The sequence below is a fragment of the Embleya sp. NPDC005575 genome (genome assembly GCF_040605455.1).
Classification (GTDB): Bacteria; Actinomycetota; Actinomycetes; order Streptomycetales; family Streptomycetaceae; genus Embleya.
This window is the reverse complement of the sequence record NZ_JBEXCV010000042.1, coordinates 1-57,180: the sequence shown is the minus strand read 5'-3', so window position 1 is coordinate 57,180 and position 57,180 is coordinate 1. Positions and strand designations below refer to the sequence as shown.

Here is a 57,180-nt window from a genome sequence, read left to right as displayed (position 1 = left end):
TCAGCGAGTCGAACCCGAGTTCCTTGAACGCGCTGTCCGCGTCGACCGCCGCAGCCGTGCTGTGTCCGAGCACGACCGCCGCGGACTCCCGTACCAGATTTAGCAGTTCCTCGCGCCGCTGCCGTTCGGGCAACTCGACGAGCCGGTCCGCGTGGGTCGCCGCACTCGCCGTCACGACCCGGCGCCGGATCGACGCGGCCGAATCCAGTGCGAACAGCACGTCGGGCACCGGACGGCCGCTCTTGCGGAGCCGGGCCACGTCGACCGGCACCGCCGCCACCACCGAACGGTGCAGGTCGAGTGCGGCGTCGAACAGGGCCAGGCCCTGCTCGTCGGTGATCGCACCCAGACCCATCCGGGCCAACCGTTCCCGGTCGATCTCGCTCATGTGGCCGGTCATCGCGCTCTCTCGCGCCCACAGACCCCAGGCGATCGAGGTGCCGGGCAGCCCCAGCCCGCGCCGATGTTCCGCGAGACCGTCGAGGAAGGCGTTCGCCGCGGCGTACCCACCCTGACCCGCGTTGCCCAGCACCCCGGCGGCCGAGGAGAACAGCACGAACAGGGAGAGGTCGTGATCGCGGGTCAGCTCGTGCAGGTGCCACGCCGACTGCGCCTTCGCCCGCAGCACGGTGTCGAGATCCGCCCGGGTCAGGGCCTCCAGCACGCCGTCGGACATCACCCCGGCCGCGTGGATCACCCCGGTCAGCCGGTGCGCGGAACGGACCAGCTCCGCCACGGAGACCCGGTCGGAGACATCGCATGCCACCACGGACACCTCGGCGCCCGCCGCACGCAGGTCCGCGAGCAGTTCGGTCGCGCCCTCGGCCGCCGGGCCACGTCTGCTCGTCAACAGCAGTCGGCGCACGCCGTGTTCGGCGACCAGATGCCGGGCGACGAGTGCGCCGAGCACCCCCGTCCCGCCGGTGACCAGCACCGTGCCGTCGGGGTCGAGCGGCGCGGGCAAGGTCAGCACGATCTTGCCGACGTGCCGCGCCTGGCTGAGATACCGGAACGCCTCCGGCGCGCGGTGGACGGCGAACGTGGTGAGCGGCATCGGTCGCAGCGCGCCCTCGTCGAACAGGACGCGGATCTCCTCCAGCATCTCACCGATGCGCTCGAACCCGGCCTCCATCACGTCGAACGCCCGGTACCGCACCCCGGGATACGTCTCCGCGATCTCCTGGGGGTCGCGGATGTCGGTCTTGCCCATCTCCACGAATCGCCCACCGCGCGGCAGCAGGGCCAGCGACTCCTCGACGTGCTCGTGGGCCAGTGCGTTGAGCACCACGTCCACGCCGCGACCGCCGGTGCTGGTCGCGAACCGCGTGGCGTAGCCCAGGCTGCGGGAGTCCGCGAGGTGGTCGTCGTCGAAACCCCAGGCGCGCAGCACGTCCCGCTTGCCGGCACTGGCGGTGCCGAACACCTCGGCACCCCAGTGCCTGGCGAGTTGCAGGGCCGCGAAACCCACCCCACCGGTCGCCGCGTGCAGCAGCAACGACTCGCCCGAGCGCAGTCCGGCCAGGTCCGCGAGACCGTAGTAGGCCGTCAGATGCACCACCGGAACACCGGCGGCCTGCGCGAAGGACATGCGCTTCGGCATCGCCACGACCAGCCGGCGATCGGAGATCGTGACCGACCCCAGACCGCCCGTGAACAGACCCATCACCCGGTCGCCGGGGGCCAGTCCGGTGACATCCGCACCGACCTCCAGCACGATCCCCGCACCCTCGCCCAGCGACGACCATCCGTCCTGCGCCACCATGCCCAGTTCCAGCAGCACGGCCTTGAAGTTCAGCCCACCCGCGCGCACCGCGATCCGCACCTCGCCCGCCGCGAGCGGGCGCAGCGCCTCGGGGCACCCGGTGAGCGACAATCCGTCCAGTTCACCGCGATAGGTCAGGGACAGTCGCCACGGCTGATCCTTGGGCGCCGGCAGCGCCGGCGACGCGGACGCCCGCACCAGCCGCGGCACCGCGCCGACTCCGGCGCGGATGATCAGCTCCGGATGGTCGGCGACCATCGCGGCGGGCAACGCCTCTTGCGTGTACGGGTGGTCGTCGACGTCGAGGTGCCGGAGCCGGCCCGGATGCTCGGTGCGCGCGGTGCGCAGAAGTCCGGCCACCGCTCGGTGTGCGAGCTCATCCGCCCGGGTGAGCACGACGAGCGGGACATCCGCGAGGTGTCGCTCCGCGACCCACTCCCGCACAAAGCCCAACGTCCGGGCGACGACCTCCTCGAGCTCGCCGGTGGGGCACGTCCACAACACGGCCGTCGCCGACGACAGCGAGGCCGGGCGGTCGTGCCCTTCCGAAAGCGTGACCCAGCCCTGCTCCGCGGGCGGATCCGGCAGCTCGACCGGCACCATATCCAGGCCGAACAGCGCCGAGTCGTCCACCCGGGTGCGCCCGAACGCACCCGCCTCCACCGGCCGCAGCGCCAGTTCGCCCACCGAGGCCACCACCTGCCCGGCCTCGTCGGTCACGAGCACGGCCATCGAACTCGACCCGACCGGGGTCAGCCGCACCCGGACCGCCCTGGCGCCGGTGGCGTGCAGACGCACGTCGGTCCAGCCGAACGGCATGCGTAGGCCGTCCGGCCCGGCCAGGCCGGCCGCGTGCAGCGACGCGTCCAACAGCGCGGGGTGCAGTCCGAAACCGGACACGTCCTGATCCTCCGGCAGCGCGACCGATGCGTAGATCACGTCGCCGTCCTGCCACGCGGCGCGCACGCCACGAAAGGCCGGTCCGTACGAGTAGCCACGATCGGCCAGCGACTCGTAGAACCCGTCCAACGGCACGGCAACCGCGCCCGGCGGCGGCCAGGCGGTCAGGTCGTCGGCCGTCGCGCGTCCCTGCGCGGTCAACAGGCCCGTCGCGTGCCGGGTCCAGTCGTCCCGCCCGCTCGGGCTGGTGTGCACGCTCACCGGCCGGCCGCCGTCGGCTTCCGCGCCGATCAGCACCTGCAGGTCCAGGTCGGCGTCGATGACCACCGGTGCCTGGATGGTCAGTTCGGCCAGGTGACCGCATGCGACCCGGTCCCCGGCATGCAGGGCGAGCTCGACCATCGCCGCACCGGGCAGCAGCACCGACTCGCCCCGCTCGCGATCGAGCAGCCCGTGCTCGGCCAGCCACGGCTGGGCGGCGCGGGACAACCGTCCAGTGAGTACGAGCATTTCCGTGTCCGCCGTGCGCAGTGCCGCGCCGAGCAGCGGGTGGTCGGCTCGTTGCAGACCCAGCGCCGAGGTGTCGCCGACGGCGGCGAGCTCCTTCAGCCAGTAGCGCCGACGTTGGAACGGGTAGGTCGGCAACTGCGCCATGGCGGGCGGAATTCGCCAGTCGACGTCGACGCCGTGCACGTACGCCTTGGCCAGGGCGGCGCGGAAGCGGGTCGGCCCGTCCTCGTCGCGGCGCAACGACTCCAGCACGACCGCGTCGGACGTCTCCGCCTCCTCGACCGTCTCGCCGATGGCGGTCGTGAGCACGGGGTGGGCGCTGACCTCGACGAACACCCGGTGCCCCTGGTCCAGCAGCGCGCGAGTGCCCGCGGCGAAGCCGACGGTGCGGCGCAGGTTGCGGAACCAGTACTCGGCGTCCAGCTCCGGGCCGGCCACCACCTCGTCGGTGACGGTGGAGTGGAACGGAACCCGGGTGGGTCGCGGCTCGATGCCGGACAGTGCCGTCACGATCTCGTCGCGCAGGGCCTCGACGTGCGCGGAGTGCGAGGCGTAGTCCACCGGGATGATCCGCGCGCGGATCTCGTCGGCCGTGCAGGACGCGACGAGATCGGCCAGGTCGACGGGCGTACCGGAGACGACCGTGCTGCCGGGCCCGTTGATCGCGGCGATCTCCACCGCGCCCGCGTACCGCTCGATCCGGTGCGCGACGTCGGCCGCCGGGAGTTGCACGGACGCCATGCCGCCGGTGCCGGCCAGTCGCGTGATGGCTTTGCTGCGCAGCGCGACGACGGCCGCGGAGTCCGCGAGGGACAACGCGCCGGCAACGTATGCGGCGGCGATCTCGCCCTGGGAATGACCCAGCACCGCGTCGGGGGCCATGCCGTGGTGCTGCCACAGCTCGGCGACCGAGATCATCACGGCCCACAGGGCCGGCTGCACCACGTCGACCCGATCCAGTGGCCCGGCGAGCGCGTCGAGGAGGTCCCAGTCGACCAGGGGTCTCAAGGCGTCGGCGCAGTCGTCGAGTCGGGCGCGAAAGACGTGCGATTCGCGGTACAGGTCCAGGGCCATCCCGGACCACTGCGAGCCCTGGCCGGGGAAGACGAACACCGTCTTGCCGCGGGCGCGGGCGACGCCGAGCAGGACGTCCGGGGAAGGCCGCCCCTCGGCCAGCGCGAGCAGTCCCGCCGACGGGTCCTCGCCGGTCACGGCGGCGCGGTGGACAAGTCTGGGCGCACGGGTGGCCAGCGCGCCGGCCACGGGCGTATCCGGATTCGCCGTGATGTGGGCGTGCACCTGCCGTGCCCTGGCCGCGAGCGCCGTCGTCGAGGAGGCGGACAGCAGCAGCGGCACCGCCGCGTGCCCGGGCTCCTGCCCCGGCCCCGACTCGGACTCCGGCTCGGGCTCAGGCGGGGCCTGCTCGATGATCAGGTGGGCGTTGGTGCCGCTGATCCCGAATGCCGAGACCGCGGCCCGGCGCGGCCGGCCGGTCTCGGGCCAGGCGCGCGCCTCGGTCAGCAGCTCCACCGCACCCGACGCCCAGTCCACCGCGGGCGTCGGCTCGTCGACGTGCAGCGTCCTGGGCAGCACACCGTGCCGGATGGCCGACACCATCTTGATCACGCCACCGACTCCGGCGGCGGCCTGGGTGTGTCCGATGTTGGACTTCAACGATCCCAGCCACAGCGGCTGCCCCTGCGGGCGTTCCCGGCCGTAGGTCGCCAGCAGCGCCTGCGCCTCGATCGGGTCGCCGAGCCGGGTGCCGGTCCCGTGCGCGTCCACGACGTCCACGTCGGACGGTGTCAGGCTCGCGTCGGCCAGTGCCTGGCGGATGACCCGCTGCTGGGACGGCCCGTTCGGAGCGGTCAGGCCGTTGGAGGCGCCGTCGGAGTTCACCGCGCTGCCGCGGATCACCGCAAGCACCGGGTGCCCGAGCCGCCGGGCGTCGGAGAGCCGCTCCAACACCACCATGCCGACGCCCTCGGACCACCCGGTCCCGTCCGCCGACGCCGAGAACGCCTTGCATCGGCCGTCCTCGGCCAGCCCGCGCTGGCGCGAGAAATCCACGAACGTGTCCAGGGACGCCATCACCGACGCGCCGCCGGCCAGCGCCAGCGAGCACTCCCCGATCCGCAGCGCCCGGCTCGCCAGGTGCATCGTGGCCAGCGACGACGAGCACGCCGTGTCGACCGTCAGTGCCGGACCCTCCAGGCCGAGCAGGTACGCGATCCGGCCGGAGGCGACGCTGGCCGCACTACCGGTCCCGCCGAACCCGTCGCCGCCCTGTCCGGACTCCTCCGCGCCGAGCCCGTACCGCTGGCCGCCGTGGCCCATCAGCCCGACGAACACCCCGGTTTCGCTGCCTCGCAACGACTGCGGGTCCATCCCGGTCCGCTCCAGTGCCTCCCAGGAGGTCTCCAGGAGCAGCCGCTGCTGCGGGTCCATCGCCAACGCCTCCCGCGGCGAGATCCCGAAGAAGTCGGCGTCGAACTCGGCCGCGTCGTGCAGGAATCCACCGCCTTGGGCGTAGAAGCTGCCCGGCACGCCGGGGTTGGGGTCGTACCGGCCGTCGATGTCCCAGCCGCGGTCGGTGGGGAAGTCGCCGACCGCGTCCCGGCCCTCGACCACCAGCTCCCACAATCCGTCGGGCGTGACGACACCGCCCGGGAAGCGACAGGCCATGCCGACGATCGCGATCGGCTCGCCGGCCGCCCGCTCCAGTTCCTGCAGGCGCTCGCGTGTGTCCTGCAGTTCCCCAACCGCCTGCTTGAGGTAGTTCCGCAGCCTGCCCTCGTTCTCCATCGTCTCGTCACTCCTCCGGCCGAGTACTCAACTAGCGGCACTAGGCCAGTCAACCCTGCGGGTGTGGTGGGCAGCCGGGTTCAGGAAACCCATAGCGGGCCGCGAATCTGGCTCCGCGGACCAAGGAAACGTCCGTGCTCAGCCGGCGGCGTGGCAGAGCCTGGGCATGTCGCGCTCCTGCGGTGTTTCGGCGGGCGGGTCGAGCGTCACCGGATCGAGGGTCATCCAACTGGCGTGCCGCTGACCGTCGCCCCACCCCGGACGCCTGCGGAACAGTTCCGGCCGGGCCGCGGCGACCACCAGCAGCGGCATCGGTTCCGGCAGCTCCAGCAGGTCCTCGATGGTCTCCAGTGCCGCGTTGTCGGCCAGATGCAGGTCGTCGGCGAACACCACGAGTGGGCGGTGCTCGGCGAGTTTCGCCACGTTCGGGGTGGTCAACGGCCCGCCGGAATCCAGCCGCACCGTCGCCGCGTTCTCGACGCGACGTTCGAACGCGGCGAGCAACCGCGACTTCCCGATCCCAGGGGCACCCAGGACCAGGACCAAGTGCGGCCGGGCCCGCCGACGGACCCGCTCCAACAGGCTGCTCAGCACGTCCAGTTCGGGCTCGCGGTCGAAGACCTCCGGCTGGGCGAAGGACTCGCGACAGCGCCCCCCGACCGTCCATCGCGGACGAAGGCCGCCCTCCCGGCCGTACCGGATGGTTGCCCCGGTCAGCCTCCTGGTCCGGCCGCAGACCACGATCTCGGTGTCCTCGCCGAACTGCAGCAGGGACTCGCAGTCGGCCAGCAGCGCACCGTTGACCGGCAGCGGCTCCAGGAACCTCGCACCGGGACGGACCGGAATCTCACCCGTCGACACCGCCACCCGCAGCGCGGGCCGCTCGCCCGCCGGCACGTCGAAGCAGATCCGCTGCCGCAACGACATCGCGGCGCAGACCGCCCGTTCGGCGACCTGCTCGGTACCGTCCTCCTGCGGCGAGGCGGGCCGGAACACGGCCAGCGTGACCGAGCCGGTCGACCCGGCGACCACCCCGCCGAACCGCTCCACCTCCTCGCGCACGGTCGTCGCGGTGCGTTCCAGGGACTCACCGATGTCGCTGACCCGGCGGCCGGCCCCGAAGTCGGCGCGGATCAGCACCGCGCTGACCGTGCTCCGACCGCCGGCGGTCGGTGGCGAGACCAGCTGGACCGGCCGGCGAACCGGTCGCTCGCGGTGCTCCGCCTCCTGCCCGAGCCCAAAGATCACCACCGGCCGTGCCGGCCCTGCCGGGGCCGTCGGGGCCGCGATCAACGGGTCGTGCACCAGGATCGCGTGTTGCAACAGCCGCAGCTCCCGGCCGGGTTCCAGCCCGAACTCCTCGGCCAACCGCAGCCGCACCAGCCGGTAGACCGCGAGCGAGTCGGCCTGCCGACCACTGCGGTACAGCGCGAGCATCAGTTGGTGACACGCCCGCTCGCGCAGCGGCTCGGCCTCGACCATCGCCTCCAGCTCGCCCAGGACGGCCTGGTGGCGCCCATTCGCCAACTCGGCCTCGTAGTAGTCCTCCATCACGTCCAGCCGGGCGTTCTGCAGCGCCGTCAGCTCCGTCCAGGAGTGCCCGCTCTCCACCAGGTCGGCCAGCGCCTGCCCGCGCCACAACGCGAGCACCTCCCGCAGGGTGGCTGCCGCGGCGGCGGGCCGGCCCGCCGCCAGTTGCGCGCGACCGGCCTGCGCCAGGCGGTGAAACCGGAACATGTCGACCTGTTCCGGGTCAACCTGCAACTGGTATCCGTGCGAGCAGGTCAGCAGGGCCGGCGGGCGCGCGTCCCCACGCGCGTGCTCGGCGAACATCACGCGCAGGCCGCGCACCGCGTTCTGCAGGATCTTGCGTGCCGTCGCCGGCGTCTCCTCGGTGCCCCACAGTCCTTCGAGGAGCTTGCTGGTCGCCACCTCGCGGTTGGCGTTGAGCAGCAGCAGGCCGAGCGTCGCGCGGCGCCGGTCGCCGCCGATCGCGATCGGTTTCTCGTCGTCCATCAGTTTCAACGGGCCGAGCACCAAGAACTGCAAGACATCCCCCGTAGATCGTTCCTGTTCAGCGTGCGACCGAGCAGCGTTCGACCGAGCAGCGTTCGACCGAGCAGCGTTCAACCGAGCAGCGTCCAACCGAGCAGTGAATTCCCACCTACAGCCATTGCGCTTCTCGGCCGGCGCCGTGCGATTCGGGCGTGACGACGCGCATGGTCCTCGGCGGGTCCTGCCGGGCCGGTTCCAGATGCAGGCACTCGGTTCCCTCGGGCGGCGAGAACGAGGCCAGGCAGGCACACTCCGCGGTGGTGAACCCCGCGAACCGGTAGGCCACTTCCATCATTCGGTTGCGTTCGGTGCGCCGGAAGTCGGCGACGAGGTGCACCCCGGCTCGCGCGGCGGCGTCGGTGAGCCAGCGCAGCAGCACCGCGCCCGCGCCGAACGAGACGACCCGGCACGATGTCGCCAGCAGCTTGATGCGCCAGGCCTGCGCGCTCTTCTCGATCAGCATCACCCCGACCGCGCCGTGCGGTCCGAAGCGGTCGGTCATCGAGACCACCAGCACGTCGTGGTTCTCGTCGGACAGGAACGAGCGCAGCGCGGCATCCGAGTAGTGCACGCCGGTCGCGTTCATCTGGCTGGTCCGCAGGGTCAGTTCCTCGACCCGGGTGATCTCCTCGTCCCTGGCCTTCCCGATCCGCATCACCAGGTCGAGCGAGCGCAGGAATTCCTCGTCGGCGCCCTGGTACTTCTCCCGCTCCTGGTCCCGCTCGAACCCGGCCTGGTACATCTGCCGGCGCCGGCGCGCGTCGACGGTGACCACCGCCGGGCTGAACTCGGGCAGGCCGAGCAACGCGTCGGCCTGCTCGGCCGGGTAGCACCGCACTTCCGGCAGGTGGTACTCGACCTCGGCGCGTTCGGTCGGCAGGTCGTCGATGAACGCGATCGTCTTGAGCGAGAAGTTCAACTGCTCGGCGATCCTGCGCACCGACTCCGACTTGGGGCCCCAGCCGATGTGCGGCAGGACGAAGTACTCGGCGAGGCCCAACTCTTCCAGTCGTGCCCACGCCTCGTCGTGGTCGTTGCGACTGGACACGGCCTGCAGCACGCCACGTGCGTCGAGCTCCACGATCACCTTGCGGACGGCGTCGTCGACCTCGACGTGGCCGTCCTCGACGAGCGTGCCGTTCCACAGCGTGTTGTCGAGATCCCAGACCAGGCACTTCACGACCGGTGGTGTTTCGGACATCTCCGCCCCCCGTCTCCTAGGACCGCTCAGCCCGCCGCCGAGGCGGCGTGCTCGGCGAGTATCAGCTGGCAGATCTCGTTGCTGCCCTCGATGATTTCCATCAACTTCGCGTCGCGGTACGCCCGCTCCACCACATGCCCGCCCGCCGCCCCCGCGGAGGCGAGTACCTGCATCGCCGACGCCGCGCCACGAGCGGCGTTCCCGGCCGCGACGTGCTTGGCCAGGACCGACGCCGGCACCTGCTCCGGCGAACCGTCGTCCCGACTGCGGCTCGCCCGCTCGCATGCGAACGTCGCCGTTCGTTCCGCGGCGTAGAGCTCGGCCAGGTGTCGGGCGACGAGTTGGTGCTGCAGCAGGGGCTTGCCGAACTGCTCACGGTGCGCGGCATGTCGAGCGACGGCCGTAAGGCACGCACGCAGAATTCCGACGCATCCCCAGGCCACCGACAGCCGGCCGTAGGTGAGTGCGATGGTGGTCAGCATGACCAGCGGTTGGCCGGCCACCGCGAGCAGGTTCTCCGCGGGCAGCCGCACGTCGTCGAGCAGCACGCGGGCGTGCCCGCCCGCGCGGCAGCCGAGCGGGTCGGCCACCGGGGTCACCCGGACACCGGGCGCCGACGTGGGCACCACCGCGACGGCACCGCCGCCCTGGTAGCGGCCGAACACCACGATCCAGTCGGCGTAGGCGGCGACCGTGATCCAGGTCTTGGTGCCGGCCACGACGATTTCCTCGCCGTCGCGCCGGATCTCGGTGGCCATCGCGGCGAGATCGCTGCCCGCACCCGGTTCGCTGAACGCCACCGCGGCCAGTTCCCCACTGGTGAGCCGGCCGATGTACTCCGTCCGCTGCGCCTTGTCACCGAACCGCCGGATCGTCCAGGCGGCCATCCCCTGGGAGGTCATCACGCTGCGCAGCGAGCTGCACAACGTGCCGGTATGCGCGGTGAGTTCACCGTTTTCCACGCCGGACAGACCGAGACCGCCGAAGGCCGGGTCCGCCTCGGCGCACAGCACACCCTTGGCGCCGAGTCCCCGGAGAACGTCGATCGGGATCTCGCCCGCCACGTCCCACTCGCTCGCTGCGTCGGCGACCGTCTCGGTCACCAACGCGGTCAGGGCGTCAAGCACCGCCGTCACCCCCGGTGCGCAGCCGGGTCACCAGCGAACTCATGGCCCGCACGGTGCGGAAGTTGTCCATGGCGAGGTCGGGGCCCTCCACGGCGACGCCGAACGTGCTCTCCACGAACACCACCAGCTCCATCGCGAAGAGCGAGGAGACCGCCCCCGAGGCGAACAGGTCCACCTCCGGCTCCCAGGTCATCCTGGTCTTCGCCTCGAGAAACTCGCCGAGTCGCCGCTCGATGTCGGCGACCGTCAGTTCCGTTGTCGAGTCCGTCATGGGAAAAGTCCCTTCCTTATCGCGTCTTGTTCTTGCGCGCCAACGTGATTCCGTCCGCCATGACGAGCATGGACAGCTCCACCCTGCTGTCGACCAGGAGCGAGGCGTTGAGCTCACGGATGGCCTCCGTGTCGGGATCGTCCGCCTCCGGATCCGCGACCCGCCCGAAGTAGAGCGTGTTGTCGAGCACGATCAGGCCGCCGGGCCGCAGGTGGGTCAGCGCCTCTTCGTAGTAACGCGCGTATCCGGTCTTGTCGGCGTCGACGAAGACCAGGTCGAAGGTCTCCGGCCCGTGCTCGGCAAGCAGGTTCACCATGGTCTGTGCGCCGTCCCCGAGCCGCAGCTCGATCCGGTCGGACACCCCGGCGCGTTCCCAGTACCGCCGGGCGATCTTGGTCCAGCGCTCGTTGATGTCGCACGTGATGATCCGCCCGCCGGGCGGCAGCGCCCGGGCCATGCACAACGTGCCGTAGCCGGTGAAGGTGCCTATCTCCAGCACCCGGGCGGCACCGGTCAATCCGACCAACATGGCCAGCAGTTGCCCCTCTTCGGGCATGGTCACCATGGCGTTCAGCGCCGGCATGGACGCCGTCTCGGCGACCAGGTCGCGCAGGATCTCGTCGTCGCGCAGGGACACCGACCGCACGTAGTCGAGCAGGCGCTCGTCCAGTCCCACCTGGCCGGCCATCAGCGCACGCCGTACTCGTAGAAACCACGCCCGGTCTTGCGGCCGTGGTTGCCTTCGGCGACCTTGCGCACAAGCAGTTCGCTCGGGCGGCAGCCCTCGTCTCCGGTGCGCTCGTACAGCACGGACAGGGAGTCGACGAGGTTGTCGATGCCGATCAGGTCGGCGGTCCTCAGCGGACCCGTCGGGTGCCCGAGGCAGCCCTCCATCAGGGCGTCGACGTCCTCGACGGTGGCCCGCCCCTCCTCGACGACGTTCGCCGCGTCGTTGATCATGCGGTGCAGCAGGCGGCTGGTGACGAAGCCGGCCCCGTCGCCGACCACGATCGCCTTTCGGTCCAATGTGGACAGCAGGTCCTGCACGGCCGACATCGCCGAGTCGCCGCTGCGCGGCCCCCGAACCACCTCGAGCGTCCCGATCAAGTAGGGCGGATTCATGAAGTGGATGCCCACCAGGCACTCGGGGGCCGGAATCTCCCCCGCGAGTTCGTCGACCGGGATCGACGACGTGTTGGTGACCCGCAGCGTCCCCGGCGCGACCACGGAGGCGATCTCCCTGTGCACCTTGGCCTTCAGGTCGGCGACCTCGGTGATCGCCTCGATCACCCAGGTCGTGTCCGCGGCCGCCACGGCGGAGTCGGCGAGCTGCAGCTCACCGATCGGTCCGCCGCGCGGGAGCGCACCCATCATGTGGGCGAGCCGGAGCTCGCCCCGTACCCGCTCGCGTGCCGTACTCAGCCGCGCCGGGTCCACGTCCACGAGCACGACCGACACTCCCCGCCCGATGGCGAGCGTCGCGATACCGATTCCCATTACTCCCGCGCCGAACACCGCCAACCGCGGCGCGCCCCCGTTTTCGGTCATCGGCCGACCACACCCGGCCGCCCCAAAACGGCGAAGGACTTTCTCGACCCCCGACCGATATCACGAACGACAGACCCGCTCATAACCACCCCAGGTTTGCGTGCGGAAAGTTTGCATACGGAAAGGTTTCCGGAAGGAATTGTGCACATCAAGGGAGTGCTCGCCCGATACGGGCGAACACGAAAGAATGGATCGTCAGGTCGACCGAGTCGCATCTTTGCGACGCCGACTGCAAGGCCGTCCTCGGTGTCGACTTCTACGTCACCCCGAAGCCGAGGAAAATGACCCGAAATGAATTCGTACGAATTTCTCTACGCGCAACCTACCTCGCCGCCATGGCCCCGAAACCCGGCAGACAATGCTCGGGCCGACCGGTGACGCGAGGGATGAACGGATCGACGCGGCCCCCTTGGTGTTCAGCGAACATCCCCGCCGTCGCGCGGTTGCGACTCCCTACAGTGTGTGACAGAACGGCTGCGGACTCCACCCCCCGACCCGCTCATCAAGCTGCACTTCCACTTGAGGAAACTCACGCGGCCCGCACTTGACCAGCGGCTGCGAACGCCGGCATGCGGCCGACGGTCCGTGCGACGCGCGCGAGCCGACGGACGGGTCGAGGGGAGGGCGCGGCCGCGCGGCGGCCGGCCGGGGGCGACGGGACCGGCCGCCGCTACACGTCCTCCACCAGATTCGCCTCCTTCACGAGGTAGCCGAACTGGAACCGGCTCGTCGCGCCGAACATCTGCATGACCTGACCAATATGTTTACGGCAGGTGCGGACGGACACGCCCAGGCGCCGGGCGATGGCTTCGTCCTTGGCTCCGGAGATCAACATCTTGACGATTTCCTTCTTCATGTCGCTGCTGATGACCTCGGTTTCCGCCCGCCGACTGTCGAAATCCTTTGCCGTCGCCCAGACATGCTCGAAACACGAGTAGAGGAAGTCGATGAGCGAGCGCTCCTGCACGACCACCGCACCGCCGTCCTCGCCGCTCGCGAGGATGTATGCCGCGGTGCGGTCGAAGATGTATATCTTGCCGAAAAGCGCCCCCGCCGTCCGTATCTCGGCACCGGAGTCGACCAGCTTCTCCGCATACTCGCGGATCGGTATGTCGAACCGTGCGGCATGCTGGTACAGAACACGCATACGCACGCCCCGGCCGAGCAGTTGGAAATCCCGGCTCTGCGCCTCGACGGATTCGTCGACCGTCCCCCCGCTCCGGGGTTGCATACAGACGACCTCGTGGGAACTGTTCGCCGCCGCATCGGAAAGCAGCAATCTGATCGTCTCGGGTTCCTTCACGACGTCGAACGAATTGGCGTCCCGCCCGCCGAACTTGCTCGACCGAAACAGCAGCGAAAGACGCGCAAGCTCGTTCCGGAGCTGACCCGTCGCCATTTTCCAGCCGAGCAACTCCCGCTCGCTTCGAGTCAGGAGCCGGGAGGAGGCGATACTCGGATCCGCCGGGACGAACCAGGCGTCCTGGTGACGGGACGGTTGAATGAGCCGGAGCTCCAGGAGTTCGGCGACGATCCGCTCGCCCCGATCGGGACTTTCGAAGCCGAACTCGTGCGCAACGTCGTCGACGGCGAACCCCTCTCTACCTAAACTCCATTCATAAACTTCGAAAATTCCGGCAACTGGTTCGGGAAACAAAGGCACTCCCAGTGAACTATGCATTCCTTCCATTTACCTCCCGGGAAGGATACCCGAGCAGTGTGCAATGTTTCTACCAATACGCCGGTATATAAAAATTGATCCCTAATGAGCCATTCTCCGCCGCGGTGAGCGATATGCGAGAGGAAAGATCGTTCCCGCGAACCCGTTTTCCGCTATTTCCGTCTTCGGCGCGACGGCACAACGGCGCGCGGCGGTGCGGAAGGTGTGGGCAAGCATGACGCGCGCGACGTGCCGATACCAGACCGGACGGCGCCCGACTCGCCACGCGTTCGGGCCCACCCGCGGACCCGCGCGTGGGCCGTGCGGCGGGCGATCCTCTCCGGGCGGGCGGGGCGGCCGAGACGGCGGACGTCCCCAAAGCGGTGCCGCCGGTGCCGCCGCGTCCTGCCCGCAGCCCGTTCACGCTGGTGGCGAAGCCGCGGCCGTCGGGCGGTTCCGCCGCAGCACGGCGCCCCGAGTCGCCGGTTCGGCAGTCGGTCGGGGGCGGCGCTCCACCCGCGTGCACCCGCGCTGCGAGGCCTGGTCGGCGAAGACGCCTATCCGGTGGTACTCGGCGCGACCGACGGTGCCCGGGTGCCGCCGCCGGCTCGCGGCCGAGGCGGTGCCCCTGCCGCGAGTGGTTCCGCTGTCTCACGGAAAGAACCGAACATGCCGCGGTGAAATACCAGCGGCTCCGACTCGTCCTGATTCACCCGCAGCCCGATCACCTCGGCGATGATGATGACGTGATCTCCGGCGACATGCTCGACGTCGATCGAACACGACATCCAGGCGATCGCATCACACAGTTCCGGACCGACCGCCGAATCGGTCCACCGGACACCGGCGAACCGATCGATATCCTTGACCGAGAACTGCCGGCACAACTGCCCCTGGCCGCTGCCGAGAATGTTGGCGCAGAATCCACCGCTCTGCCGAAGATCGACCAGTGTCGACGACGCGTTTCCGACACACAACATGACCAGCGGGGGTTTCAGGGAAACCGACACGAACGAATTGCATGCCATACCGACGGGCCGGCCGAACGGGTCGGTGGTGGTGATTATCGTTACTCCGGTCGGCAGGTATCCCAGAGTACGCCGGAAGTCCGTCGTGTCGAACGGGGCAACCATAACCGACTCCTCGAGTAGCCACTCCTCGAAGCATAATGAGCACTCCGAGCGCCGCGTTGGGACGAGCCACCAAGACCTCCGACCGAATTTGGCTCGCCGGCGCAGTCACCGGCCGGGCCGAAGGTGTTCACCGGCCGGTCGGCGTCCCCCCGAATCCCGATATCGCCCGGGAGGGCGAGGGTGGGCGCGGGAATGCGAACGGGCCGACCCGGTGAACGAGCCGGCCCGCCGGGTGCGCACGTGTCGCCCGTCGGTCACTTCTCCAGATCGGGACGCACCCGCAGGGTCAGTGCCGACGCCGCGTCCAACGACGTCTCGTTGATCGCGTAGACGACCCCCACGGTGTCCGAGTCGGCCCACACGCACGTGGGCAGCGCCCTGCCGCTCGACCGGATGCTGGTACAGCGCAGCACGCCACCAAGGGCACCGGGGTCCACCTGCCGCACATTGCCCACGTCCGCCGACGTCTCCTGCGCGCCGTCCTGCATGCCCGCGATGAGCTGATCCATCACCAACGTCGGCGGCAGTTGCGGCGACGGGTTGTCCATCACCATGACCAGCGCCGTCGGCGTGCCGGCTCCGGCCGGGCCGTAGGCGGCGACCTTCGAACCGGCCACCGCCTGCCGCCGGATGGTGGTCTGGAGCGGATAGGCGTCGTCGCCCATCCGGTCGAGACCGCCCACCCTCGCGGGGGTGTCCACACTGCGCTTGGCCGTCGACGGCGTGCTCGTCGACCGGGACGTCGGCTCCGGCGGCGCCGAGGTGCGGGGCGTGGTCGGCCGACCGGTCACCGAAGCCGACGACGTGGGCTCGGCCACCGAGTCCTTGTCGTCCGAGGAGAACGCCCCGGTCGCCCCCAGCACGGCGACGGTACCCACCGCGACCACACCGACCACGGCCGCCACGATCAGACCGACTTTGGACCCGCGGCGCGGCGGCGGCTGCGGCATGCCGTATCCGGGCGGCCCGTACATCGGCTGCCCGGGCGGCGGGGCCCCGTAGGGCTGGGCGCCCGGCTGGTGGGCCCCGGGCGGCGGCCCGTAGGGCCCACCGTACGACTGACCATAGGGCTGTGCCCCGTACGATCCCGGCGGCGGTCCATAGGGCCCAACACCGGGCGGCGGCGGCTGCTCGCCTCCTGCCGGCTGCTGAAACGACACGATCCACTTCCCCGCTATGACAACGACGTCGATCGACGCATCGCCATCCTGCCCCACCTCGACAAACCGCCCACAAGGTGGTCCTCCCGCCCACCTCCCGGGGCCGGGCATCGAGCCCTCGTCGGCCGCCGGCGCGACGCCTGTGGAACCGGGCGTGGCGGGTCCGGCAGCCGGGGTTCGAGGCCACGACCCGGCCGGATGTTCTTCTCGCGACGGCGGGGGTTCGCCCTCGGGCAGGGGGCGATTGTCGGCGGGAGGGGGCCGGGGTCGGTACGGTAATCGACGCGGCGTTGCGTCGAGAGTGCCGGACCGCGGTCGCGGCACGGGGTGGATTCGGGACAGGAACACGGGGGGCGCGATCGTCATGACGCACTCATTGCCACCGCAGGGTCGAGGCCCGGGGTCGGCGCCCCAACCATGGGGCGGGCCGGCGCAGCCGCGGCCGGCGAGCGGGCCCGCCGCGCCGCGCAAGGGCCTGGTGATCGTGGTGAGCGTGCTGATCACCCTGGCATCGGCCACCGCGATCGCGTTCCTGGTGTTGTGGTTGCACAACGTCGGCCAGTCGGCGGGCCCCGTGGACCGGAGCGACCTCAAAAAGGACCTGCCCGGCCCGCACGACGTCGGCCTCGGCGCCCCGGCGATACCCGGCACTTCGGGAGGTGTCGCGTGAACACGCCGCAGCATCCGCACACCCCCGACGGCGTCCCGAGCCGGCCGGACCCACAGGACCCATGGGACGAGCAACGGCGCGCCCAGGCGGGGCAGTCCACTCCGCCGGCGTTCGCACCGCCGGCGGCGGCCGGGACACCTCAGCCGTTCGCGCCGCCGGCTCGGGCCCAGACACCGCCCGCGTTCGCACCGCCCCCGGATCACACCCGGCAGCAGCAGCCCCCGCCGGCCGCGCCCGACCCGGTGCGGCAACAGCCCCACCCGCACGCCCCGACCCCGGCCGGGCCGCCACCGCAGACCCAACCGCCGGCACAACCGCAGCCCCGTCCCGCGCCGTTCCCGAGCGCCTCGGGCGGCGGGTTCGTCGCCAACCCCAACCTGCCGCTGCACGACCCGTACCCGCAGCCCGGGCCGTACCCGCAGCCGCACCAACCCGGCTACGCCGGCCCGGGCCCCGGCTCACCGCTCCCGCCGACACCGGCCCCGATGCCGCTGCAACCCGCGCCCTCGACGCACCACTTCGTCTTCGGCCCGCCGCTCGACCCGAACCGGATCCGACCCGCGCGCGATCGACCGATCCTGCTCCGCAGCGCGATCTGGGCCCTGGTGGTACTCGCGCTCGCGGGCGTCGGCGCGGTCCGCCAAGCCGTCCGGCACCCCAACGACTACGCCAACACCGGCGAACGCGTCGCGGTGGCCTGGGCGTTGAAGGAGGGTCGGGACGGCCCCAAGCCCGCCGGAACCGCGGCCAAGGACCCGCGCACGCTGGAGGGCACCTGGTTCCAGGGCGACACCGTGGTCCGCTCGGAACGCGCCCGCGTGGTCGCCTACCGCGCGGACAGCGGGGCCACCGTATGGGAGAAGCCGCTCCCGAACGGCGCCGCGATGTGCGCCGCGGGCGCCGAGACCGATGGGCCGATCGCCGTCGTCGTCTACGGCGTGGGTACGGCCTGCGACCGGATCGCGGGCATCGACATCACCTCCGGCACCGAGGTGTGGAGCAAACCGCGCACCGCCAAGGATTCCCCGGCGCGCGAGCGCGTGGCCGTCACGCGCGGAGTCGCGGTCAGCGGCGACACCGCGTTCCGGATCAAGGACGGCACCCAACTGTGGGTCGCGGACCGCACCTTCGCGTTGGGCTGCCATGTCACCGGCTTCCGCGGCGGGCCCGCGCTCGTCGCCAACGGACTGTGTGGGACCACCGACGCCGTGTGGGCCGTGGATCCGCTCACCGGCAAGCCGGCCTGGGTGCACAAACTACCCAAGGACGGCACGGTCCCCGCAGGCGGGTCGCCGGTGGTGGCCACCTCTCCCGTGATCGTCGACGAGCCGAACACACCGGACGGGCCGGCCCGGCTGATCGTGCTGTCCGACCGCGGCGAGCCCGCCTACCCGATCGAGGCCGGCGGTCCGCTGGTCGGCGACACGCGCGCCGACGCGCACAAGGACGCGCACGACGCCGCGCCGCGCATCCTCGCCGACCGACGCACGATCTACGTGCCCGGCAACAACGGGCAGTCCGTGCACGCGTCGAACGCGCCCGGGGCCAACCAGATCATCGCGATCGATCGGGAGAGCGGCCGGGTGCGCTGGATCTCCGCGCTGCCCGCCGCCTTCAACGTGGTGGGCTTCAGCGTGGACAGCAAGGCCGCGCCGATCGCGGTCGACCCGGACGGCGGCCTGCGGGTGTGGGTCAACGCCCGCGGCAGCAAGCCGCCGCGCCTGGTCCGCTTCGACCCGGAGACCGGGCACATCCGGGTCCTCGACGAATATCCGCTGCGGCTGGGCGTCTCCCTCGCCGAGGTGATGCCCAAGCCGTTCGAGCACGACGGCCGGCTGTTCCTGGTCGACGAGAGAACCACCGGCCTCGCCTACCGCCTGATCACCAGCGCGCGGAGCGGGCCCTAGGTTCAGGACCGTGACCGGCAAACCTGTCCGGCCACGGCATCAGGTGGTCAAGTCGTGGTCAGGCCGCCGGCCGCGACGGGAATGTGACTCCACCCCTCCACACGCGCGACGGCCGACCCGCTCCCGACGCGGCGCGGACGTCCGGTACGCCGGCGTCCGCGCCGGGTCTCAGCTCGGCCCCCGAACCGCGCCGCGGGTCTGCGGCGACCGTGATCCCCACGGGCCGCTGCGCCAGGTGATCCCGTTCCAGCGGCCGAGCCGGCGGATCTCCCAGATGCTGAGCGCGGTGATGATCATCGAACCGCCCACCCCGACCACGGCCTTGATGTTGTCCGGCACGATATCGGAGCCCGCGAACAGCGGGTTGTCGGTCTTGACCAACATGTCGGTGAGCGTGAACGTCCAGGCCAGCCACATCGCCATCAGCGCGGGCAGGATCGGGTGCCCGTCCGCCGCCGAGAACAGGTGTTGCGCCACCTGCCAGATGGCCACCAGCGCGAACCCGAAAACCCAGATCCCGGCGACCATGGACACCCACGACAACACCAGTTGCACCATGGTCCCGTCCGTGCGCAGCGTGTTGATGTCCGCGCCGAGGCCCGCGCCCTTGCGGGCGCCCCAGGCCAGCGCGATGCCCAGCACCGGGACGATCAGGAACAGTCCGACCGAGCGGATCGGATGGATCAGCTGCCGCAGGGTCAGCGAACGCAGATGCGGCCGGGCGCAGAGCACCAGGACAAAGCCCATCAGCACAATGCCCACGATGCCGTACAGCGGCAGCAGCACGAGTCGACGCACCATCGCCGACGCCAATTCGGAGATCACCTGGGCGCCCTGCACCTTGGTGGTGGTGCCGGCCGCCGGGCCGGAGGTGTGTGTGCGCTCCTGGTACAGCCCGCGCAGGAACACGGCCAGCACGATCGTCAGGCCGAGCCACGCGCGCACCCGGTTGAGGTTGCCCATCAGCCCGTCCGGCTTGCCGATCCGGTGTGCCGGGCGCAACATCCGGTGCGCGAGCACGCCCGGGACGACCACGGAGGCCACGTTCGCGATCCAGCGTCGCTCGATCTGCGCGGGCGTCTCGACGGCCGCGTGCGCGGGTGTGTGTCCGGGTGCGTATGGGTGTGGAAGCGTATGTGCTTGGTGGCCGGCATGGGCCATCGGTCGGAACCTCCCCGCAGAACGACCGGCTCGGGCCGCACCACGTTAGCAACGCGCGCCCGCTGCCACGCGAGCCTGTCCGGCTCACCCCGGTGCGTCGGGCGGCTGTGTCCGGTGCCGTGCCTCGGCGTGCGACGGGCAACAGACGTGCGGTGTCGCCCGGCGGGCACGCCTCGCGGTGGGATCGGTCCGGCGTCGAGCCGCAAATGCGGCTGCGTCGCGAAGCGGAGCGGACCGCCATCGCCCGGCCGGCCCGGATCGTGGCCGTGTCCTCGGGCTCAACCGGCGGCGGCGTCGATTCGGGGTGCGATGCCCGCGAGTTCGGCCAGGCGTCGGGCCGAGTCCAGGCGGCCGGCCCGGTCGTACGAGCTCGTGGTGACCAGGAATTCGTCCGCGTCCGTGCGGGCGAAAAGCCCGGCCAGGGCGCCGGCCACGGTCTGCGCGGTGCCGTGGATCGCATCAACGAGCGCGGCCTCCAGATGCTCGCGCTCGCGGGTGCTCATCGCGCTCGCGCGAATCCGCTCGGCGGGGATCAGCGGCGGGAAGGTGCCTCGGGTGCGCGAGTACGCGGCGGCCCACGCCTCGGGCAGCAGCAGGTCGTGGGCCGCCTCCTCGGTGTCCGCGACCGCGACCGTGCCGGCCACCACCACGTAGGGCCGCGCCGACCAGGCGGACGGGCGAAAGGCGGTCCGGTAGCGCTCGATCGCGCTCAGCATGCGCTCCTCGCCGATCGCCGCGGCGACCACGAGCGGCACTCCGGCGAGCGCCGCGTGGTCCGCGCCGGCCCCGGTGGCCAGCACGAAGGGGGCCGGGCGCAGGCCCTCGGCAGGTCGGGCGTGCACTCCGGGGTGTGCGTCCTGGGTGCCCAGGAAGTAGCCGAGCAGTTCGGCCAGGCGGTCCGAGAAGTCCTCGGCCGCATCCTTGCCCCGGCCCAGCGCGGCCCGGATCCCGTCGGTGAAGCCCACCGACCGACCCACGCCCAGGTCGATCCGCCCCGGATACAGCGCTTCGAGCACGCCGAACTGCTCGGCCACCACCAGCGGTTGGTGGTTGGGCAGCATCACCCCGCCGGTCCCGACCCGGATCCGCTCGGTGACCGCCGCCACCGCGGCGGCCAGCACGGTGGGTGCCGACCCGGCCACGCCCGGCACGCTGTGATGCTCGGCGACCCAGAAGCGGTGATATCCCAGGCGCTCCACGTCGCGCGCGAACGCCACGGCATGACGCAGCGCCGAGGCGGGGTGCTCCCCTTCCAGGGTGAGCGACCTGTCGAGCACGGAGAACCGGACACCCGGCGGCAACACGTTCACACGAGTCCCAACATCCGCACGGGCCGGGAATTCCCACGGCATCGGGTCACTTGGCCGGCGCCTCGGGACGAGAGGTGTCGACCGCCGTCCATGCGGGAACATCCCCGGGTTCTCCCCCGAGGGATCCGCGTCGGCGGACGCGTGCTTCCCGGGGATGTCCCCCATCCAGCCCGGCGCAGCCGTCGGCCGACGCCGGGCACCGGGTACCGGTGGCCCCTCCGGTCCCGGAGTCGGGGCACCGGACGGGACTTCGGACCTCGCCGCCCCCGGCCGGTGCAGCGGCCTCAGCGCTCGGCCAGGTAGGCCGCCGCCACCGCTCGCAGGTGGTCGTGCCGCCCCTCGTAGGCCCGGTGTCGGCCGAGCAGCGCCTTGGGCAGCTTGCCGACCATCGTGTAGTTGGTGTCGCACACGTTGGCGGCCGGGGCCAGGCCGGCCTGGCTGACCAATTGGTAGGCGTCGAGCAGTTCCAGGTCGAGCAGGTCCGCCGTCCAGTGCACCAGGTCGCGCTGGCTGATCCGGAAGGCGTCCTCCAGCGGGCGGGCCGACCCGGTGGTGAGCAGGTGGTCGTCGTTCTCCAAGCGCGGCGACACCGGCGCGCCGCCCTTGATCAGGTCGACCACGATCACCGTGCGCATCGCCGCCTCGACCGCGGTCCCGCACAACTCGCCCTCGCCCTGTCGGGCGTGGCCGTCGCCGATCGAGAGCATGCCGCCCGCGACGTTGACGCCGAAGTACGCGGTGGTGCCGGCCCGCATCTCGGGCGTGTCCATGTTGCCGCCGTGCGCACCCGGGGTGATCGACATCAGTGTCTCGCCCGCGGCCGGCGCCACCCCGACGGTGCCGTGCATCGGGTCCAGCGGGAGGTCCACCGCGAAGTCGCTCTCTCGGGCTCGGAAGCGGCAGACGCCCGCGTCGACGTCCAGGTCGTAGACCCAGACGCGTTCCTCCAACGGGGCGTGCAGCATCGCCGTGGTCTGCGTCGCGGTCAGCGCGCCGAAGTGCGGGAAGGTGCTGGAGATGCCCCAGTCGCGGGCGGGCGCGATGTCCACGAAGTGCACCGCGAGGGTGTCGCCGGGCTCGGCGCCCTCGACCGCGATCGGTCCGGTGACGGGATTGAGATAGGGGAACTCGCACACCGCGCTGGGCAGGTCGTCGACGCCCTTGACGTTGCCGCCGAAGCAGTCCTCGGTGGACAGTTCGACGATGGTGCCTGGGCGGACCGTCACGAGGGGGCGGCGCCCGCCGAAGGTATAGGCGTACTGGTGGTAGGTCGGCCTCAGGGAGACGACTTCGAGCAGGGTCATACGGGTTCCTCGACCTGGTCGATGGCGGAAATCTTGGGCCGGCGGCCCGCCAGGACCAGACCGGCGAGGAGGGCGGCGCCGATCGCGAACCAGATCGTGCCCAGTCGTTGCGCGTCGCTGTCGGCGTTGTAGACGACGTAGGCCAGGATCGCGAAGCCGAGCGAGGGCGCGATCAGGTGCCGCCAGTAGTCCCGGCTCTTGAGCCGGACGAGATAGTGCACGACCACCGACACGTGCAGAACCAGGAAGGTGGTGAGCGCGCCGATGTTGACCAGGCTGCTCAGCGTGGTGATGCCGTCGTCGCGGGTGCTGGTGTACAGGCCCAGGGCGAGCGAGATCGCGGCGGTGAGCAGCGTGGCATTGACCGGGACCCGGTGCTTGGGGTGCACCTTGGCCAGGAAGGACGGCAGTTGCCGGTCCCGGGCCATCGCGTAGAGCAGTCGCGAGGTCGCGGCTTGGGCCACCAGCGAGTTGGCGAAGCCCCACGCGATCGCGGTGGCAACGGCGGTGAGCTTGGCCAGCCAGCCGCCTGCCGCGACCCGGGCCGCGTCGTAGAACGCGGTGCCGTCCGGGTCGCCGTTGTCGATCAGCGCCTTGGGGTCGGGCACCAGCAGCGAGGCTACCCACGTCTGCACGATGAACAGCGTTCCGGCCAGGAGCAGCGCGGCGACCATCGACCTGCCGATGGCCTTGGCCGAGTCCTTGTTCTCCTCGGACAACATGGAGATGCCGTCGAAGCCGAGGAAGCTCAGCGCCGCGATCGAGACGGCGCCGAAGACCAGGCTCCAAGAGAAGGTGTCGCTGTTGTAGATCGGGGTGAAGTCGAAGCCGCGACCCTTGCCGTCGATCAGCGCGACCACGCCGATCGCGATGAACAGGACCAGGATGATCAGTTCGCCGATCAGCATGATCTTGTTGACCTTGGCGGTCATCTCGACACCGAGGTAGTTGACCGCCGTGTTCAGCAGTACGAACCCGACCACCCACATCCACACCGGGATCGAGGTGACCAGCGAGTTCATCGCGACGCCGGCGATCAGGTAGAGCAGGCCGGGCACCAGGATGTAGTCGAGCAGGATCATCCAGCCGGCCAAAAAGCCCACCGGGGCGGCGATGCCGCGGCCGGCGTAGGAGTACACGGATCCGGCCATCGGGAACGCCTGGGACATCTGCGCGTAGGACAGCGCGGTGAACATCATCGCGACCATGCCGATGACGTAGGCGAGCGCGACCATGCCGCCGGAGCCCTGGAACACGCCGCCGAAGATGCCGAACGGCGCGATCGGGACCATGAAGACGAGGCCGTAGACGAGCAGGTCACGAAAGCTCAGGGAGCGGCGGAGCTCTTGCTTGTAGCCGTACTTCTCGATCGATTCGGCGCCACCGGTCGAGCCGGGACCACCGGTGGAGCCGGGTCTGCCGGACGGCTCGGGTCTTGCGACCGTTTCGGGCGCGGGGGCTTCGCTCATGTTGGTCTCTCCTCGGGACGACCCCGAGGGGTCTCGAAGAGACCTTAGAACCAGTTATTTCCAAATGGAAGTACTTTCTCGCCGCGGCAGCACGGCGAAATCCAGCCCTTCCGCCCGAGCCAGGTACACCTGCCGGCGCGGCGGCCCCAGCGGCGAGCGGGCCCAGGCCCCGCGTTCGGCGTCCGGATCCCGGTCCAGCAGGCAACGCACCGCCGCCGCCAACCCGTTCGGCGCCAGCGCACCCCGAGAGGCCAACGCCGCGACCAGGTGCAGCCCGTCGTACAGACCCTCCGCATAGGCATCCAACACCGGAGCCTGCGGCCCGAGCAACGTCCGGTGCCGCTCGGCCAGTCCCAGCCGGCGATCGTCGGTCTGCGACGCGAACGACTGCATCACCGCGTACATCGCACCGGTGTCGTCCCCGCCGTAGGCCAACAGTCCGTTTTCCTCCAGCGAGCCGGACAGCCGGACCAGGATGCGATCCAGCCCGGCGTGCCGCAGCGCCCGGTTGAAGTCCACCAGATCGCGACCGATCAGGCTGAGCAGCAGCGCGTCGGCCCGGGTGGCCCGCAGGCCCGCGAACAACTCGTCCAGCCCCGCCCGCACCGCGCCGAAGCCCACCCGCCGCTCGTACACCACGCTGCTGCGCGCGTCCGCGATCAACCGGGTGGCGGCTGCGTGGGTGGCCCGGGGCCAGATGTAGTCGTTGCCGATCAGCGCCCACCGCCGCAACCGGTGGTGTTCGGTGAGCCACCCGATCGACTCGCTCAGCTGACGCATCGGGTCGACCCCCGTGCAGACCACCCCGGGCAGCCGGCTTCCGCCCTCGTGCGGCGGGGTGAAGATGTACGGGATCCGGCCGCTGACCACCGACTCGATCGCGCGGTGCACGTCGCTGGTGTGGAAGCCGACCAACACGTCCACCGCCCCGGCGTCGCCGAGCATTTCGACCTGCGCCGCGACCTTGTCGGGCGGGCCGCCGGCGTCCACCAGGACCAGTTCCAGCGGGCGGTCGCGCACCCCGCAGGCCGTGTTGATCTCGTGCGCCGCGAGCAGCGCCGCATCCACCGCGGACGGCCCGATGATCCCCAGCGCACCGGACTGGGGCACCACGAGTCCCACTCGAAGCACCTGGGGATTCCGGTCGGAATGCAGCGCGTCGAGCGGCTCGATCAAGACTGTCTCGACGCTCATCAGGCGAGTAAGTATGCTCCTGGGAACGGCCTGGTGAAGGGGTGATGAGCATGTCCGCCGGCGAACTCGCGGAGCGGGCCGTCACGCAGCCGCCCCTGATCGAGATGCTCACCATCGCGCAGCGCCGTCTCGCCCGCACGTTGAACCTCGCGTTGACCGAGGAGGACTGCACCCTCGACCAGTGGCTCGTGCTGCGCGCCCTGGGCGACGGCGAGGGCCACCAGATGGGCGATCTGGCGCAGAGTCTGCTGATCCCGCACGCCAGCCTGACCCGGATCGTGGACGCACTGGTGGACGACGGCTGGATCTACCGACGCCGGTCCGGCATCGACCGCCGTCGGATCGCGGCCCATCTGTCCCGGCGCGGCCACGATCGCCTCGCCCGGCTGAACGCGCTGGCCGAGGCACACGAGTCGGCCGTGCGGGCCGCGTGCGCGAGCGAGGACCCGGCCGCCGTCCTCGCCTTCCTGGCCGGACCGGACGCCGGCTGACCGGGCGGCCGGGCCGCGCTCTCGCACCCTCCCGCTCCGAGGCGGCTCCTCGTCCCACGGCCCGCGCCGACCCGGCCACGCCCGCCGACCCGGCCACGCCCGCCGACCCGTCAGTGCGCCGCCAGAAACCGCGCGCTCACCCCCACACCCTTCGCCGCCACGTCCGCCGGCACCCCGCTCGCCACGATCCGGCCGCCGTTCGCACCGCCGCCGGGCCCCATGTCGATCATCCAGTCCGCACCGGCGATCACGTCCAGGTCGTGCTCGACCACCACCACCGTGTTGCCCGCGGCGACCAATCCGTGCAACTGGTGCATCAACAACTCGACATCCGCCGGATGCAGCCCGGCCGTCGGCTCGTCCAACAGATACAGCGTGTGCCCGCGCCGGGCCCGTTGCAGCTCGCTCGCCAACTTGATCCGCTGCGCCTCGCCGCCGGAGAGCTCGGTCGCCGGTTGGCCCAACCGCAGATAGCCCAGGCCCACCTCGCGCAGCGTGGTCAGGCTGCGCGCGGCGGCCGGCACCTCGGCGAGGAAGTCCGCTGCGGCGTCCACGGTCAGCCCGAGCACGTCCGCGATGTTCAGCCCGCGGTAGTCGACCTCCAGCGTCCGCGGGTTGTAGCGCGCGCCATGGCAGGTCGGACACGGCGCGTACGTCCCCGGCAGGAACAACAGCTCGACCGCGACGAAGCCCTCGCCCGAACACGTCTCGCACCGCCCGCCATCCACGTTGAAGGAGAACCGGCTCGCGGTCCACCCGCGCTCGCGCGCCGCGTCGGTGTCCGCGAACAGTTTGCGGACTGTGTCGAACAGACCGGTATAGGTGGCCAGGTTCGAGCGCGGAGTGCGCCCGATCGGCTTCTGGTCCACCCGTACCAGGCGGTCGATCGTGTCCAGACCCTCGACCGCGCGAATCTCGCCGGACTCCTGTCGACGTTCCTCGTCCTCCTCGGCCCGGGTGCCCAGGTGCTCCGCCGTCACCTCCGCCAACACCCCGCCGACCAGGCTGGACTTGCCCGCGCCGGAGACCCCGGTGACCACGGTGAACACGCCCAGCGGCAGGCGCACGTCCAGGTCGCGCAGGTTGTGCAGGGTCACCCCGGTCAGCGTCAACCACCCGGTCGGCGACAGCGGTTCCCGGGCCGGCGGCGGGCCGGCTCGGAACAGGAATCGGCGGGTCGCCGAATCGGCCACTTCGCGCAGCCCGTCCGGCGGGCCGCTGTACAGAATCCGGCCGCCGCCCTCGCCCGCGCCCGGACCCACGTCCACGAGCCAGCCCGCCCGGCGCGCCACCGCCATCCGGTGCTCCACCACGAACAGCGAGTTACCCGCCGCGCGCAGCCGGTCGAGCACCACGAGCAGTGCCTCGGTGTCCGCCGAGTGCAGCCCGGCGGACGGCTCGTCCAGCACGTACACGACCCCGAACAGCCCCGACCGCAACTGGGTGGCCAGCCGCAACCGTTGCAGTTCGCCCGAGGACAACGTCGGCGTCTCCCGGTCCATGCTCAGATACCCCAGGCCCAACTCGACCAGCACCGCGATCCGGGCCACCAGGTCGGCGCAGATCGTCGCGGCCGGTTCGCCGTCGCCCGCCGCCCCGGCCAGCACCTTCGCCGCCTGGACCAGCGGCAGTGCCACCAGCGCGGCGATGTCGTATCCCGCGAAGGTCACCGCCAGCGATGCGGGCCGCAGCCGCCGACCGTGGCACACCGGGCACGGCCCGCTGCGCAGGAAACGCTCGACCCGCCTGCGCTGCGTCGCGCTCTTCGAACTCGCGAACGTCTTCAGCACGATCCGCCGCGCGCTGCTGTATGTGCCCTGGTAGTCGCGCTGGATCCGGCTCGCGTCGCGCACCGGGTGCACGGTGACCACCGGCTGGTCGTCGGTGAACAGGATCCAGTCCCGCTCGGCCCTGGGCAACTCCCGCCACGGCCGGTCCACGTCGTAGCCGAGCGTGGCCAGGATGTCCCGCAGGTTCTTCCCGTACCAGGCACCGGGCCACGCGGCGATCGCCCCTTCCCGGATCGACCGGCTCGGGTCCGGGACCAGCGACTCCTCGCTCACCTCGTGCACCCGGCCCAGGCCGTGACAGTTCGGGCAGGCGCCGGCGGCGGTATTCGGCGAGAACGCGTCCGAATCCACCCGCTCCGCACCGGGCGGGTAGTCACCGGCCCGGGAGAAGAGCATCCGCAGCGAGTTGGACAGCGTCGTCAGCGTGCCCAGCGTCGAGCGCGAGGTCGGCGCGGACCGCTGCTGACGCAACGCGATGGCCGGCGGCAACCCGCTGATCTCGTCCACATGCGGCGCGCCGACCTGCTGGATCAACCGCCGGGCATAGGGCGCGATCGACTCGAAGTACCGCCGCTGCGCCTCCGCGTACACCGTGCCGAACGCCAGCGAGGACTTGCCCGATCCGGACACCCCCGTGAACACCACGAACACGTCGCGCGGGATGTCCACGTCCACGTCCCGCAGGTTGTGTTCACGCGCACCACGCACCCGCACATACGGATCGTGCTCGGTCATCACACCGCTCCTCGCACACCGCTCCTCGCACCACCGGCCGAAGGTTGTCCTATGCCCACCGAAAGGTGATCCACAACCGTGGCCGGCCCTGCGGACGCGACGACGGACGCACTGGTGATCGTCGGTATCCACGACTAACGTCGGCGCGCGCCGGGTGGTCCGGGGCGGATGGGTTGCGGCAAGGGGGCGGCGATGGGGCTGGAGGCGGTCGATCCGCGGACGCCGGTGTTGGTCGGGGCCGGGGTGGCGCGGCAGCGCCTGGCCGAGGCCGGGGCCGGGGTCGGCGAGTTGGAGTTGATGGCGCGGGCCGTCGAGGAGGCCGCCGCGGGGTCGGGCGCGCTGTTGCGGGCGGTGCGGCACGTGCTCGTACCGCGCGGCACCTGGCGGCACGGCGATCCGGGGCGTTGGCTGGCAAACCGGTTCAAGATCGTGGACGCGCACAGCACGCTGGCCGAACTTGGGGTCCTGCAACAGTCGTTGATCACCCGAGCCTGCGCCGAGATCGCCGCCGGACGGGCCGAGGTGGTGCTCGTCGTGGGCGGCGAGGCGGCACATCGGCGACTGCGCGCCAGGATCGCCGGGCTCGAACCGGCGGATCCGGTCGCGGAGGGGGTCCCGGACACGGTGTGGGCGCCCGGCGCGGACATCCTGGCCCGGGTCGAGATCGATCGCCATCTGGCGGTGCCCGCGCGGCAGTACGCGGTGATGGAGTCGGCGATCGGCGCGGCACGGGGCCGGCCGCCGGCGGACGACGCGCGGGAGATCGCCGCGCTGTGGGCGGACTTCTCGACGGTCGCCGCCGACGCCGGGCACTCGGTCCGGGGCCGCGCGGTGCAGGCGGACGAACTGCTGGCACCCACCGGGCGCAACGCGTGGCTGGCGAGCCCGTACTCGAAGTGGCACTGCTCGCAGATGAACGTCGACCAGGCCGCCGCGCTGCTGCTGTGCTCGGCCGAGGCGGCGCGCCGGTTCGGGGTGGCCCGCGACCGGTGGGTGTTCCCGACGGCGGCGGCCGAGGCGAACACCATGGTGCCGCTGGTGGCCCGGCCGGACCTGGACCGCTCCCCCGGGTTCGCCGCGGTCGGCGCGGCATTGGGCGCGGGGGTCTCGGACACGACGCACCTGGACCTGTACAGCTGCTTCCCGGCGGCGGTCCGGATCCAGCGGCACGAGCTGGGCCTGGCCGGGCGCGCCGGCCGGGAGCTGACGGCGACGGGTGGGATGGCGTTCGCCGGCGGGCCGCTGAACAATTACGCGTTGCAGGCCACGGTCGAGGTGACCCGACGGGTGCTCGCGGGCGGCGACGGGCTGGTGACGAGCGTGTCCGGGATGGTCACCAAGCAGGCCGGCGCGCTGTGGTCGGATCGGCCCGCCGCCGACGGTTTCCGCGCGATCGAGGTGCGCGCGGAGTTGCCGAGCCGCCCGGTGGACGCGGACTACGCGGGTCCGGCCGAGGTGGTGGGCTGCACGGTGGCGTTCGAGGAGGGCGAACCGGCGGTGGCGATCGCGGTCGTCGAGGGCACGGACGGCGTGCGATCGGTGGCAACCTCGACGCACCCGGACGTACTGGCGTCCATGCGCACCGACACCTGGGTCGGCCGATCGGTGCACGTGGCCGGCGGCACCCTCTCGGCGTGATCCGCGTCCGAAGCCGCCGCGGGACCCCCGGCCACAACGGCGTCGGATCGTCGTCGGCGCGTTCGGGGGCCGCAGGCTGGTCGGCGTCGGCGCGGGTATCGGGGAGATGACGTCGCCGCCGCGACGTGTCCGGGCACGCCCGGACTGCACCCTCTCCAGGAGGTTGTCGTGACCGATCCGTGGCCGGACCCACTGCCCCCGGCGCCGATGCCCACACCGCACCCGCTGCCGGAGCCCGGCCCCGAACCGCTGCCGCCCGACCCGGGTTCGCCGCCGGTCCCGGACGAGCCGGACCCGGTACCGGAACCGGAGCCGGGACCGCTGCGCTGACGGAGGCCGGCGCACGAGGAATCGGGCGGAGCTCGCAACGGGCCCGGGGGCGTGCTTTTCGGTGTGCGCACGCCGGTCACCGACCGGGGCGCCCGGGGCGGCAGGCTGCCGGACCGGCTGAGCGCGACGCCCCCGAAACACTCGCCGCGGCGCCCGGCCCCGGCACGGGTCGGGCGTCGCGGCGGCGCATGGCGGGTGTCGGCGCTCGGACTCAGCGAATCGGCACGTCGGACAGCGTCCGCACGATCACCAGCCGTTGGATCTCGCTCGTACCCTCGAAGATCGTGTATATCGCGCTGTCCCGGTGCATGCGCTCGACCGGGTACTCGCGGGTGTACCCGTTGCCGCCGAGGATCTGCATCGCGGCGGAGGTCACCCACTTGGCGGTCTCGCCGGCGTACAGCTTGGACATCGAGCCCTCGGCCGCGGTGAACGGCTGGTTCGTCGCCGCCATCCACGAGGCTCGCCAGGTGAGCAGCCGGGCCGCGTCGATCCGGGTGCGCATGTCGGCGATGGTGAACGCGACGCCCTGGTTGTCGATGATCGGCCGACCGAACTGCTCGCGGACCTGCGCGTATTCCAGGGCCACCTCGTAGGCGGCGCGCGCGATGCCCACCGCCTGCGCGGCGACCGCCGGGCGGGAGGATTCGAAGGTGGCCATCGCCGCGTTGGATCGCGCGGACGTACCGGACCTGGCGCGCGCGAGCCGCTCGTCCAACTTGTCCTTGCCGCCCAACAGGCAGTCGCCGGGGACCCGGACGTTGTCCAGGACCACCTCGGCGGTGTGCGACGCGCGGATGCCGTGCTTCTTGAACTTCTGCCCCTGGGACAGGCCGGGCGTGTTCGGCGGGATCACGAAACTGGCCTGGCCGCGCGAGCCCAGGGCGGGGTCGGTGGTGGCGACCACGACGTGCACGTGCGCGATGCCGCCGTTGGTGGCCCAGGTCTTGACCCCGTTGAGGATCCAGTCGCCGGTGGCCTCGTCGTAGGTGGCGCGGGTGCGCATCGAGGAGACGTCGGAGCCGGCGTTGGGCTCGGAGGAGCAGAACGCGGCGACCCGGATGTCGTCGGCGGTGCCGAACAATTCGGGCGCCCAGGTGATGATCTGCTCCTGCGTGCCGTTGGCCACCAGACCGGCCGCGGCGAGCGCGGTGCCGGTCAGTGCCAGGCCCAACCCCGCGTCGCCCCAGAAGAGTTCCTCCATGATCAGCGGCATGCTCAGACCGGTGGGGTCGAATGCCTGGGTGGTGAAGAAGTCGAGGGAGTACAGTCCGACCTTGGCGGCTTCCTGGATGATCGGCCAGGGGGTTTCCTCCCGCTCGTCCCATTCGGCGGCGGCCGGGCGCATGGTGTCGGCGGCGAAGGTGTGCACCCAGTCGCGGATGGTGGTCTGGTCCTCGTTCAGGGCGAGATTGAAGGCGGTCATGGGTGGTGGGCCCCCGGGACATCGTCGAATTGTTACCGGCTGGTAGCTTGAGTGTGTCGCCGCCGCCGGAGGGCGTCAAGAGGCCCGGGGGCACGGGCCGATCGGGGTTTGCGACTGCCACGCACGACGCGTTCGGTGACTCGCACGAGCTGTGGTCGACGCCTCAGATGCCCGGTCGATAGCGCATCGGGTGCTCGTCCGGAACCTGCACCACGCAGATCCGCACACCGTCCGGATCGGCGATCCACATCTCGTCCAACCCCCACTCCTCACGACGCGGCTCGCGCAACACGGTGGCGCCCTTGCCCAGGAGTTCCTTGTGCGTGGCGACCAAGTCCCGTACCTGGAGCCACAACCGCAGATCCGCGCACCCGGGCCCGGCCTCCGCCGCGGTGCCCGAGACCTCCAGGAAGCCGCCGCCGAGGAAGAACACCGTCCCGCGATGGCTCCCGGTTCCGAACTCGCGGGCGATCGCGAGTCCGAGCACGTCGCGGTAGAAGGCAAGCGAACGATCGAGGTCGGTGGGGCGCAACAGGATGCGGCCGGAAAGTACGTCCATGCCCTCATGCTTCGCCCCGAGGCGACGATTTCGAACCCTCCGGGACGGTACGTCCCACCCATGCACGCACCCGCGCCCACGCCCTCCGCCCGGCTCGCCCGGCCGCCCCCGCGCCGTCACCGCCACCGCCCCACCGCATCCCCGCGCCCGGTTCGCCGGCCCGCCGCCACCGCCCCTGCCTCCGCCGCCCCCGCATCGGGTATCCGCAGCCGATCACCACACCCGCCACCACTCCACCGCGCCCCCTTCGCCGGCCCGCATCCGCATGCGCACCGCGCCCGATCACCCGCCACCGCGCCCCCGCGCTTCGCGCCCCGTTCGCCGGCCCGGATAAAGATCCGGACGGTGGCCGTCGAGCCGGCAGGCTGGTACCTCGACGAAGGGTGGTGCCACATGGCGGGGAACGCGGAGCGGGTGCGCGGGAGCATGTTCGGACTGGCGTACGGGGACGCGTTGGGCGCGCCGACGGAGTTCCTGTCCTACGCGCAGATCGTGCGTCGGTACGAACTGCCCGGCCCGATGGATCTCGAGGGCACGCCGGCTTTGGTCACCGACGACACCCAGATGGGTTTGGCGGTGGCCCACGCGCTGATCGACGCGCGGGCGGACACCCGGGCGTTGACCGCCGAGCTGTTCGCGCCGCTGGTGATCGAGCGGTTTCTCACCTGGTGGGACTCCCCGGACAACACCCGCGCGCCGGGGCACACGTGCATGTCCGCGTGCGCGGAGCTGGCCGCCGGTCGAAGCTGGCTCGACGCGACCCGCCGCGGCTCCAAGGGCTGCGGCGCGAACATGCGGGTCACCCCGCTGGGTTTGGTCGACCACCTCGACGAGGCCGCCCGGTGTGGCGCGGCGCAACTCCAGGCGGCGGTCACCCACGGTCACCCCACCGCACTGGCCGCCTCGGACCTGACCGCGACCGCGGTGTACGCGCTGCGTACCGGTGTGTCGATCGCCGAACTGCCCGCCTGCCTGCGTGCGCACGCCGAGGCGCAGCGCAACGTCTACCGCGCCGACTGGCTGGGCGAGGACCTGTGGCGCGGCCCGTTCGCGGACTCGCCGGAGGGCTTCATCGCGCGCGGCTGGGACGAATGCCTGGGCGTCCTGGACCGGTTGGACCGCGCCCTGCTGGAGCGGGATCGACGCTCGGATCCGTGTCAGGTCACCGGCGCCGGATGGATCGCGGAGGAGGCGTTGGCCACGGCCGTCCTGTGTGTCGCGCTGTATCCGGACGACCCGAGGTCGGCGCTGGCCCGCGCCGCCGCCACCTCCGGCGACTCGGACTCGATCGCCGCGTTGGCGGGCGCGATGATCGGCGCCGTACACGGCCTGGCCGGATGGCCCGCCGAGTGGCTCGATCGCATCGAGTATCGGGGGGAACTGTCCGAGGTGTCCGAGGCTCTCCGGATGTGACGCAGGTCGTGGTGTGCGAGACCGGTTGCGGGTAGTGATGGCGCCATGGGAAAGATCCATGCCGCCGACCGGGCGGCCTTCGCGTGGGTGGCAACGCATCATGTGCCGTGGGCGAACAAGGCGCTGCCCGCCTTGTCGCGCGCGGCCAACCATTCGCGGCTGTGGGCGGTGACCGGTGCGGGAATGGCGCTTTCCGGTGGACGCAGCGGGCGGCGGGCGGCATTGCGCGGACTGGGTTCGGTGGCGCTCGCGTCGACCGTGACCAATGTGGTCCTCAAGAGTTGGGTACGCCGGCCCCGTCCGGTGATCGACGCGGTGCCGATGGCCCGCCGGCTCAGCCGGCAACCGTGGACGACCTCGTTCCCGTCCGGGCACGCGGCGTCCGCGGCGGCCTTCGCCACCGGGGTCGCGTTGGAGTCGCGTCCGTTGGGCGTGGCGGCCGGCGCGCTGGCCGGGTCGGTGGCCTTCTCCCGCGTGTACACGGGCGTGCACTATCCGGGTGACGTACTGGCGGGCGCGGCACTCGGCGCGGGCCTCGCGGCGGTGACGCTGCGCTGGTGGCCGACCCGGCCGGTGGAGGCGGCGTCCGCGCCGCCGCCGCGCGGGAAGGTACCGGCGCTGGTCGAGGGCGACGGCCTGGTGGTCGTGGTCAACTCCTCGGCCGGCCCCGAGGGCGACACGGCGCAACGCCTGCGCGAACTGCTGCCCGGCGCCAAGGTGGTCGAGCGCGGCCAGAACGGCGACCTGGTCGCGTTGTTGTGCGAGGCGGCCCGGGACGCGCAGGTGCTGGGCGTCGCGGGCGGCGACGGCAGCGTGAACTGCGCGGCACGGATCGCGCTGGACCGGGGCATGCCGCTCGCGGTCTTCCCGGCCGGCACGCTCAACCACTTCGCCGGCGACCTGGGCCTGATCCGGCTGGACGACACCGCGCTGGCACTCGCGGCGGGCGAGGCGGTGCTGGTGGACGTCGCCGAGTTGCAGCGCGACCACTCGCACCCGTTCTCCGACGACGGCGAGGAGCTGGGTCCGGAGCTGTTCCTGAACACCTTCTCGCTCGGCGTCTACCCCGACCTGGTGCGCTTCCGCGAGGAGTTGGAGGGCAAGATCGGCAAGTGGCCGGCCATGCTGGTGGGCTTGGTCCGGGTGCTCCGGGACGCGGGCCCGGTCAAGATGCGCGTCAACGGCCGCCCGCGCTCGTTGTGGCTGCTGTTCCTCGGCAACGGCCAATACGCCCCGGAGGGCTTCGCGCCCACCTACCGCCCCGACCTCACCGACGGCCTCCTCGACGTGCGTATCGTCGATGCCTCCCGCCCGCTGGCCCGCACCCGCCTGGTGGCCGCCGTCCTGTCCGGCACGCTCGGCCGTTCCCGCGTCTACGAAGCGTCCACGGCCCGCACGGTCCGCCTCTCCGAGATACAGGAGGGCGCCGAGTTGGCCGTCGACGGCGAAGTCCGCCCCGGGGCCTCCCAACTACGCATCGCCAAGGGCCGCCGCCTGATGGTCTACCGCCCCGAGGGCGCGGTACGCGACTGACCCGCCCTCGACCCGGGCCCGGACCCCTGGTGGGGCCGGGCCCGGGTCGCGCCCGAAGGCAGCCGACCCCGGCTCGCGGGCCCACGGCTGCCCGCACCCAAGAGCTCGTGGCCGCACGCCGCCACGAACGCAGCCCGCGAAGACAGCGGGCCGGCCGAGTCCCCTGCCCGCCGAATCCGGCCGCGCACTCGGTTGGATCCATCGCCGCCCGAAGCCGAGCGGGCACCCGCACCCGACCACGCGCCGAAACAACGCGCCACCGCGAACAACAACTCCCCCGCCGGCCAGTCGAGTTCACAATCACCTAGCGCCGCTCACGCACCCCCCGAACCCCGACGCGCCGCCAACTCCCACCGCCCGACCCAGGCACAGTCGGGCATACCCCGCGCCGACTCGGGCCGCAGCAGGGGCGGCGGCCATGCGCACCGCGCCCACCCACGCCGAGCGCTACGCGCCGCACCGAGACGCCGAACGCACCCCGACTCGCCCGCGACAGGGTCGGTCCCGCCGCCGTCCGGTGGCCGGGTGGCGTCGACCGCGCGGCCGCGCCCATCAACCGTCCCGTCACGCGCTCTCGTCCCATCGTTCTCCGGCGCCGCCTGTGCCTCATCCGGACGAACTCGCCCGGCTCGCCGTCGGCTTGCCCCGGCGGGCCGGATCGGCGGCGGATGGAAACCGCGGTGCGGGTTGTCCGCGTGGTGGGGGTGCGAGGGCCGCGATCCGGGGCACCGCTACGGTGTGGGCCGCCGGTCGATGGGCCGGGGGTGCGAGCGAGTGTCGATAAGGGGCAGTGGTGGCGGTTTCGGGGGCGATATCCGGGTCGGCCGAACGGATGGCGGCGATATTGGCGGCGGGACGAGTCGCCGCCGGGGTGGTGTCCATGGTGGCTCCACGCGGCGGGGTGTGGTTGCGGCCCACCGCGGCGCGGGAGGCGTCGTTGCTCGGCCGAGGTCTGGGCGCGCGGGATGTATTGCTGGGCACGGGCGTACTGCGCGCCCTGAGCACCGGCCGAGGCGGCGCCGAGTGGGGCTGGCTCGTGGTGGCCTCGGATCTGGTCGACGGGGCCGGCGGCGCGATCGAATGGCGCCGCCTGACCCCCGCGGAACGCATATGGGTCGGCGCGGTGTTCGCGTTGGCCGCAGGCGAGGCGGCGGTGGCCCTGGCGCTGGCCGGCACGGACGCCGAGGATGCTTGGGACACGGTGACGGGTCTGATCGACTGAGCGGCGGCGGGTGCGGCCGAACCGCTTCGGGCGCCCGTACGGCCTCGTCGTGCCGGGTGCCCGCGGCCGGCCACCGGTCACCGGACTCGATCCACGCCGCCATGATCCGCCGATCCGGCCGGCGCCGATCGCCCCACGACCCGCGCTCGGGAACCCGGCCGGGAGATCGTGCGTCTCCCCTGGCGCGTCTTCGCTCGGCGAGCCGGCCGGCGGCCGCTCGTTCCGGACCGGATCGTCGTATCGCACGGCGAGCGAGTCCGTACCGACCGACCCCCGGGAGTGCAGCAGCGTGCCCGTCTCGCTGAACCGCACCCTCGTCCCCGCCGCGGATCACCGGGCGGCGGCCCACTTCTTCGCCACGGTCATGGGCCTGGCGGAACTGCCTCCGGCCGGCGCGCACGGCCACTTCGTTCCCGCGTCCGGGTCAACGAGCAGCTCACCCTCGACTTCATGACGGTGGCCGCGGCGGAGGGACACCACCTGGCCTTCGACGTCGACCCGGCCACGTTCGACGCGATCCTGGCCCGACTCCGCGCGGCCGACATCCCGTACGGCAATTCCCCCGTCGAACCGACCAACGGCCGCATCGACCACCCGTTGTGCCCGCGCGGTCTGTTCTTCACCGACGACACGGGAAACCTGCACGAGGTCATGTCCCCGACCCGACCGCCGGCGAAGCGGCTGCCGCCCCTCGATCCCATGCCGACCGGGGATGCCCGCCGGCCTTCGCACCCGTCACCGTCTCTCCCCCGAAACCGACCAAGTCCCCTGCCCGCACGCCCGGACCGCGGTCGGCTCGGCGGGCGTGCCGGGGCTGTCACCCGGTTGCCCTATGCTCAACTCCCATGGTGGCGCGGCCGTTGGGCGAAATTGTCGAGGCAGGATGGGCGAAGGCCCTGGAACCGGTGGCGGGTCGAGTGGCCGCCATGGGCGACTTCCTGCGAGGAGAGATCGCCGCAGGACGGCGTTACGTCCCGGCCGGGGCGAACGTGTTGCGGGCGTTCACCCAACCCTTCGCGGACGTTCGCGTGCTGATCGTGGGCCAGGATCCCTATCCCAACCCCGGACACGCGGTGGGGCTGAGCTTTTCGGTCGCCCCGGAGGTGCGACCCCTGCCGGGCTCGCTGATCAACATCTTCACCGAGATGAACCGTGACCTGGGCCTGCCGATGCCCACCGACGGCGATCTGACCCCGTGGGCCGCCCAGGGCGTGCTGCTGCTCAACCGCGCACTGACCACCGCCCCCGGTCGTCCCGCCGCGCATCGCGGCAAGGGCTGGGAAGAGGTCACCGAGCAGGCCATCAAGGCGCTCGCGGCCCGCGGCACCCCGCTGGTGTCGATCCTGTGGGGCCGCGACGCCCGCAACGCCCGCCCCCTGCTCGGCCCCGGCGCGGCCGTGGTCGAGTCGGCCCACCCCTCCCCCATGTCGGCCGCGGGCGGCTTCTTCGGCTCCCGCCCCTTCTCCCGCACCAACGACCTCCTGGTCGCCCAAGGCGCCCAACCGGTCGACTGGCGCCTCCCGTAACCCCAAAGCATCAACAAGGCCGCCCGGGCCGCGAGGCCGGATCGGCCCCATCCACCTGCCGCAAACCCCAACCCCCAGAGCCCGCGCAACAGCCGGGGAGGGCGGGCCCGCCCTCCCGACCCGGCCCGGGGCGCAACCACGACAACCACCCCGCGCGTCCACGCCTATAGGGTGGCGGCCGGTACAACCGGTCATGGGCCACCGCCGGTCGGGGCCGTCGCTTGGAGGAACCTTCTTCGATGTCAGGCAATAGCGTTCCCGGCCAGGGGGGTGCGCCGCAGCGCTCCTCCGAGGCGTTGCCGCCGCGTTCCAAATTGGCGATCACCGCGAGTCGGGTGACCGCGGCCATCTCGCGACGCGCCGGCAAGGGCAGCGGTTCGGTCATCGGTGGCAAGCTCGCGCTGCGGCTCGCCCCGGACCTGCTCGCGCAGTTGTCGGTGGGACTACAGGTGGTGCTGATCTCCGGGACCAACGGCAAGACCACCACCACACGCCTGGTCGCCGAGGCGATCCGCGCCGCGGGTCCCGTGGTGTCCAACGCGCTGGGCGCGAACATGCCTGCGGGGATCACCTCCGCCCTCGCGGGCGCGGGCAGCGAGGCCCGCTACGGCGTGATCGAGGTCGACGAGAAGTACCTCGCGGGTGTCGCCCGCGACTCCGACCCCGTCGCCATCGCACTGCTCAACCTCTCCCGCGACCAGCTCGACCGGGCCGCGGAGACGCGGATGCTCGCCGAGAAGTGGCGCGAGGGTCTGCGCGGGCGCGACGCGATCGTGGTCGCCAACGCGGACGACCCGCTGATCGTGTGGGCCGCGTCCTCCAGCAAGGACGTGTTGTGGGTCGCCGCCGGGCAGACCTGGCAGGAGGACTCCTGGTCCTGCCCGCAGTGCGGCGGCGTGATGCAGCGTCCGGGCGACGACTGGTTCTGCTCGCAGTGCGACTTCCGTCGTCCCTCGCCCACCTGGTCGCTCGCCGGCGACCGCATGGTCGACCCGGACGGGCGGGTGTGGCCGCTGCACCTGCAACTGCCGGGCCGGGCCAACCGCGCCAACGCGGTCACCGCCGCGGCTGTCGCGTCGTTGTTCGGCGTGCCCGTGGAGGCGGCGCTGGAGCGGATGAAGCACGTCGCCGCCGTCGCCGGCCGCTACGACGTGGTCGACTACATGGGTCGCAAGCTGCGCCTGCTCCTGGCGAAGAACCCGGCCGGCTGGGTCGAGACGTTCTCGCTGATCGACCCGCCGCCCACCCCGGTGATCCTGTCCGTCAACGCGCTCGACGCGGACGGCAAGGACACCTCGTGGATCTGGGACGTCGACTTCACCCAGCTCGCCGGCCGGCCGCTGTTCGTGCTGGGCCAACGCCGACTCGACCTGGCCGTGCGACTGGAGGTCGCAGGCCTGCAGTTCCAGGTGTGCGAGACGCTCGCCCAGGCGGTCGCGGCCGCGCCGCCCGGCCAGATCGAGGTCATCGCCAACTACACGGCGTTCCAACAGCTGCGCAAGACGATCAAGGAAGCGGCACAGGCATGATCGGTGAGAGCAGGCTGCGCCTGGTCTGGATCTACCCGGACCTGCTCAGCACATACGGCGACCAGGGCAACGCACTGATCGTGGAGCGTCGGGCGCTGATGCGCGGCATCGAGGTCGAGCGCGTGGACGTACGCTCCGACCAGCCCGTCCCCACCTCCGGGGACATCTACCTGATCGGCGGCGGCGAGGACCGGCCGCAGCGGCTGGCCGCCGAGCGCCTGCGCCGTGACCCGGGGCTGGCCACCGCCGTGGGCGCCGGCGCCGCGCTGCTCGCGGTGTGCGCGGGCTACCAGATCATCGGCAACGAGTTCATCGACGACCTGGACCAGCCCGAGGCGGGCCTGGGCCTGCTGGACGTACGCTCCGGCCGGGGCGCGCCCGGCAAGCGCTGCGTCGGCGAGGTGCTGGCCGAGGTCGACCCCGCGCTCGGCCTGCCGGTGCTCTCCGGGTTCGAGAACCACCAGGGCGTCACCCACGTGGGCCCCGGCGCCAAGCCGCTGGCCAGGGTCACCCACGGCAACGGCAACGGGACCGGCGACGGCACCGAGGGCGCGTACGCGGGTCGGGTGATCGGCACGTACATGCACGGGCCGGTGATGTCGCGCAACCCGGCGCTCGCCGACCTGCTGCTCACCTGGGCCACCGGCGTGCCGCTGACCCCGCTGGGCGACCACTGGCACGAGCAGCTCCGCTCCGAGCGCCTGCGCACGGTCCGGGCCGCCGCCTCGAACTGAGGAAGAACCGAAGCCGGGGAGCCCGCATACCGCCGAGCGGTATGCGGGCTCCCCGGCTGTCGGCCCACCCGTCAGGGCGTGTGCACGGTCCCGTGCGGGTCCTCGCAGTGCCCGCGCGTCGCTCCGATTGCCAGCACCGCCGGGTCGGCGTGGTCGACCTGAAGCGTCGTGTGGGTGATCGCGTACCGTTCGCGCAGCCGCTCCTGAAGCCGGTCGCGCACCCGGTGGCAGTCGTCCCCGGGCTCGACCAACACGTGTGCGGACAGGGCCGGGAAGCCGGACGTGATGGTCCAGATGTGCAGGTCGTGGATCTCGGTGACGCCCTCGACCGAGGCCAGGTCCGCCCCGACCGCGTCCGGCTCGATGCCGGCGGGGGCCGCCTCCAGGAAGATCCGCCACGACTCGCGGACCAGCGCGATACCGGACTTGAGCATCAGCGCCGCCACGATCAGCGACGCGATCGCGTCCGCCCGGGCGAAGCCGGTGGCCAGCACCACGATGCCGGAGATCAGGGTGGCGATGAACGCCCACAGGTCGTTGAGGATGTGCTGGTAGGCGCCTTCGACATTGAGGCTGGAGCGGTTGGCGCGGGAGATCAGCCAGGCCGCGATCACGTTGATCACGATGCCGACCGCGGCGGTGACGATCACCAACGAGCCCTCGACGTCGGGCGGCGAGATCAGCCGACGGACCGCCTCGTAGGTGAACCACACCGCCAGGACCAGGAATGTGATGCCGTTGATCTGCGCGGACAGGATCTCCGCGCGCTTGAATCCGTATGTCCAGCGCCCACGGGCCGGGCGGGCCGCGAGCCGCATCGCCACCAGCGCGAGGCCGATCGCGAACGCGTCGGTGACCATGTGGCCGGCGTCCGTGATCAGCGCGAGCGAGCTCGCCAGGATGCCGACCGTGACCTCGACCACGATGAACGCGCCGATCAGCCCGAGCGCGGCGGTCAGGTAGCGCCGATCGGCGTCCGGGGCGACACCGTGCGAGTGCCCGGCGTGCCCGGCTCCCCCGTGGTCGTGCCCGTCGTGCCCGTCGTGGCTGCCGTGGGCCCGTGGCTGTCGGGTCGGCGCCGTGGACCCGGGCGCGTCCGGGCCGTGGTCGTGGTCGCGGGTGGTCATGAAGCCCCTCCGGGAAGGTCGTTCGCGCAGCCGGTGTGATCGGTGGCGGGGGCGTGGCCGATGTGCGCGAGCGCAACGTCCAGGAGCAGGCGCACGTGCGCGTCCGCGAGGCGGTAGTAGGCCAACCGGCCCGCCCGGCGCACCGTAACCACCTGGTGTGCGCGCAGCAGCCGCAGTTGGTGCGAGACCGCCGACTCGCCCTGCCCGCACGCTGCGGCCAGGTCGCGTACACACAGTTCGCCCTCCAGGAGCGCGACCAGCAGGGTGAGCCGGCCGGGGTCGCCCAGGAGGGCGAACACGTCCGCGGTCTCGGCCAGGTGCGGACCGTCGGGCAACCGTGATCGCACCGAGTCCACCAGGTCCGCGTCCACCGGCTGCGCCACCGGATCACCTCCATTTTCACTTTCACGCCCACGCCTACGTCCGGTGCACTTGCCCGTCCGGGTCCGTCCCCGTCCGCCGTCGTCTCGACTCGGACATCGTAACGTCTGAACAGCTCTTCATACGAGCATGAGAAAAAGATAGGGGCGGGGGGTATCGGCACGCAACCGCGCCACGCCCGTCACCGACTCCGCGTTCGACCGGGCAGTCGCCCAACCGCACCCGGCGGACGCTCAAGCGGCGGGCGGTCGCTACGACCTCGGCCCGCCGACCGGGCCGAGGCCCGTTCGGCCCACCCGCGGGTCCCGGTCCAACCGCTCCCACCACCGCTGCGCCGGCTCGTGGATCTCCCGCCACGTGGCCACGAACAGGTCGTTCGCCGCCGCCCCCGGCCAATCCGCCGGCAGCAGCGCCGCGGGCAGGCGCGGGTCGCGTTCGAAGGTAAGCCGCCACGCGTGCACCAGCCGGGTGCGCAGCTCGAACGCCTCCGCGTCGGTGCTCGCCCGCGCGCCGGTGAACCGGTCGACGAACGCCTCCAGGACCGCCCGGATCGCGGCCGGTTCCCAGGCCTGTTCGACCAGGGCCCGTTCCCGCTCCGGGTCGCTCACGCTCGACGTCATCCAGGTCGCGTGCCCGGTCAGGCCGCGCTCGGCGATCAGCGCCCGCAGCGCGCCCACACCACCCGGGTCCGCCGCGATCCACACGCCCCGGCCCAGATCGCCGAAGCCCTCGAAGGCGAGTTGCTCCTCGACCACCGCGCGCGCCTCGCGCAGCGTCGCCGGCGGGCGGAACAGCAGTTGTTGCCACTGCCCCGACCAGGGCGTCTCGCGCGTCGCCCGGGAGAGCCTCGCGGTCCAGCCGGTCAGCAGCCGATACAGCGGCGGAGCGATGGTCAGCCGGGTGTATCGCCCCTCGGCCCGGGCCACCAGCCACCCCTCCTGAGTCAGCCTGGTGATCGCCCGCCGGGTCGCCGACTCCGGGACCCCCAGCGCACCGAGGGCCGCCACGGCGGTCGGCGACCACACCCCGTCGTGCCCAGGCCAGCGCACGTACTCCCCCAGCACGGTCAACAACAGCGTGCGGGCACTGGGTCCGCCGTCGGCGGTGCGCCGGGTGCGCGGAGCCGAGCGACCGGCGGGCGTACCCCTTGTTTCCTCGCCACTCTCCATGTAGGACATAACTCATCCAAGCAGGTTCTTGTGTCCTACGAAAGGTCCCGCTCGTGTCAGAGGCCGCCGCCCTGCCGACTCGCTTCGGCGCGTTCATCGCCCCCTACCACGGCATCGACGGCAACCCCGCGCTGCAACTGCGCCGGGATCTCGACCTGGTCGAACACCTGGACGCGCTCGGCTTCGAGGAGGCGTGGATCGGCGAGCACCACTCGGCCGGCTACGAGACGATCGCCTCGCCCGAGGTGTTCATCGCCGCCGCCGCCGAACGCACCACCCGAATCCGGCTCGGCACCGGCGTCAACTCGCTGCCGTACCACCATCCGCTGGTCCTGGCGGACCGCATCGTGCAGCTCGACCTGCAATCTCGCGGGCGGGTGATGTTCGGCTCCGGCCCCGGCCAACTGGCCTCGGACGCCTTCATGATGGGCATCGACCCGATGCGCCAGCGCGGCATGATGGCCGAGGCGCTGGCCGCGATCGTCCCGCTCCTGCGCGGCGAGACGGTGACCATGCGGACCGACTGGTTCACCCTGGACCAGGCCCGGCTGCACCTGAGCCCGTACACGCGCGCCGGCATCGAGACCGTATGCGCCTCCACCGTCTCGCCGTCCGGGTCGGTACAGGCCGGCACCCACGGCATGGGCCTGCTCTCGCTCGCCGCCGCCGACCCGTCCGGCTTCGCGGCCCTGGCCGGCAACTGGGACGTGTACGCGAAGACTTGCGCCGAGCACGGCCACGTCGCCGACCGCGAGCGCTGGCGCCTGGTGGTGCCGATGCACCTCGCCGAGACCACCGGGGCCGCACACGAGCAGGCCGAGTACGGCGTGCACCACCTGGTCGACTACATCCAGGGGCTGTCCGGGATGACCATGCCGTGGGGCGCGACGCCCGGGCAGGCCGTGGCGCAGTGGACCGGCGAGGGTTTCCCCACCTTCGGTGTGGCGATGATCGGCACACCCGCGCAGGCGATCGAACGGATCACCGCGATGGCCGAGCGGTCCGGCGGCTTCGGCACGCTGCTCCTGCTCGACCTGCCGATCGCGCGGCCCGCGGACAAGCGGCGCAGCTACGAACTGTTCGCCGAGTACGTGGTCCCGCACTTCACCGGCGCCAACCGTCCCCGGCAGGCCTCGATGGCCTGGGCCAACGACAACAGTGAGCGCTTCATCGGCGCGCTGCGTCAGGCGGTCGTCGCCGCGATGACGCCGCCCGCCGTCTCCTGAACCCACCGACACACGTTCGTCGGCCCGGTACCCCGGTGACCCGGTGAACCATCGACCCGACAGGGAGATTGCCCATCATGAGAGCAGCGGTACTGCGCGGCGGCGCGTTCACCGTCGAGGACATCGCGGCGCCCGAACCCGGCGAGGGGCAGGTCCTCGTGGAGACGGTGGCCTGCGGGATCTGCGGCTCGGACCTGTCCGCGTACAAGCACACGGCCGAATTCCTCCGGGCCTCCATCGACTCCGACACGCCCTCGTTCGTCTTCGATCCGGACGCCGACCTGGTGATGGGTCACGAGTTGTCCGCGCGGGTGGTGCGCCCGGGCCCGGGCGTGACCGGCTTCGAGGAGGGCGAGGTCGTGGTCGGGCTGCCCTGGGCGCTGGACGGCGGCGGCGTACTGCGCACCATCGGCTATTCCAACACCTTCCCCGGCGGCTTCGGCGAGCGCATGGTGATGCAGGCCGCGGCCCTGGTCAAGGTGCCCCCACACGTACCGGCGCACATCGCCGCGCTGACCGAGCCGCTCGCGGTCGGCTTCGGCAATGTGGCCCGCTCCGGCGCGGAGAAGGGCGGCGCGGCGATCGTGATCGGCGCCGGGCCGATCGGCCTGGGCGCTATCGCCGGCCTGATCGAACGCGGCGTGGCACCCGTGGTGGTCTCCGAGCCCTCGCCGCGCCGCCGCGAACTGGCCCGCGCGTTCGGCGCCCATGTCGTGGTCGACCCGGCCGAGCGGGACCCGTTCGTCGCGTGGCGCGAGATCGCCGAGCCGGGGCAACCGCTGACCGTGTTCGAGTGCTCGGGCAAGGCCGGCATGTTCGATCGCATCACCTACGCCGCGCCGCGGGGCGCGACGGTGTTGTTGATCGGAGTGTGCATGACCGAGGACACCTTCCGACCCGTGGTGGGCATCTACAAGGACCTCACGGTCAAGATGTGCCTGACCTATCCGCCCGAGGAGTATCCGAAGACGCTGGCCCGGATCGCCGCCGGCAGCGTGGACGCGGCGGCGCTGGTGACCGGGCAGGTGGGCTTCGGCGGGGTGGCCGCCGCGATCGACACGCTGGGCCGGCCGGACGAGCACGTCAAGGTCCTGGTCCGACCGCATCTGGAGGGGTCGGGCGTACATCCCGCCACTGCGTAGCGGCGGACCCGTCCAGCCCCGGGCTCGGGACCGGAAGGGGCTCCGGGCCCGGGCCTATTGGGCGACGCGCGGGCCGGGTGTCACGCGTACGAGTGGACCCGGGACGGCCGCCCCTGGCGCGCGGCGTGCGCGGACGGCGCGCTCGCCAGGGCGTTTTGTGCGCGCACGCCCCCGAACGCCCCGCCGAGTGGAGTGTGAAGTGCCGCAAACTGGACGCACCGGCTGTCGGAATCGGTACGCTCCGAGGGAATTCCCTCGGAAGATCCATCACCCGCCATCGGGGACATCATGAGCCACACCGGGCACCGTCACGGTGCCGTGACCGTCCATCGCGTGACCGCCACCGGCTCGGGAGGCGCGGTATGACCGTGCTCAACGATGCTCATCCGGTGTGTCGGTTCGATCTACCGCCGCACGAGGCAAAGGTTTCCGCGGCCCGGCGCAAGGTGGTCGCGATCGCCGTCGAGTGGGGCATGCCGGCCCACGGCGATCTCGTGGACACGCTGCGTCTGGTCGTGTCCGAGTTGGTGACCAACGCGATCCGGCACGCGGGGGTGTTGACGCCGGCCATCGGTGTCACCGTGTGCGGCACGGACGACGGCGGGGTGCAGGTGGGGGTGCACGATCGACATCCGTTCTGTCCCAAGGCGCTGTTGGAGACGGTCGACGACGACAGCGGACGCGGCCTGCTGATCGTCAAGGCCCTGGTCGCGGAGGCCGGCGGGTACGCGGGGATCCAGCCGGACACGACCGGTGGCAAGACGGTGTGGGTGACGCTGCCGCTGCGCTGAGCCGGGTGGGGTCGGGTCGTGGTCGGTGCGTGGTCGGTGCGTGGTCGATGCGGGTCGGCTCATGGTCGGGGCGGCTCGGGCTCGGGTCGGGGCCGGTCGTGGCCGTCGCGAGCCGGCGGGTCGGGGCAAGGCGGGAGCGCCGCGCGTGCGGCGATCGCCGGGCGCGTGCGGCGGTCCCGGGATGGTCACCGGTTCGGTCACATTCAGCGGTTTCCGTCGGTCAAGGCTGTGACACGACACGAGGGGAATGTGAGACCGATGGACGAGAACGAGTTCCTGACGGGCCGCTTCGAGGAGTGCCGGTCACATCTGCGGGCGGTGGCATATCGCATGCGCGGCTCGCGCTGCGAGGCCGACGACGCGGCCAGGAGACCTGGATCCGGCTCAGCCGCTCCGACATGAGCGAGATCGACAATCCGGGCGGCCGGTGACCACGGTGGCCGCCCGGGTGTCGTTGAACATGCTGCGGTCGCGCCAGACCCGCCGTGAGGACCCGTTGCACGCGCACGTCCCGGACCCGGTGGTCGATCCCGGTGAGGGCACCGATCCCGAGCACGAGGCGGTCCTGGCCGATTCGGTCGGCCTTGCGCGAGCCGGGCGAGCCGGCCGGAATCTGATCCTTACCGGCCCCGACCGGGGGCGACTCACCTCCACGTTCGACCTCGACATCGCCTTCCTCCGCCGGGCACCAGCGCCGTGAGCAGTGACGCTCGCGGAACCGGCGGCGGCACGCGGGCGGCCGACGGCCGTCACCGGCTCGTCGGCCGCGACCGTTCAGCCTGCCAGGAGCTTGGCCTCCTTCTCCGGAGAGAGGCCCACCACCGGGCGGTCGGGGCGCTGCGGCACGATGCCGTTCACCGAGCGGAGCCAGGTCCAGGTGTCGGCGACGGTCTCCTCGACCGGGCGTACGTGCAAGCCGGCGCCCAGCGCCTTGCGCACGTCGCGGCGGTGGATGCTGTCGTAGACCTCGCCGGCCGGGAGCCAGATCGGCAGTTCGAGCCAGGGTTCGATGCCCGCGGCCAGGATCGAGTCGGGGTCGGTCCAGCGCAGTTCGGCGTCCGAACCGGTGATCCGGACGCACAGGTCGAGCAGTTCGCCCAGCGTGGCATGGCCGCTCCGGCCGATCAGGTTGTAGGCGCCACTGCGACCGGCCTCGGCCGCGTCCAGGGTCCACTCGGCCAGGTCGCGGGCGTCGATGTACTGGAGCTCCGCCTCACGCGGGCCCGGAGCCAAGACGGGTCCACCGCGGGCAATCCGGTTGAGCCACCACGGGAGGCGGCCGATGTTCTCGCGCGGGCCCAGGATCAGACCGGCGCGCGCGTGCACGTACCGGTCGCCGAACGCCTGCTCGACGGCGATCTCGGCGCCGCGCTTGGCCTTGGAATAGACCACGTCGTCGCCGTCGTGCGGCGAGGCGTCGACCAGCGGAGCCTCCTCGCCCAGTCCGGCGGGCGTCGGATGGTCGTACACCGAGCAACTGGAGACGTAGACGTACCGCCCGGCACGGTCGGCCAGCAGGTCGGCCGAGTCGCGGACCACGCGCGGTGCGGCACTCCAGGTGTCCAGGACCACGTCCCACTCGCCGTCGGCCAACGCGGCCAGGCCGCCCTCGGCGGTCCGGTCGCCGACCAACGAACGTACGCCGGGCGGAAGTTCGTGCCGACCGCGGTTGAACACGGTCACATCCCAGTCCCTGGCCGACGCGGCGTCGGTGACGGCGCGGCCGACGAACTCGGTGCCGCCCAGAATCAGAATTCTCATGCCCCGACTCTGCCCACCCACAACGCCCCTGGGAACCGCCTCACGCTCTCGGCGGAATCGCTGTCGGCGTAAGCCCCCACCGAGTGCTCACCCCACTCCCCGGCGCGGGCACGAACGCCCGTCCCGGCCCGCCCCCTCCGAGCCCAAAGCTTCCCGATCCGACGCTTCCCGATCCGCCAACTCCAAGTCCACCAAGCGCAGCAGCCGCAACAGCTCCGCCCGATCCGCCTCGCCCAGCCGATCGAAGACGGCCGCACCCGCCCCCTGCCGGATCGCCCGGATCCGACGCAGTTCGGCCCGCCCCTGCTCGGTCAACTCGACCAGCGTCGCGCGCCGATCCAGCTCGGAGGTACTGCGCCGGACCAGGTCCCGCGCGGCCAGATCGTCCACGACGGTGGTCGCCGAGCGCGGCACGATCTCCAGACGCGCCGCCAGGTCGGCCATTCGCAGCGGCTCTTCGGCGTGCGCGAGCACTTTCATCGCATACGCCTGCGCCGGGGTCAGGCCCAGCGGGGCGAGTTCACGGCCGGCGCGCACCCGAATGCGCTTGGCCAGGCGCATGAACAGGTCGCCGATCGGCGCCGAGGTGGATTCCGGCGAGCTCACGCGTGTCACGTCCAGGGGGGCGGGGATCCGGGCGGATCCGGGTAACCCCATTGTCGCGTCAGGCCCGGTCCGACGACGGGGCGTGCCACAGAAACGGCGCGTCAGGCGGTATCTGCTCCCCCGCGACCCACCGGCCTGCTTGTTGGGCGGCGTCGCCGGGAGCTCGCGTCGGGAGCGGCTGGGTGAGCGTCCCGATGTCGGCGAGTGGCTGCGCAGGCCCGAGCAGTACGACGCCATCGTGTTCCGGCGCTTCGACCGTGCCATACGGCCCGAGTGTTTTTCCGGGTGGAGGGCGTGGCATTGTTCGGGAATGCTTCCCCTGGTCCATGCCATTCGTTACGTCACGCCGATGCGTGAGGGCGGTTCACTGCCCGGTCTCGTCGAGGCCGACGATCTGGGCACCTACGTCGTGAAGTTCCGCAGCGCCGGACAGGGTGCCAAGGTGCTGGTCGCCGAGGTCGTGGTGGGCGAACTGGCCCGCCGGCTCGGGCTGCCGGTACCCGCCCTGGTGCGGGTCGAGGTGGATCCGGTGATCGTGCGCGGCGAGCCGGACCAGGAAGTCCAAGAGCTGGTCCGGGCCAGTGCCGGGCTGAATCTGGGGATGGACTTCCTGCCGGGCTCGGCCGACTTCACGCCCGCCACCTGGGAGCCGGACGCCGAGTTGGCCGCGCGCGTGTTGTGGCTGGACGCACTGACCTCGAACGTGGACCGTTCCTGGCGCAATCCGAACCTGCTGGTGTGGCACGGCCGGCTGTGGCTGATCGACCACGGCGCCTCGCTGTGGTTCCACCACGCGTGGCAGGCCGCGACGTCGGCCACGACGCGCGCGTTCGACGGCGCCGACCACGTGCTGGCCGCGCTCGGCGGTCCCGGCCTGCTCAAGGCGGACGCCGAACTGGCTCCCCGGATCACCCGCGAGTTGCTCACCGAGGTGCTCGCGCTGGTCCCGGACGAGTGGCTGGAGTCCGGTGATGCCGAGCGCGCGCTGGGCCTGGACAGCCCCGAGGCGCTACGCGAGGCGTACATCGCGCACCTGCTCGCCCGCGCCGCCGCGCCGCGCAGATGGCTCCCCGAGATCGCTCCCGAGGCGGTCGCGCGGCAGGGCACGGCACAACCGTCGAACCGCCCGGATTGGCTCAAGTGATGACGATGACGGCGCAGCGGGAGTTCTTCGAGTACTCGATCATCCGCCTGGTGCCACGGGTGGAGCGCGGGGAGTGCCTGAACGTCGGCGTGGCGCTGTACAGCCAGGCGTTCGGCTTCCTGGGCGCGCGCACCCATGTCGAGCAGTCCAGGCTGTGCGCGCTCGACCCGGACGCCGACGTCACCCAGGCACGCGCGGTACTCGCCGCGTGGGAACTGGTGTGTGCGGGCAGCGAGGCGGCCGGCGCGCCCGGGGCCGAGCCGGTCGGGCGGCGGTTTCGCTGGCTGACCGCACCGCGCAGCACGATCGTGCAGCCCGGTCCGGTACACGGCGGATTGACCGCGAATCCAGCGGCGGACCTGGACCGGCTCTTCGACCTGCTGGTGTTGTGACGCCCGCGTTGTGAACCCCGTTGCGACCGTTGTGTGAAACCCTCGTTGCGGGACCCGGCGGCGCGGTACGGCCCGGCGATCCGGCAATGCCGTAGCCCTCGCCCACCCGGGAGACCGACAACCAGGAGAGCCGACAACCCGGCGTGCCGACCCGCCCCCGGAAGGCCGAAACCCCCGAACCCGCCCCGCCACACGGTTGCCGGCCGCCACGCTCTGTCCGTGTCGCGAGCTGCTGCGCTACCGTGCCAGACACCGGTTCGTTCCCGGGCTCCGAGGGTGGAGGCGACGATGATCCGTACGTACGGTCCACAAAGTCGGGGCATGGTGGTCTGCACACTCGTGCTGCTGACCATCCTGGGTCTGTACAGCGCGCTGTACGACGCGGTGGCCTGGATGTGGCTGGTGTGGTCGCTGATGGCGATCGTCACGAGCCTGTTGGTGGCCACCGACCGAGGCATCTGAGACCACCGCTCCGGCCCCTGCCCGGTCCGCTCACGCGACGGTGAAGCCGTGTTTGACCCCCAGCCGGGTCAGTGACCGGCGTCCGGGGATGCCGTCCGCGTCCGAGCCGCTGTAGCCCAGCCGGCGCTGCCATTCGGCGTATGCCTTCACCGTCGCGGTGCCGTAGTGGCCGTCGGCCAGGTGGCGGGCGAGCAGGCCCTCGGCGACCAGGGCGTTCTCGACCATGCGGGTGCCCACGTAGGTGACCGGGGTGCCCTCGCGGCTCGGGTCGGACCGTGCCGCCGCGACCAGTTCGACCAGGTCGACCGCGGGGCGCGGGGCGGGGATGTCGACGGGTGGTGTGCCGCCGGCGCCGGCCACGATGCCCGGGAAGACCCGGTCGTGGAACTGCCGCACCCGCGCGTCCCCGGGGCATGCGGTGCCGTCGATGGACCACTTGGCGAACAGCCGGTGGTAGCCGTAACCGGGGTCGTCCCACGCCCGGCACACCCGCAGCGGCAGGTCGTGCCGCTCGTGCATCCACACGCCGAGCCGGATCAGGCTGTCCACCTGGGCGTCGGTCCACGGGTCGGTGTGCTCCAGGTTGCTCGCGCTCTCGCAGCTGACCGCACCGGTACCGTCCGCGCGCCGGTTCGCCGAGGCATTGGCGTCGGCCCGGGTCTCGGTGCCGATGTACTGCCACAGGCCGCCGTCGTACGCGCAGCCGAAGTGCGATTCGAGGTTGGTCGAGTCGCGCCAGTACTCGTACATCCGCTCGCCCGACCACGGCGCGGCGATCGAGTGGAAGATCAACTGGGTCGGGCGGATGGCGGGCTGCGCGTCGGATTCCGGCTCCAACTCGCGTTTGGTGGCTCCTGGGTACCAGGCCATGGCGGTCTCCCTGAGGTAGAGGGCGGGGGACGAGGTCGCAAATGCCCATGGTCGCGATGATTCGCCGGCTTTCGGCGATCTTCCGAAAAGTCGGGCCAATCCAAACGAAGTCACCCATAATGTCGCCACACGGCCCGCACAGCCCGCACAGGAAGGAGTCACCCGGCGAGGCGGCCCCGGCTCGGGCTCACGGCGCCACCCCGCGCATCGCCCGTCGGGCAGGCAGCACACTCGCCGCGAGCGCGATCCCGAGGCACACCACGAGCGCGCGGGTCACCGGCGCCCACGGCACCACGGACGCACCGGCGTGCCGAGCGCGCCCGCGAGCCCGGCCCGGATCCCCGACTACGACGGCACCGCAACCAGGCCGCCGTGCAGCACACCCGGCGCGACCACGTGGTCTCCCCCGCGACCGCGCACAACACCTGGCGGCGGGTCGCCCCGGACCGTCGCAACACCCCGGAAGTCGGCGACCCGGGCTCAAGGATCGCATCGGCGATGTGACCGAATTCATGGCCGCGTCGGAGCGGGTCGCCGGCGGCGGGATGGCGGTCGATCCCGAGGTGACCCGCCCGTTGTCGGCCCGGCGGCGCGACCCGCCGGCCAGGGTGACGCCGCGTGAGCGCGAGGTGCTCGCACCGCCGGCCGAAGGGCGCTGCAATGCGGCCGTGGCCCGGGCCTGGTGGTCGGCGAGGCGGCGGCGCCAAGCACATCGCGAGCATCCCGACCAAGCTGAATCTGCCGCCCGCGGCCGACGATCATCGGCGGGTATCGGCCGTTCTGACGTGTTTGCGGGGCCGAGCCGGTTACCGGTCGGTTGTCGGGACTCCACAAGTAATAGGACGTCCTCTTTATCGATGTCGATACCCTCGTAGAGACTTTTCCCTGACAGCGTTGCGGATCAAGTGGCCCATTACGCGTGCGCGGGTGGGTCACCCGTGTCGTGTTTCGACAATGCTTCGACAGAGCTGGGGTGCGTTTTATGACGCTCGGCAAGACCGATGTGGTGGTGACGGGGATGGGTGCGACCACGCCGTTGGGCGGGGACGTGCCGTCCACGTGGGCGGCCCTCCTCGCGGGCGAGTCGGGAATCGAAGCCCTGGCGGACGAGTGGGCGGCCGACCTGCCGGTGCGCATCGCCGGACGGATGCGGGTCTGCCCCGAGACGGTGCTCGACCGGGTCCGGGCGCGGCGCCTGGACCGGTGTCAGCAAGCCGCGCTCGTGGCCGCACGCGAGGCGTGGGAGGACGCGGGCGCGCCGCAGGTCGAGCCGGAACGGTTCGCCGTGGTGGTGGGTACCGGCATGGGTGGTGCCATGACGATGCTCGCGCAGCACGACGTGCTGGCCGCGTCCGGCGTGCGCCGGGTGTCCCCGCACACCGTGCCGATGCTGATGCCCAACGGGCCGGCCGCGCAGGTCAGCATGGAGTTCGGCGCCCGAGCCGGCGCCTACACCCCGGTCAGCGCGTGCGCGTCGGGCTCCGAGGCGATCGCGTACGCCCTGGACCTGATCCGGCTCGGCCGCGCCGACGTGGTGATCGCGGGCGGCGCGGAGGCCACGATAGGCGCCCTGCCGATCGCGGGCTTCGCCCAGGCCCGCGCGCTGTCCACGTACGAGGGTGACCCGACCGCGGCGTCGCGTCCGTTCGACGCCGGGCGCAACGGGTTCGTGATGAGCGAGGGGGCCGCGCTGCTGGTCCTGGAGCGGGCCGAGTTCGCAGCGGCGCGCGGTGCCTCCGTGCACGCGCACCTGGCCGGCGCCGGGGTCACCTCGGACGCCAACCACATCACCGCCGGGTACGGGCCGGGCCAGGTCCGGGCGCTGCGGATGGCGATGGCCGAGGCCGGCGTCACCGGCGCGGACGTGGACCACATCCAGGCACACGCGACCTCGACACCCGGGGGCGACGCGCTGGAGGCCGCCTCGATCACCGAGGCGATCGGTACGCACGCGGCGGTCACCGCGATCAAGTCGATGCTCGGCCACCTGTGCGGCGGGGCCGGTGCGATCGCCGCGGTCGCCGCGGTGTCGGCCCTGCGCGACGGCGTCATCCCGGCCACCCTCAACCTGGACTCCCAGGACCCCGACATCGACCTCGACGTGGTCGCCAAGGAGCCCCGGGTGGGCCCCCTGAACGTCGCCGTCGCCAACGCCTTCGGCTTCGGGGGCCACAACGCCGCCCTGGTCTTCACCTCGGCCAACTAGCCTCCGAGGAAGCACCGCGCCCTCCCGACCCCGGTCCCCGCGTCCCGACGCACCGACCGGGGTCGTCGCGTGCCGCCCGCGCTCGTGTCGCGAACGGCGCGGGGCGAGGCGGGCCGGAGAGGGCCGGGACAGAGGTGGAGACGGGCCGACGACCGTCCCGTGCGGACACGTCGCGGTGCCGAAAATCGGGTGCGGTCGACGGCCCTGTTCCAGCAGGCTGGTGGGCGACACGGCCGTCCCGCACCGAGGGACGGAGTGCCCGGAGGCCAAGCGGGAGAGGGGTTTCGGCGAACCACCATGTTTTTGCCGAACACCTCGCGCGCACCGGGTGAATCAGGAACGTCTCCGGCCTCATTCGTTTCTAGGCTGAAGGACATGAAGACCACGGGGAACAGCAACAACGCAGCCGGCGGCAGGGCCGGGAAGTCCGGTTCGATCGCCGCATTCGCGCGGTTCGTGGTCTTCGGCGGCGGCACCGGGATCGCCTCCTCGGGTGCGTTGGTCGTGCTCTCCGGCACGATGCCGATCGCGGTCGCCAACGCGTTCGTGACCGTGGTCTCCACGGTGGCCGCCACCGAGTTGCACAGCCGGTTCACCTTCGGCGGCGGGCGCGCCGGGTTGCGCGCCCACGGCCAGTCGGCGCTCAGCGCGATGGTCGCCTACCTGTTCACCACGGCCGCGGTGCTCGGCCTGCATGCGGCGGCGCCGGGCGCGGGTGTCCTGGTCGAACAGGGCGTCTACCTGGGCGCGTCCGGCCTGGCCGGGATCGGCCGGTTCGTGGTGCTGCGACTGTTCGTCTTCGCCCGTCCCGGCGCGCGCCCGCGTCCGGTCGCGCCGGTGCTCGCACGCACCCACGTGGTGGCCGCCGCGTAGCCACAGCGCGAGGCGGGACGGCGGCGGCTCCGCGGCTGTGCGCGGTCAGCGCGGTTCGAGCGCCCACCACTGCGAGGGGCCGTCGGTGTCCTCCCACTGCCGGACGTTCCCGCCGGGCTCGGTATTGCCGTCGGCCACCTCCAGGAGCAGCCCGCTGACGTAGTTGACCAGCGTGACCCGGCCCGGTGCGTCGACGTGCTGCTCCAGGATCCATTCCTGCGCACCGAAGTTGTTCGCCCGCCACAGCTGCACGTTGGCCCCGTTCTCCTCCGAGGCCCCGGTCACGTCGAGCCGCTTCCCACTGGCCACATGCTCGACGTGGTACACCGCACCGCCGGCGTGCACAGCGGTGATCCGCCAGTGCTGCGCGGCGGAACCGTCATCCGCGCCCTGCCACACGTTCGCACCACTGTTGGTCCGCCCACCCTCGACTTCGAGGACCAGCCCACTGTGCACGTTCCGCAGCACGTACACGCCCTCGTCAACGCCACCCACGTCGCACCCCTTGCCCCAATCCACCGATCTCGAACGAGTCACCCTCGCACGCCGCTCCCACACCTCGCGCGCCGACCACCGGCTCCGCACGAGGGGGTGCAACCCCGGTCGCGCCGGATGGCAACGCCTTGCCCCACCCGTGCCCCGATCTCCTGCTTCGGACAGGCGAAGGCGCCGTCCGCTGCTCCCGTAGACGGACGGCGCCTGTCGTGTTCGGCCAGGTCGGAGGCGGTTTCCCGCAACCTCCGGCCGAGTTCGGGTGGGCTACCGGCCCGTGTAGTTCACCTGGAGTTCCTTGATCCCATTGATCCACGCGTGCCGCAGACGCCGGGGTTCGGCGGCCTTGGTGATGTCCGGCATCGCGTCGGCGATCGCGTTGAACATCAGGTTGATCTCCATCCGGGCCAGCGACGCCCCCAGGCAGAAGTGCGGGCCACCGCCGCCGAAGCCCAGGTGCGGGTTCGGGTTGCGGGTGATGTCGAACTTCGTCGGGTTCTCGAACACCTCGGTGTCGTAGTTGGCCGAGCTGTAGAAGATGCCGACCCGCTGACCCGCCTTGATCTCCTGGCCACCCAGGACGGTGTCCTGGGTCGCGGTGCGCTGGAAGGACATCACCGGCGACGAGTAGCGCACGATCTCGTCCGCCGTGGTCTCCGGCCGCTCCGCCTTGTACAGCTCCCACTGGTCGGGGTTGTCGAAGAACGCGAGCATGCCGTGCGTGATCGCGTTGCGCGTGGTCTCGTTGCCCGCGACCGCCAACAGCAGGACGAAGAAGCCGAATTCGTCCGAGGACAGGCTGCCGTCGGTCTCGGCGGTGATCAGCCGGGTGACGATGTCCTGCGCCGGGCACGCCTTGCGCTCCTCGGCCATGCCCATCGAATAGAGCATCAGTTCGGCGGCGGCCTGCGCGCCCGCCTCGGTGGACTCCGCGTACTCCGGGTCGTCGTAGCCGAGCATCTTGTTCGACCACTCGAAGATCTTCTTGCGGTCCTCCTGCGGTACGCCGATCAGCTCCGCGATCGCCTGCAGCGGCAGCTCGCATGCGACCTCGGTGACGAAGTCGCCCGAGCCCTTGAGCTTGGCGTCGCGCACGATCTGTGCGGCCCGTTCGGTCAGCGCGGTCTGGAGCGCGTTGATCGCCCGGGGCGTGAAGCCGCGCTGGACGATGCTGCGCAGCCGGGTGTGCTCCGGCGGGTCGATGTTGATCATGATGAGCTTCTGGGCATCGATGTTGCTCATGTCCATGCCCTCGGCGAACCGGATGATCGCCGTGTTCTTGTTCGTCGAGTAGATCTCCGGCTTGGTGGAGACCTCCTTGACGTCCGCGTGCCGGGTGACCAGCCAGTAGCCGTCGTCGCCGAAGTTGGACACCTCGGGCGTCTGCGGGACCCACACGACCGGCGAGGTCTTGCGCAGCTCGGCGAACTCGTCGAGCGGGATGCGCGTGGTGTACAGGTCGGGGTCGGTGGGGTCGAAGCCGTGGTCGAGGACCGGACACGTCATGGTGGAACTCCCGTTGCCGGAGGGTGTGCGAGGTCGCCGCGGGAACCGGCCGGGGACGAGTGCCGGGAAACGCGGTGGTGCGGTGGTGCGTACTGCTACCGGTGGTGTGCTGCCGATCAGGCCCCGGCGACCGGGCCCGGCGCCCTGCGGCGTGGGCCCAGGAGCTTGCGGACCACGCCGCGCAGGATGCGGCCCAGCTCGTCGTCGGGCAGTGCCGGGAAGGCGGCGACGGCGGAGTAGATGCCACCCATCGCCACGGCCGTGGACACGCGGTATTCGATCGAGTCGTCGACGTCGTCGAGGACTTCGCGCACCCGCGCGGTGATCGAGGCGAGTCGGGGTTGAATGGCGGGGTGGCGTCCGATCGCGACGTCCCGGTCGAGGATGACGGCGAGGGTGCGATACCGGATGAGGAAGTCGACGTAGCCCTCGAACAGCAGGCGCTGGCGAGCGGTGGTGCCGCGCCTGCTCTCGGCGACCTCCAACACCCGGTCCAGCTCGTTCAGGGCCGGGCGCAGGAGGGCGTCGAGCAGTTCGTCCTTGGTGCGGAAGTGGTAGTAGAGGGCGGCCTTGGTCACCCCGACCCGGTCGGCGATGGCCTGCAGCGAGGTGCCGGCGAAGCCCTGTTCGCCGAACAGTTCCTCTGCCGCCTGGAGCACCTTGTCATAGGTGTCCTCGGGTGCCGGGATCGCCACGGGTCCCCCTTCCTGTTGAGCATGAACATACGTCGACCTCTGCCAATCGACAAGGCTGATGGTGCGTCAATTTTCATCTCGGCGCCGTAGTTCACAAGGAAAGTGGCTTGCCGTTCGGCCAGGACCGGGGCAGCCCGGACTGACGATCGAGCAGGCCGGCCGAACCCTGCGGAGCCGGGTGCGGCCGGGGCGAGCGCGGCCGAGTCGCGCACTGCCGACTACCGCCTCTTCTCCGCCTTCTGGCGGGCCACATATGCCGCAGCC

Annotated in this window: 48 protein-coding genes and 1 pseudogene (1 of these 49 only partly in view); 21 read left to right on the top strand and 28 right to left on the bottom strand. The window is 71.6% G+C overall.

Features of this window, described 5'->3' with window-relative positions; genetic code table 11:
* The 10 genes from ABZS54_RS16840 to ABZS54_RS16795 form a co-directional block, all read right to left on the bottom strand.
* Positions 1 to 5,977, bottom strand: partial view of an SDR family NAD(P)-dependent oxidoreductase gene (locus ABZS54_RS16840; RefSeq protein ID WP_355535701.1) — the 5' portion only. 338 nt of this gene lie to the left of the window's left edge; the window shows 5,977 of its 6,315 coding nt (coding positions 1–5,977); the start codon lies at positions 5,975 to 5,977; the stop codon falls past the left edge of the window.
* A gap of 138 nt (positions 5,978 to 6,115) precedes the next feature.
* Positions 6,116 to 8,026: a BTAD domain-containing putative transcriptional regulator gene (locus ABZS54_RS16835; RefSeq protein ID WP_355535698.1), complete on the bottom strand. Its 1,911-nt coding sequence runs from the start codon at positions 8,024 to 8,026 to the stop codon at positions 6,116 to 6,118.
* Between the two features lie 115 nt (positions 8,027 to 8,141).
* On the bottom strand, positions 8,142 to 9,233 hold the full coding sequence (locus ABZS54_RS16830) for an HAD-IIIC family phosphatase (protein ID WP_355535695.1): 1,092 nt from the start codon (positions 9,231 to 9,233) through the stop codon (positions 8,142 to 8,144).
* Between the two features lie 26 nt (positions 9,234 to 9,259).
* A complete protein-coding gene (locus ABZS54_RS16825) occupies positions 9,260 to 10,369 on the bottom strand; it encodes an acyl-CoA dehydrogenase family protein (protein ID WP_355535692.1) in 1,110 nt (369 codons plus the stop codon).
* Entirely contained in the window at positions 10,353 to 10,631 is a 279-nt protein-coding gene (locus ABZS54_RS16820; protein ID WP_355535689.1) for an acyl carrier protein, read from the bottom strand. Before ABZS54_RS16820 ends, ABZS54_RS16825 begins: the two co-directional genes overlap by 17 nt.
* 16 nt (positions 10,632 to 10,647) lie before the next feature.
* Complete coding sequence (locus ABZS54_RS16815) at positions 10,648 to 11,319, bottom strand: class I SAM-dependent methyltransferase (RefSeq protein ID WP_355535686.1); 672 nt, start codon at positions 11,317 to 11,319, stop codon at positions 10,648 to 10,650.
* Positions 11,319 to 12,179 carry a 3-hydroxyacyl-CoA dehydrogenase family protein gene (locus ABZS54_RS16810; RefSeq protein WP_355535683.1) on the bottom strand — a complete coding sequence of 287 codons (861 nt, stop codon included), beginning with the start codon at positions 12,177 to 12,179 and terminating at the stop codon, positions 11,319 to 11,321. The genes ABZS54_RS16815 and ABZS54_RS16810 overlap by 1 nt, the downstream gene beginning before the upstream one ends.
* 670 nt (positions 12,180 to 12,849) lie before the next feature.
* Positions 12,850 to 13,836 carry a helix-turn-helix transcriptional regulator gene (locus ABZS54_RS16805; protein ID WP_355535680.1) on the bottom strand — a complete coding sequence of 329 codons (987 nt, stop codon included), beginning with the start codon at positions 13,834 to 13,836 and terminating at the stop codon, positions 12,850 to 12,852.
* 560 nt (positions 13,837 to 14,396) lie between these two features.
* A complete protein-coding gene (locus ABZS54_RS16800; RefSeq protein ID WP_355535677.1) occupies positions 14,397 to 14,972 on the bottom strand; it encodes a flavin reductase family protein in 576 nt (191 codons plus the stop codon).
* A 254-nt stretch (positions 14,973 to 15,226) separates the two neighbouring features.
* A complete protein-coding gene (locus tag ABZS54_RS16795) occupies positions 15,227 to 15,655 on the bottom strand; it encodes a hypothetical protein (RefSeq protein ID WP_355535674.1) in 429 nt (142 codons plus the stop codon).
* Between the two features lie 10 nt (positions 15,656 to 15,665).
* Between ABZS54_RS16795 and ABZS54_RS16790 the strand changes: the two genes are divergently transcribed.
* The 3 genes from ABZS54_RS16790 to ABZS54_RS16780 all read left to right on the top strand — a co-directional run bounded on the left by ABZS54_RS16790 (position 15,666) and on the right by ABZS54_RS16780 (position 18,709).
* On the top strand, positions 15,666 to 15,974 hold the full coding sequence (locus tag ABZS54_RS16790) for a hypothetical protein (protein ID WP_355535671.1): 309 nt from the start codon (positions 15,666 to 15,668) through the stop codon (positions 15,972 to 15,974).
* 522 nt (positions 15,975 to 16,496) lie between these two features.
* Positions 16,497 to 16,802, top strand: a complete 306-nt coding sequence (locus tag ABZS54_RS16785; protein WP_355535668.1) for a hypothetical protein — start codon at positions 16,497 to 16,499, stop codon at positions 16,800 to 16,802.
* A complete protein-coding gene (locus ABZS54_RS16780; protein WP_355535665.1) occupies positions 16,799 to 18,709 on the top strand; it encodes a PQQ-binding-like beta-propeller repeat protein in 1,911 nt (636 codons plus the stop codon). The genes ABZS54_RS16785 and ABZS54_RS16780 overlap by 4 nt, the downstream gene beginning before the upstream one ends.
* 168 nt (positions 18,710 to 18,877) lie before the next feature.
* On the opposite strand, the gene ABZS54_RS16775 is transcribed toward ABZS54_RS16780, so the two are convergent.
* The 5 genes from ABZS54_RS16775 to ABZS54_RS16755 form a co-directional block, all read right to left on the bottom strand.
* Positions 18,878 to 19,870: a hypothetical protein gene (locus tag ABZS54_RS16775; protein ID WP_355535662.1), complete on the bottom strand. Its 993-nt coding sequence runs from the start codon at positions 19,868 to 19,870 to the stop codon at positions 18,878 to 18,880.
* 278 nt (positions 19,871 to 20,148) lie between these two features.
* On the bottom strand, positions 20,149 to 21,180 hold the full coding sequence (locus ABZS54_RS16770) for an MsnO8 family LLM class oxidoreductase (RefSeq protein WP_355535659.1): 1,032 nt from the start codon (positions 21,178 to 21,180) through the stop codon (positions 20,149 to 20,151).
* Positions 21,181 to 21,464: 284 nt separating this feature from the next.
* A complete protein-coding gene (locus tag ABZS54_RS16765; protein WP_355535656.1) occupies positions 21,465 to 22,484 on the bottom strand; it encodes an acetamidase/formamidase family protein in 1,020 nt (339 codons plus the stop codon).
* On the bottom strand, positions 22,481 to 23,953 hold the full coding sequence (locus ABZS54_RS16760; RefSeq protein ID WP_355535653.1) for an APC family permease: 1,473 nt from the start codon (positions 23,951 to 23,953) through the stop codon (positions 22,481 to 22,483). The genes ABZS54_RS16765 and ABZS54_RS16760 overlap by 4 nt, the downstream gene beginning before the upstream one ends.
* Positions 23,954 to 24,007: 54 nt before the next feature.
* Positions 24,008 to 25,147 carry a substrate-binding domain-containing protein gene (locus ABZS54_RS16755; protein WP_355535650.1) on the bottom strand — a complete coding sequence of 380 codons (1,140 nt, stop codon included), beginning with the start codon at positions 25,145 to 25,147 and terminating at the stop codon, positions 24,008 to 24,010.
* A gap of 44 nt (positions 25,148 to 25,191) precedes the next feature.
* Between ABZS54_RS16755 and ABZS54_RS16750 the strand changes: the two genes are divergently transcribed.
* On the top strand, positions 25,192 to 25,638 hold the full coding sequence (locus tag ABZS54_RS16750; RefSeq protein WP_355535647.1) for a MarR family transcriptional regulator: 447 nt from the start codon (positions 25,192 to 25,194) through the stop codon (positions 25,636 to 25,638).
* A gap of 110 nt (positions 25,639 to 25,748) precedes the next feature.
* On the opposite strand, the gene ABZS54_RS16745 is transcribed toward ABZS54_RS16750, so the two are convergent.
* Complete coding sequence (locus ABZS54_RS16745; RefSeq protein ID WP_355535644.1) at positions 25,749 to 28,163, bottom strand: excinuclease ABC subunit UvrA; 2,415 nt, start codon at positions 28,161 to 28,163, stop codon at positions 25,749 to 25,751.
* 192 nt (positions 28,164 to 28,355) lie between these two features.
* Here ABZS54_RS16745 and ABZS54_RS16740 point away from each other — a divergent pair, with 192 nt between their 5' ends.
* Together ABZS54_RS16740 and ABZS54_RS16735 are read left to right on the top strand one after the other, a co-directional pair.
* Entirely contained in the window at positions 28,356 to 29,801 is a 1,446-nt protein-coding gene (locus ABZS54_RS16740) for a hypothetical protein (protein ID WP_355535641.1), read from the top strand.
* 168 nt (positions 29,802 to 29,969) lie between these two features.
* The gene (locus ABZS54_RS16735) at positions 29,970 to 30,131 is read left to right on the top strand and encodes a hypothetical protein (protein ID WP_355535638.1); all 162 of its coding nucleotides are present in this window, start codon (positions 29,970 to 29,972) and stop codon (positions 30,129 to 30,131) included.
* Positions 30,132 to 30,342: 211 nt separating this feature from the next.
* Here ABZS54_RS16735 and ABZS54_RS16730 read toward each other — a convergent pair whose 3' ends face one another.
* On the bottom strand, positions 30,343 to 31,557 hold the full coding sequence (locus ABZS54_RS16730; RefSeq protein ID WP_355535635.1) for an acyl-CoA dehydrogenase family protein: 1,215 nt from the start codon (positions 31,555 to 31,557) through the stop codon (positions 30,343 to 30,345).
* 163 nt (positions 31,558 to 31,720) lie between these two features.
* Entirely contained in the window at positions 31,721 to 32,116 is a 396-nt protein-coding gene (locus ABZS54_RS16725) for a VOC family protein (protein WP_355535632.1), read from the bottom strand.
* Between the two features lie 393 nt (positions 32,117 to 32,509).
* Here ABZS54_RS16725 and ABZS54_RS16720 point away from each other — a divergent pair, with 393 nt between their 5' ends.
* The 3 genes from ABZS54_RS16720 (at position 32,510) to ABZS54_RS16710 (ending at position 36,284) form a co-directional block, all read left to right on the top strand.
* Positions 32,510 to 33,529: an ADP-ribosylglycohydrolase family protein gene (locus ABZS54_RS16720; RefSeq protein ID WP_355535629.1), complete on the top strand. Its 1,020-nt coding sequence runs from the start codon at positions 32,510 to 32,512 to the stop codon at positions 33,527 to 33,529.
* Positions 33,530 to 33,574: 45 nt separating this feature from the next.
* The gene (locus tag ABZS54_RS16715; RefSeq protein WP_355535626.1) at positions 33,575 to 35,062 is read left to right on the top strand and encodes a phosphatase PAP2 family protein; all 1,488 of its coding nucleotides are present in this window, start codon (positions 33,575 to 33,577) and stop codon (positions 35,060 to 35,062) included.
* Positions 35,063 to 35,942: 880 nt separating this feature from the next.
* Entirely contained in the window at positions 35,943 to 36,284 is a 342-nt protein-coding gene (locus ABZS54_RS16710; protein WP_355535623.1) for a hypothetical protein, read from the top strand.
* Between the two features lie 330 nt (positions 36,285 to 36,614).
* Here the strand turns inward: ABZS54_RS16710 and ABZS54_RS16705 are convergent, their stop codons facing one another.
* Positions 36,615 to 36,929: a hypothetical protein gene (locus ABZS54_RS16705; RefSeq protein WP_355535620.1), complete on the bottom strand. Its 315-nt coding sequence runs from the start codon at positions 36,927 to 36,929 to the stop codon at positions 36,615 to 36,617.
* Between the two features lie 200 nt (positions 36,930 to 37,129).
* On the opposite strand from ABZS54_RS16705, the gene ABZS54_RS16700 reads away from it, so the two are divergent.
* The 3 genes from ABZS54_RS16700 to ABZS54_RS16690 all read left to right on the top strand — a co-directional run bounded on the left by ABZS54_RS16700 (position 37,130) and on the right by ABZS54_RS16690 (position 40,073).
* Complete coding sequence (locus tag ABZS54_RS16700) at positions 37,130 to 37,810, top strand: uracil-DNA glycosylase (RefSeq protein ID WP_355535617.1); 681 nt, start codon at positions 37,130 to 37,132, stop codon at positions 37,808 to 37,810.
* Between the two features lie 239 nt (positions 37,811 to 38,049).
* Complete coding sequence (locus tag ABZS54_RS16695; protein ID WP_355535614.1) at positions 38,050 to 39,339, top strand: MurT ligase domain-containing protein; 1,290 nt, start codon at positions 38,050 to 38,052, stop codon at positions 39,337 to 39,339.
* Complete coding sequence (locus ABZS54_RS16690) at positions 39,339 to 40,073, top strand: glutamine amidotransferase (RefSeq protein ID WP_355535707.1); 735 nt, start codon at positions 39,339 to 39,341, stop codon at positions 40,071 to 40,073. The genes ABZS54_RS16695 and ABZS54_RS16690 overlap by 1 nt, the downstream gene beginning before the upstream one ends.
* 71 nt (positions 40,074 to 40,144) lie before the next feature.
* Here the strand turns inward: ABZS54_RS16690 and ABZS54_RS16685 are convergent, their stop codons facing one another.
* The 3 genes from ABZS54_RS16685 to ABZS54_RS16675 form a co-directional block, all read right to left on the bottom strand.
* The gene (locus tag ABZS54_RS16685) at positions 40,145 to 41,200 is read right to left on the bottom strand and encodes a cation diffusion facilitator family transporter (RefSeq protein ID WP_355535611.1); all 1,056 of its coding nucleotides are present in this window, start codon (positions 41,198 to 41,200) and stop codon (positions 40,145 to 40,147) included.
* The gene (locus tag ABZS54_RS16680) at positions 41,197 to 41,583 is read right to left on the bottom strand and encodes a metalloregulator ArsR/SmtB family transcription factor (protein WP_355535608.1); all 387 of its coding nucleotides are present in this window, start codon (positions 41,581 to 41,583) and stop codon (positions 41,197 to 41,199) included. Before ABZS54_RS16680 ends, ABZS54_RS16685 begins: the two co-directional genes overlap by 4 nt.
* Before the next feature lie 249 nt (positions 41,584 to 41,832).
* The gene (locus ABZS54_RS16675) at positions 41,833 to 42,759 is read right to left on the bottom strand and encodes a PaaX family transcriptional regulator C-terminal domain-containing protein (protein ID WP_355535605.1); all 927 of its coding nucleotides are present in this window, start codon (positions 42,757 to 42,759) and stop codon (positions 41,833 to 41,835) included.
* Positions 42,760 to 42,803: 44 nt separating this feature from the next.
* Between ABZS54_RS16675 and ABZS54_RS16670 the strand changes: the two genes are divergently transcribed.
* From ABZS54_RS16670 to ABZS54_RS16655, 4 genes and pseudogenes are all read left to right on the top strand, one after another.
* Positions 42,804 to 43,976 (top strand): LLM class flavin-dependent oxidoreductase, encoded by a 1,173-nt coding sequence (locus tag ABZS54_RS16670; protein ID WP_355535602.1) that lies wholly within the window; start codon positions 42,804 to 42,806, stop codon positions 43,974 to 43,976.
* 77 nt (positions 43,977 to 44,053) lie between these two features.
* Entirely contained in the window at positions 44,054 to 45,118 is a 1,065-nt protein-coding gene (locus ABZS54_RS16665; RefSeq protein ID WP_355535599.1) for a zinc-binding dehydrogenase, read from the top strand.
* A gap of 362 nt (positions 45,119 to 45,480) precedes the next feature.
* Positions 45,481 to 45,909, top strand: a complete 429-nt coding sequence (locus ABZS54_RS16660; protein WP_355535596.1) for an ATP-binding protein — start codon at positions 45,481 to 45,483, stop codon at positions 45,907 to 45,909.
* A gap of 258 nt (positions 45,910 to 46,167) precedes the next feature.
* A pseudogene (locus ABZS54_RS16655) lies at positions 46,168 to 46,498 on the top strand (sigma factor); the annotation flags it as partial.
* Between the two features lie 185 nt (positions 46,499 to 46,683).
* Here the strand turns inward: ABZS54_RS16655 and ABZS54_RS16650 are convergent.
* On the bottom strand, positions 46,684 to 47,670 hold the full coding sequence (locus ABZS54_RS16650) for an NAD-dependent epimerase/dehydratase family protein (RefSeq protein ID WP_355535593.1): 987 nt from the start codon (positions 47,668 to 47,670) through the stop codon (positions 46,684 to 46,686).
* 87 nt (positions 47,671 to 47,757) lie between these two features.
* Complete coding sequence (locus ABZS54_RS16645) at positions 47,758 to 48,276, bottom strand: MarR family transcriptional regulator (RefSeq protein ID WP_355535590.1); 519 nt, start codon at positions 48,274 to 48,276, stop codon at positions 47,758 to 47,760.
* A 310-nt stretch (positions 48,277 to 48,586) separates the two neighbouring features.
* Between ABZS54_RS16645 and ABZS54_RS16640 the strand changes: the two genes are divergently transcribed.
* From ABZS54_RS16640 to ABZS54_RS16630, 3 genes are all read left to right on the top strand, one after another.
* Complete coding sequence (locus ABZS54_RS16640; protein ID WP_355535587.1) at positions 48,587 to 49,420, top strand: HipA family kinase; 834 nt, start codon at positions 48,587 to 48,589, stop codon at positions 49,418 to 49,420.
* Entirely contained in the window at positions 49,420 to 49,812 is a 393-nt protein-coding gene (locus tag ABZS54_RS16635) for a DUF3037 domain-containing protein (protein ID WP_355535584.1), read from the top strand. Before ABZS54_RS16640 ends, ABZS54_RS16635 begins: the two co-directional genes overlap by 1 nt.
* Positions 49,813 to 50,100: 288 nt before the next feature.
* A complete protein-coding gene (locus tag ABZS54_RS16630; protein ID WP_355535581.1) occupies positions 50,101 to 50,274 on the top strand; it encodes a hypothetical protein in 174 nt (57 codons plus the stop codon).
* Positions 50,275 to 50,304: 30 nt separating this feature from the next.
* On the opposite strand, the gene ABZS54_RS16625 is transcribed toward ABZS54_RS16630, so the two are convergent.
* Positions 50,305 to 51,144, bottom strand: coding sequence for an N-acetylmuramoyl-L-alanine amidase (locus ABZS54_RS16625; RefSeq protein WP_355535578.1), 840 nt, complete (start codon positions 51,142 to 51,144; stop codon positions 50,305 to 50,307).
* Between the two features lie 982 nt (positions 51,145 to 52,126).
* Between ABZS54_RS16625 and ABZS54_RS16620 the strand changes: the two genes are divergently transcribed.
* Both ABZS54_RS16620 and ABZS54_RS16615 read left to right on the top strand, forming a co-directional pair.
* Positions 52,127 to 53,350 carry a beta-ketoacyl-ACP synthase II gene (locus ABZS54_RS16620; protein ID WP_355535575.1) on the top strand — a complete coding sequence of 408 codons (1,224 nt, stop codon included), beginning with the start codon at positions 52,127 to 52,129 and terminating at the stop codon, positions 53,348 to 53,350.
* Positions 53,351 to 53,725: 375 nt separating this feature from the next.
* Positions 53,726 to 54,223: a hypothetical protein gene (locus ABZS54_RS16615; RefSeq protein WP_355535572.1), complete on the top strand. Its 498-nt coding sequence runs from the start codon at positions 53,726 to 53,728 to the stop codon at positions 54,221 to 54,223.
* A gap of 45 nt (positions 54,224 to 54,268) precedes the next feature.
* Here the strand turns inward: ABZS54_RS16615 and ABZS54_RS16610 are convergent, their stop codons facing one another.
* The 3 genes from ABZS54_RS16610 to ABZS54_RS16600 all read right to left on the bottom strand — a co-directional run bounded on the left by ABZS54_RS16610 (position 54,269) and on the right by ABZS54_RS16600 (position 56,916).
* Positions 54,269 to 54,718, bottom strand: a complete 450-nt coding sequence (locus ABZS54_RS16610) for an RICIN domain-containing protein (RefSeq protein WP_355535569.1) — start codon at positions 54,716 to 54,718, stop codon at positions 54,269 to 54,271.
* Positions 54,719 to 54,982: 264 nt separating this feature from the next.
* Positions 54,983 to 56,221 (bottom strand): cytochrome P450, encoded by a 1,239-nt coding sequence (locus ABZS54_RS16605; RefSeq protein WP_355535566.1) that lies wholly within the window; start codon positions 56,219 to 56,221, stop codon positions 54,983 to 54,985.
* Positions 56,222 to 56,337: 116 nt separating this feature from the next.
* A complete protein-coding gene (locus ABZS54_RS16600; protein WP_355535563.1) occupies positions 56,338 to 56,916 on the bottom strand; it encodes a TetR family transcriptional regulator in 579 nt (192 codons plus the stop codon).
* Between the last annotated feature and the right edge of the window lie 264 nt (positions 56,917 to 57,180).

Bases quoted from the DNA above. Each gene is read 5' to 3' on its own strand.
- ABZS54_RS16830 (WP_355535695.1), bottom strand. From the start codon at position 9,233: ATGTCCGAAACACCACCGGTCGTGAAGTGCCTGGTCTGGGATCTCGAC.
- ABZS54_RS16820 (WP_355535689.1), bottom strand. From the start codon at position 10,631: ATGACGGACTCGACAACGGAACTGACGGTCGCCGACATCGAGCGGCGA.
- ABZS54_RS16815 (WP_355535686.1), bottom strand. From the start codon at position 11,319: ATGGCCGGCCAGGTGGGACTGGACGAGCGCCTGCTCGACTACGTGCGG.
- ABZS54_RS16810 (WP_355535683.1), bottom strand. From the start codon at position 12,179: ATGACCGAAAACGGGGGCGCGCCGCGGTTGGCGGTGTTCGGCGCGGGA.
- ABZS54_RS16800 (WP_355535677.1), bottom strand. From the start codon at position 14,972: ATGGTTGCCCCGTTCGACACGACGGACTTCCGGCGTACTCTGGGATAC.
- ABZS54_RS16785 (WP_355535668.1), top strand. From the start codon at position 16,497: ATGACGCACTCATTGCCACCGCAGGGTCGAGGCCCGGGGTCGGCGCCC.
- ABZS54_RS16775 (WP_355535662.1), bottom strand. From the start codon at position 19,870: ATGGCCCATGCCGGCCACCAAGCACATACGCTTCCACACCCATACGCA.
- ABZS54_RS16765 (WP_355535656.1), bottom strand. From the start codon at position 22,484: ATGACCCTGCTCGAAGTCGTCTCCCTGAGGCCGACCTACCACCAGTAC.
- ABZS54_RS16760 (WP_355535653.1), bottom strand. From the start codon at position 23,953: ATGAGCGAAGCCCCCGCGCCCGAAACGGTCGCAAGACCCGAGCCGTCC.
- ABZS54_RS16755 (WP_355535650.1), bottom strand. From the start codon at position 25,147: ATGAGCGTCGAGACAGTCTTGATCGAGCCGCTCGACGCGCTGCATTCC.
- ABZS54_RS16750 (WP_355535647.1), top strand. From the start codon at position 25,192: ATGAGCATGTCCGCCGGCGAACTCGCGGAGCGGGCCGTCACGCAGCCG.
- ABZS54_RS16745 (WP_355535644.1), bottom strand. From the start codon at position 28,163: ATGACCGAGCACGATCCGTATGTGCGGGTGCGTGGTGCGCGTGAACAC.
- ABZS54_RS16740 (WP_355535641.1), top strand. From the start codon at position 28,356: ATGGGGCTGGAGGCGGTCGATCCGCGGACGCCGGTGTTGGTCGGGGCC.
- ABZS54_RS16730 (WP_355535635.1), bottom strand. From the start codon at position 31,557: ATGACCGCCTTCAATCTCGCCCTGAACGAGGACCAGACCACCATCCGC.
- ABZS54_RS16725 (WP_355535632.1), bottom strand. From the start codon at position 32,116: ATGGACGTACTTTCCGGCCGCATCCTGTTGCGCCCCACCGACCTCGAT.
- ABZS54_RS16720 (WP_355535629.1), top strand. From the start codon at position 32,510: ATGGCGGGGAACGCGGAGCGGGTGCGCGGGAGCATGTTCGGACTGGCG.
- ABZS54_RS16715 (WP_355535626.1), top strand. From the start codon at position 33,575: ATGGGAAAGATCCATGCCGCCGACCGGGCGGCCTTCGCGTGGGTGGCA.
- ABZS54_RS16710 (WP_355535623.1), top strand. From the start codon at position 35,943: ATGGTGGCTCCACGCGGCGGGGTGTGGTTGCGGCCCACCGCGGCGCGG.
- ABZS54_RS16700 (WP_355535617.1), top strand. From the start codon at position 37,130: ATGGTGGCGCGGCCGTTGGGCGAAATTGTCGAGGCAGGATGGGCGAAG.
- ABZS54_RS16695 (WP_355535614.1), top strand. From the start codon at position 38,050: ATGTCAGGCAATAGCGTTCCCGGCCAGGGGGGTGCGCCGCAGCGCTCC.
- ABZS54_RS16685 (WP_355535611.1), bottom strand. From the start codon at position 41,200: ATGACCACCCGCGACCACGACCACGGCCCGGACGCGCCCGGGTCCACG.
- ABZS54_RS16675 (WP_355535605.1), bottom strand. From the start codon at position 42,759: ATGTCCTACATGGAGAGTGGCGAGGAAACAAGGGGTACGCCCGCCGGT.
- ABZS54_RS16665 (WP_355535599.1), top strand. From the start codon at position 44,054: ATGAGAGCAGCGGTACTGCGCGGCGGCGCGTTCACCGTCGAGGACATC.
- ABZS54_RS16660 (WP_355535596.1), top strand. From the start codon at position 45,481: ATGACCGTGCTCAACGATGCTCATCCGGTGTGTCGGTTCGATCTACCG.
- ABZS54_RS16650 (WP_355535593.1), bottom strand. From the start codon at position 47,670: ATGAGAATTCTGATTCTGGGCGGCACCGAGTTCGTCGGCCGCGCCGTC.
- ABZS54_RS16640 (WP_355535587.1), top strand. From the start codon at position 48,587: ATGCTTCCCCTGGTCCATGCCATTCGTTACGTCACGCCGATGCGTGAG.
- ABZS54_RS16635 (WP_355535584.1), top strand. From the start codon at position 49,420: ATGACGATGACGGCGCAGCGGGAGTTCTTCGAGTACTCGATCATCCGC.
- ABZS54_RS16630 (WP_355535581.1), top strand. From the start codon at position 50,101: ATGATCCGTACGTACGGTCCACAAAGTCGGGGCATGGTGGTCTGCACA.
- ABZS54_RS16625 (WP_355535578.1), bottom strand. From the start codon at position 51,144: ATGGCCTGGTACCCAGGAGCCACCAAACGCGAGTTGGAGCCGGAATCC.
- ABZS54_RS16620 (WP_355535575.1), top strand. From the start codon at position 52,127: ATGACGCTCGGCAAGACCGATGTGGTGGTGACGGGGATGGGTGCGACC.
- ABZS54_RS16615 (WP_355535572.1), top strand. From the start codon at position 53,726: ATGAAGACCACGGGGAACAGCAACAACGCAGCCGGCGGCAGGGCCGGG.
- ABZS54_RS16605 (WP_355535566.1), bottom strand. From the start codon at position 56,221: ATGACGTGTCCGGTCCTCGACCACGGCTTCGACCCCACCGACCCCGAC.